At 74.4% G+C, this 56,163-nt stretch carries 54 protein-coding genes (2 of these 54 running past the window's edge); 19 read left to right on the forward strand and 35 right to left on the reverse strand.

The window, feature by feature from the left end; genetic code table 11:
* Both ABT026_RS07960 and ABT026_RS07965 read right to left on the reverse strand, forming a co-directional pair.
* Window positions 1–378: the 5' end (the start) of an MFS transporter gene (locus tag ABT026_RS07960; protein WP_351113234.1), read on the reverse strand. 882 nt of this gene lie to the left of the window's left edge; the window shows 378 of its 1,260 coding nt (coding positions 1–378); its start codon is at window positions 376–378; its stop codon lies off the left edge, out of view.
* A gap of 315 nt (window positions 379–693) precedes the next feature.
* Complete coding sequence (locus ABT026_RS07965; RefSeq protein ID WP_351113235.1) at window positions 694–1,923, reverse strand: right-handed parallel beta-helix repeat-containing protein; 1,230 nt, start codon at window positions 1,921–1,923, stop codon at window positions 694–696.
* 268 nt (window positions 1,924–2,191) lie between these two features.
* Here ABT026_RS07965 and ABT026_RS07970 point away from each other — a divergent pair, with 268 nt between their 5' ends.
* Window positions 2,192–2,938 (forward strand): AfsR/SARP family transcriptional regulator, encoded by a 747-nt coding sequence (locus ABT026_RS07970; protein ID WP_351113236.1) that lies wholly within the window; start codon window positions 2,192–2,194, stop codon window positions 2,936–2,938.
* On the opposite strand, the gene ABT026_RS07975 is transcribed toward ABT026_RS07970, so the two are convergent.
* The 11 genes from ABT026_RS07975 to gvpO form a co-directional block, all read right to left on the reverse strand.
* Entirely contained in the window at window positions 2,886–3,452 is a 567-nt protein-coding gene (locus ABT026_RS07975) for a peptidoglycan DD-metalloendopeptidase family protein (protein ID WP_351113237.1), read from the reverse strand. The genes ABT026_RS07970 and ABT026_RS07975 overlap by 53 nt on opposite strands.
* Window positions 3,453–3,569: 117 nt before the next feature.
* Window positions 3,570–3,857, reverse strand: a complete 288-nt coding sequence (locus ABT026_RS07980) for a gas vesicle protein K (protein ID WP_351113238.1) — start codon at window positions 3,855–3,857, stop codon at window positions 3,570–3,572.
* A gap of 7 nt (window positions 3,858–3,864) precedes the next feature.
* Window positions 3,865–4,116 (reverse strand): gas vesicle protein, encoded by a 252-nt coding sequence (locus ABT026_RS07985; RefSeq protein WP_502967920.1) that lies wholly within the window; start codon window positions 4,114–4,116, stop codon window positions 3,865–3,867.
* Window positions 4,113–4,943, reverse strand: a complete 831-nt coding sequence (locus ABT026_RS07990; protein ID WP_351113239.1) for a GvpL/GvpF family gas vesicle protein — start codon at window positions 4,941–4,943, stop codon at window positions 4,113–4,115. The genes ABT026_RS07985 and ABT026_RS07990 overlap by 4 nt, the downstream gene beginning before the upstream one ends.
* A complete protein-coding gene (gene gvpJ, locus ABT026_RS07995) occupies window positions 4,940–5,338 on the reverse strand; it encodes a gas vesicle protein GvpJ (RefSeq protein WP_351113338.1) in 399 nt (132 codons plus the stop codon). Before gvpJ (ABT026_RS07995) ends, ABT026_RS07990 begins: the two co-directional genes overlap by 4 nt.
* Before the next feature lie 5 nt (window positions 5,339–5,343).
* Window positions 5,344–6,489, reverse strand: coding sequence for an SRPBCC family protein (locus ABT026_RS08000; RefSeq protein ID WP_351113240.1), 1,146 nt, complete (start codon window positions 6,487–6,489; stop codon window positions 5,344–5,346).
* Window positions 6,490–6,494: 5 nt separating this feature from the next.
* Window positions 6,495–7,193, reverse strand: coding sequence for a hypothetical protein (locus ABT026_RS08005; RefSeq protein ID WP_351113241.1), 699 nt, complete (start codon window positions 7,191–7,193; stop codon window positions 6,495–6,497).
* Window positions 7,190–7,477 (reverse strand): gas vesicle protein GvpG, encoded by a 288-nt coding sequence (locus ABT026_RS08010; protein ID WP_351113242.1) that lies wholly within the window; start codon window positions 7,475–7,477, stop codon window positions 7,190–7,192. The genes ABT026_RS08005 and ABT026_RS08010 overlap by 4 nt, the downstream gene beginning before the upstream one ends.
* A gap of 4 nt (window positions 7,478–7,481) precedes the next feature.
* Window positions 7,482–8,336, reverse strand: a complete 855-nt coding sequence (locus ABT026_RS08015; protein ID WP_351113243.1) for a GvpL/GvpF family gas vesicle protein — start codon at window positions 8,334–8,336, stop codon at window positions 7,482–7,484.
* Between the two features lie 2 nt (window positions 8,337–8,338).
* Window positions 8,339–8,926, reverse strand: a complete 588-nt coding sequence (gvpJ, locus tag ABT026_RS08020) for a gas vesicle protein GvpJ (protein ID WP_351113244.1) — start codon at window positions 8,924–8,926, stop codon at window positions 8,339–8,341.
* Between the two features lie 30 nt (window positions 8,927–8,956).
* The gene (gene gvpO / locus ABT026_RS08025; RefSeq protein ID WP_351113245.1) at window positions 8,957–9,283 is read right to left on the reverse strand and encodes a gas vesicle protein GvpO; all 327 of its coding nucleotides are present in this window, start codon (window positions 9,281–9,283) and stop codon (window positions 8,957–8,959) included.
* Window positions 9,284–9,442: 159 nt separating this feature from the next.
* Between gvpO and ABT026_RS08030 the strand changes: the two genes are divergently transcribed.
* The 5 genes from ABT026_RS08030 to ABT026_RS08050 all read left to right on the forward strand — a co-directional run bounded on the left by ABT026_RS08030 (window position 9,443) and on the right by ABT026_RS08050 (window position 12,676).
* The gene (locus tag ABT026_RS08030; RefSeq protein WP_351113247.1) at window positions 9,443–10,012 is read left to right on the forward strand and encodes a DUF2243 domain-containing protein; all 570 of its coding nucleotides are present in this window, start codon (window positions 9,443–9,445) and stop codon (window positions 10,010–10,012) included.
* The gene (locus ABT026_RS08035; RefSeq protein WP_351113248.1) at window positions 10,012–10,887 is read left to right on the forward strand and encodes a cytochrome c oxidase assembly protein; all 876 of its coding nucleotides are present in this window, start codon (window positions 10,012–10,014) and stop codon (window positions 10,885–10,887) included. Before ABT026_RS08030 ends, ABT026_RS08035 begins: the two co-directional genes overlap by 1 nt.
* Window positions 10,888–10,976: 89 nt before the next feature.
* A complete protein-coding gene (locus ABT026_RS08040) occupies window positions 10,977–11,630 on the forward strand; it encodes a dienelactone hydrolase family protein (RefSeq protein WP_351113249.1) in 654 nt (217 codons plus the stop codon).
* Between the two features lie 54 nt (window positions 11,631–11,684).
* Window positions 11,685–12,347, forward strand: coding sequence for a phosphoribosyltransferase (locus tag ABT026_RS08045; RefSeq protein ID WP_351113250.1), 663 nt, complete (start codon window positions 11,685–11,687; stop codon window positions 12,345–12,347).
* Window positions 12,344–12,676 carry a DUF6343 family protein gene (locus ABT026_RS08050; RefSeq protein WP_351113251.1) on the forward strand — a complete coding sequence of 111 codons (333 nt, stop codon included), beginning with the start codon at window positions 12,344–12,346 and terminating at the stop codon, window positions 12,674–12,676. The genes ABT026_RS08045 and ABT026_RS08050 overlap by 4 nt, the downstream gene beginning before the upstream one ends.
* An 82-nt stretch (window positions 12,677–12,758) precedes the next feature.
* On the opposite strand, the gene ABT026_RS08055 is transcribed toward ABT026_RS08050, so the two are convergent.
* From ABT026_RS08055 to ABT026_RS08080, 6 genes are read right to left on the reverse strand one after another with little or no spacing between them, the layout of a single operon-like run.
* Window positions 12,759–14,381 (reverse strand): SpoIIE family protein phosphatase, encoded by a 1,623-nt coding sequence (locus ABT026_RS08055; RefSeq protein WP_351113339.1) that lies wholly within the window; start codon window positions 14,379–14,381, stop codon window positions 12,759–12,761.
* 38 nt (window positions 14,382–14,419) lie between these two features.
* Window positions 14,420–16,264, reverse strand: coding sequence for a hybrid sensor histidine kinase/response regulator (locus ABT026_RS08060; RefSeq protein ID WP_351113252.1), 1,845 nt, complete (start codon window positions 16,262–16,264; stop codon window positions 14,420–14,422).
* Window positions 16,261–17,502 carry an ATP-binding SpoIIE family protein phosphatase gene (locus tag ABT026_RS08065; protein WP_351113253.1) on the reverse strand — a complete coding sequence of 414 codons (1,242 nt, stop codon included), beginning with the start codon at window positions 17,500–17,502 and terminating at the stop codon, window positions 16,261–16,263. The genes ABT026_RS08060 and ABT026_RS08065 overlap by 4 nt, the downstream gene beginning before the upstream one ends.
* A complete protein-coding gene (locus tag ABT026_RS08070; RefSeq protein ID WP_351113254.1) occupies window positions 17,490–17,915 on the reverse strand; it encodes an anti-sigma regulatory factor in 426 nt (141 codons plus the stop codon). The genes ABT026_RS08065 and ABT026_RS08070 overlap by 13 nt, the downstream gene beginning before the upstream one ends.
* Entirely contained in the window at window positions 17,912–18,289 is a 378-nt protein-coding gene (locus ABT026_RS08075) for an STAS domain-containing protein (protein WP_108952171.1), read from the reverse strand. Before ABT026_RS08075 ends, ABT026_RS08070 begins: the two co-directional genes overlap by 4 nt.
* Entirely contained in the window at window positions 18,286–19,131 is an 846-nt protein-coding gene (locus ABT026_RS08080) for an STAS domain-containing protein (protein ID WP_351113255.1), read from the reverse strand. The genes ABT026_RS08075 and ABT026_RS08080 overlap by 4 nt, the downstream gene beginning before the upstream one ends.
* A gap of 818 nt (window positions 19,132–19,949) precedes the next feature.
* Here ABT026_RS08080 and ABT026_RS08085 point away from each other — a divergent pair.
* Together ABT026_RS08085 and ABT026_RS08090 are read left to right on the forward strand one after the other, a co-directional pair.
* Window positions 19,950–24,191 (forward strand): hybrid sensor histidine kinase/response regulator, encoded by a 4,242-nt coding sequence (locus ABT026_RS08085; RefSeq protein ID WP_502967923.1) that lies wholly within the window; start codon window positions 19,950–19,952, stop codon window positions 24,189–24,191.
* 194 nt (window positions 24,192–24,385) lie between these two features.
* Complete coding sequence (locus tag ABT026_RS08090) at window positions 24,386–26,785, forward strand: SpoIIE family protein phosphatase (RefSeq protein WP_351113340.1); 2,400 nt, start codon at window positions 24,386–24,388, stop codon at window positions 26,783–26,785.
* A 57-nt stretch (window positions 26,786–26,842) separates the two neighbouring features.
* Here ABT026_RS08090 and ABT026_RS08095 read toward each other — a convergent pair whose 3' ends face one another.
* A complete protein-coding gene (locus tag ABT026_RS08095) occupies window positions 26,843–27,499 on the reverse strand; it encodes a pentapeptide repeat-containing protein (RefSeq protein ID WP_351113257.1) in 657 nt (218 codons plus the stop codon).
* A gap of 349 nt (window positions 27,500–27,848) precedes the next feature.
* Between ABT026_RS08095 and ABT026_RS08100 the strand changes: the two genes are divergently transcribed.
* Window positions 27,849–28,007: a hypothetical protein gene (locus tag ABT026_RS08100; protein WP_351113258.1), complete on the forward strand. Its 159-nt coding sequence runs from the start codon at window positions 27,849–27,851 to the stop codon at window positions 28,005–28,007.
* A 57-nt stretch (window positions 28,008–28,064) separates the two neighbouring features.
* Here ABT026_RS08100 and ABT026_RS08105 read toward each other — a convergent pair whose 3' ends face one another.
* The 3 genes from ABT026_RS08105 to ABT026_RS08115 all read right to left on the reverse strand — a co-directional run bounded on the left by ABT026_RS08105 (window position 28,065) and on the right by ABT026_RS08115 (window position 32,240).
* Window positions 28,065–29,183 carry a cobalamin B12-binding domain-containing protein gene (locus ABT026_RS08105; RefSeq protein WP_351113259.1) on the reverse strand — a complete coding sequence of 373 codons (1,119 nt, stop codon included), beginning with the start codon at window positions 29,181–29,183 and terminating at the stop codon, window positions 28,065–28,067.
* Between the two features lie 16 nt (window positions 29,184–29,199).
* Complete coding sequence (locus ABT026_RS08110) at window positions 29,200–30,828, reverse strand: PP2C family protein-serine/threonine phosphatase (RefSeq protein ID WP_351113260.1); 1,629 nt, start codon at window positions 30,826–30,828, stop codon at window positions 29,200–29,202.
* Window positions 30,829–31,001: 173 nt separating this feature from the next.
* Window positions 31,002–32,240 (reverse strand): cytochrome P450, encoded by a 1,239-nt coding sequence (locus ABT026_RS08115; protein WP_351113261.1) that lies wholly within the window; start codon window positions 32,238–32,240, stop codon window positions 31,002–31,004.
* 190 nt (window positions 32,241–32,430) lie between these two features.
* Here ABT026_RS08115 and ABT026_RS08120 point away from each other — a divergent pair, with 190 nt between their 5' ends.
* Complete coding sequence (locus ABT026_RS08120; protein ID WP_351113262.1) at window positions 32,431–32,937, forward strand: DUF4383 domain-containing protein; 507 nt, start codon at window positions 32,431–32,433, stop codon at window positions 32,935–32,937.
* 185 nt (window positions 32,938–33,122) lie between these two features.
* Here the strand turns inward: ABT026_RS08120 and ABT026_RS08125 are convergent, their stop codons facing one another.
* Entirely contained in the window at window positions 33,123–34,646 is a 1,524-nt protein-coding gene (locus ABT026_RS08125) for a DEAD/DEAH box helicase (RefSeq protein ID WP_351113263.1), read from the reverse strand.
* Between the two features lie 299 nt (window positions 34,647–34,945).
* On the reverse strand, window positions 34,946–35,149 hold the full coding sequence (locus ABT026_RS08130) for a cold-shock protein (protein ID WP_108952184.1): 204 nt from the start codon (window positions 35,147–35,149) through the stop codon (window positions 34,946–34,948).
* 356 nt (window positions 35,150–35,505) lie between these two features.
* Between ABT026_RS08130 and ABT026_RS08135 the strand changes: the two genes are divergently transcribed.
* On the forward strand, window positions 35,506–36,150 hold the full coding sequence (locus ABT026_RS08135) for an ATP-binding cassette domain-containing protein (RefSeq protein ID WP_351113264.1): 645 nt from the start codon (window positions 35,506–35,508) through the stop codon (window positions 36,148–36,150).
* The gene (locus tag ABT026_RS08140) at window positions 36,147–37,793 is read left to right on the forward strand and encodes a hypothetical protein (protein ID WP_351113265.1); all 1,647 of its coding nucleotides are present in this window, start codon (window positions 36,147–36,149) and stop codon (window positions 37,791–37,793) included. The genes ABT026_RS08135 and ABT026_RS08140 overlap by 4 nt, the downstream gene beginning before the upstream one ends.
* A 90-nt stretch (window positions 37,794–37,883) precedes the next feature.
* On the opposite strand, the gene ABT026_RS08145 is transcribed toward ABT026_RS08140, so the two are convergent.
* The 6 genes from ABT026_RS08145 to ABT026_RS08170 all read right to left on the reverse strand — a co-directional run bounded on the left by ABT026_RS08145 (window position 37,884) and on the right by ABT026_RS08170 (window position 46,388).
* Entirely contained in the window at window positions 37,884–38,501 is a 618-nt protein-coding gene (locus ABT026_RS08145) for a helix-turn-helix domain-containing protein (protein ID WP_351113266.1), read from the reverse strand.
* A gap of 64 nt (window positions 38,502–38,565) precedes the next feature.
* Window positions 38,566–40,533 (reverse strand): ABC transporter ATP-binding protein, encoded by a 1,968-nt coding sequence (locus tag ABT026_RS08150; RefSeq protein WP_351113267.1) that lies wholly within the window; start codon window positions 40,531–40,533, stop codon window positions 38,566–38,568.
* Window positions 40,530–41,321 (reverse strand): ABC transporter permease, encoded by a 792-nt coding sequence (locus tag ABT026_RS08155; protein ID WP_351113268.1) that lies wholly within the window; start codon window positions 41,319–41,321, stop codon window positions 40,530–40,532. Before ABT026_RS08155 ends, ABT026_RS08150 begins: the two co-directional genes overlap by 4 nt.
* A 107-nt stretch (window positions 41,322–41,428) precedes the next feature.
* The gene (locus ABT026_RS08160) at window positions 41,429–42,403 is read right to left on the reverse strand and encodes an ABC transporter permease (protein ID WP_351113269.1); all 975 of its coding nucleotides are present in this window, start codon (window positions 42,401–42,403) and stop codon (window positions 41,429–41,431) included.
* Window positions 42,400–44,640 (reverse strand): S9 family peptidase, encoded by a 2,241-nt coding sequence (locus ABT026_RS08165; RefSeq protein ID WP_351113270.1) that lies wholly within the window; start codon window positions 44,638–44,640, stop codon window positions 42,400–42,402. The genes ABT026_RS08160 and ABT026_RS08165 overlap by 4 nt, the downstream gene beginning before the upstream one ends.
* Before the next feature lie 104 nt (window positions 44,641–44,744).
* Window positions 44,745–46,388 carry an ABC transporter substrate-binding protein gene (locus ABT026_RS08170; protein WP_351113271.1) on the reverse strand — a complete coding sequence of 548 codons (1,644 nt, stop codon included), beginning with the start codon at window positions 46,386–46,388 and terminating at the stop codon, window positions 44,745–44,747.
* A 327-nt stretch (window positions 46,389–46,715) separates the two neighbouring features.
* On the opposite strand from ABT026_RS08170, the gene ABT026_RS08175 reads away from it, so the two are divergent.
* Window positions 46,716–47,519, forward strand: coding sequence for a peptidoglycan DD-metalloendopeptidase family protein (locus tag ABT026_RS08175; RefSeq protein ID WP_351113272.1), 804 nt, complete (start codon window positions 46,716–46,718; stop codon window positions 47,517–47,519).
* A gap of 190 nt (window positions 47,520–47,709) precedes the next feature.
* Window positions 47,710–48,084 (forward strand): DUF2255 family protein, encoded by a 375-nt coding sequence (locus ABT026_RS08180; RefSeq protein ID WP_108952188.1) that lies wholly within the window; start codon window positions 47,710–47,712, stop codon window positions 48,082–48,084.
* A gap of 40 nt (window positions 48,085–48,124) precedes the next feature.
* Here the strand turns inward: ABT026_RS08180 and ABT026_RS08185 are convergent, their stop codons facing one another.
* A complete protein-coding gene (locus ABT026_RS08185; RefSeq protein ID WP_351113273.1) occupies window positions 48,125–48,952 on the reverse strand; it encodes an SDR family oxidoreductase in 828 nt (275 codons plus the stop codon).
* A gap of 99 nt (window positions 48,953–49,051) precedes the next feature.
* On the opposite strand from ABT026_RS08185, the gene ABT026_RS08190 reads away from it, so the two are divergent.
* The 5 genes from ABT026_RS08190 to ABT026_RS08210 all read left to right on the forward strand — a co-directional run bounded on the left by ABT026_RS08190 (window position 49,052) and on the right by ABT026_RS08210 (window position 53,385).
* The gene (locus ABT026_RS08190) at window positions 49,052–49,708 is read left to right on the forward strand and encodes a glyoxalase (RefSeq protein WP_351113274.1); all 657 of its coding nucleotides are present in this window, start codon (window positions 49,052–49,054) and stop codon (window positions 49,706–49,708) included.
* Between the two features lie 150 nt (window positions 49,709–49,858).
* Complete coding sequence (locus ABT026_RS08195) at window positions 49,859–51,811, forward strand: APC family permease (RefSeq protein WP_351113275.1); 1,953 nt, start codon at window positions 49,859–49,861, stop codon at window positions 51,809–51,811.
* Between the two features lie 58 nt (window positions 51,812–51,869).
* On the forward strand, window positions 51,870–52,049 hold the full coding sequence (locus tag ABT026_RS08200; protein ID WP_351113341.1) for a helix-turn-helix transcriptional regulator: 180 nt from the start codon (window positions 51,870–51,872) through the stop codon (window positions 52,047–52,049).
* Window positions 52,049–52,576: a hypothetical protein gene (locus ABT026_RS08205; RefSeq protein ID WP_351113276.1), complete on the forward strand. Its 528-nt coding sequence runs from the start codon at window positions 52,049–52,051 to the stop codon at window positions 52,574–52,576. The genes ABT026_RS08200 and ABT026_RS08205 overlap by 1 nt, the downstream gene beginning before the upstream one ends.
* A gap of 182 nt (window positions 52,577–52,758) precedes the next feature.
* Window positions 52,759–53,385: a LysE family transporter gene (locus tag ABT026_RS08210; RefSeq protein ID WP_351113278.1), complete on the forward strand. Its 627-nt coding sequence runs from the start codon at window positions 52,759–52,761 to the stop codon at window positions 53,383–53,385.
* A 124-nt stretch (window positions 53,386–53,509) separates the two neighbouring features.
* Here the strand turns inward: ABT026_RS08210 and ABT026_RS08215 are convergent, their stop codons facing one another.
* From ABT026_RS08215 to ABT026_RS08225, 3 genes are all read right to left on the reverse strand, one after another.
* Complete coding sequence (locus ABT026_RS08215; RefSeq protein WP_351113279.1) at window positions 53,510–53,896, reverse strand: VOC family protein; 387 nt, start codon at window positions 53,894–53,896, stop codon at window positions 53,510–53,512.
* Between the two features lie 135 nt (window positions 53,897–54,031).
* Complete coding sequence (locus ABT026_RS08220; protein WP_351113280.1) at window positions 54,032–55,618, reverse strand: alkaline phosphatase D family protein; 1,587 nt, start codon at window positions 55,616–55,618, stop codon at window positions 54,032–54,034.
* A 217-nt stretch (window positions 55,619–55,835) separates the two neighbouring features.
* Window positions 55,836–56,163: the 3' portion of a TetR/AcrR family transcriptional regulator gene (locus ABT026_RS08225; protein WP_351113281.1), read on the reverse strand. It continues 302 nt past the right edge of the window; the window shows 328 of its 630 coding nt (coding positions 303–630); the start codon falls outside the window, past its right edge; it ends in the stop codon at window positions 55,836–55,838.

The following is a 56,163-nucleotide window of genomic DNA, read 5'->3' on the forward strand; positions in this document are numbered from 1 at the left end:
CGGCGGGGCGCAGGCCCCCGCGGACAGGGTGAGGGCGAGCAGGGCCCACTGCGGGGCCCCCGGCCGCCAGGCCGTCAGACTCAGGCACCCCAGCAGGGCGGAGTACACGGCGGCCATGGGCAGCAGGACGCGCCGCCGGCCGAACCGGTCGACCAGACCGGCGCGCACCGGCGCGAGGAACACGGTGGCCAGACCGAACAGGGCGATCGCGGTGCCGGCCCAGGCGTAGGAGCCGGCGGCCCGGGTGAGCGTGACCATCAGGGCCACGAAGAGGACGCCGTAGGAGAACCGCCCCACCAGGGCGGCGGCGAAGACCCGCGCCATGTGAGGTTCGCGCAGGACGGAGACGTAGGACGGGCGGGAAACGGACGCAGACATGAAGAAGCCCCTCGTGCGGTGACGGATGACGCCCGCGGGATCGAGGCGGGCGGACGCGCGAAAGGCCGGGACCACGAGGTGGCCCGGCCGCTCGAAGGGCGTCTACGCACGGGGGAGGGACATGGCGCTCACGCTAACAGGCGCCGCACGGGGTGCGCCGCCGTATGGGGGCGAGGAGTCGACGACGCAGCGGGCGAGCCGCGTCGCCTTCATGGCGCGCGGTCCGCCCGCGTCGGCCTCGTCGGCACGGGGGACCGGTTCCTCGATGCTCCGCACCGCGCGGATACCGGCCCCCGGGGAACGGTCCCGTCCCGGTCAGCAGACCGACTGGCTGCTGTTGACCAGCGTGTTGTTGCGGAAGGTCGTGTTCGTCCCGCAAGGGCTCTCGCGGATCGCCGAGTTGGTGACGGTGAGGTTCTGGATCCAGATGTCGGAGTTGTTCGGGAACTCCGTGCGCGCGGCGAGGCGGATCTCGCCGCCGCCGCTGACCGTGCCGCTCTGCGCGGCGAGGGTCACGTTGTAACAGTTCTCGATCAGCACCGCGTTGTTGCCCGTGTCGGAGATGGTCACCCGGTCGATGACCGCGCCGCCGCTCTCCGAGACGCAGAACACGCCGCGTCCGCCGCCGCGGGCGACCACCTCGCCCACCCGGATGTTGGTGGGGTACGAACTGCCCACCCGGCCGTTGCGGTTGGCCATCCGGAAGGCCGCGTACCCGGTGCCGGTCCCCGCGTTCTCCGCGTCCACCTTGGTCACCGTGGCGTTGATCGTCTGGTTGAGCAGCAGGCCCGACTCGCCGACGTTGCGCGCGGTGACGGTGCCGACGGTCAGGCCGTCCACGCCGTAGGTCTCCACGGCGTGGCTGGAGGCGCCCGAGACGTACACGTTGTCGATGCGGACGTTGCGGGTCCACTGGCTGGTGTCGCCCCGGTTGTCGATGCGCACGCCCAGGCCGGAGGAGAGCCGCATGTCGATCTGGCCGAGCACCACGTTCTGCACGTTGCGCAGGAAGATGCCGTAGAGCGGGGTCCCGGTGACGTTGAGGTGCTGGACCTCCACGTCCCGGGTGCCGCGCGAGTACACCGGCGCCTGGTCGCCCGAGCCGCTGCCGGTGACGTTGATGGTGCCGCAGACGTCCAGGGCGGTGTAACTGGGCAGCGAGATGCGCGAGCCCGCCGACATGGAGCCCGAACCGCGGACCACCACCCGCTCCTTGTACGTCCGGCCCGCGGTCAGGCTGCCCACCGCCGCCTGCACCGCGGAGCGCAGGTCGGAGCCGGTGTAGACCGTCGTGGAGCCGCGCCGCGCCGTCCAGGTGGAGCCGCTGAGCACGGCCTCGGCCTGGTACGCGCCGTCCCCGCAGGCCGCTGCCGCCGAGACCGCCGCGGTGAGCTCGGCGGGAGTCCCCTCCTCGGGCGAGGCCAGCGCGGCCGCGGTGGTGGTGAGGGCCAGCGCGGCGGCGGCGAGGGCGCCCACGCGCCGGCGCTCGGGGCCGTGTCTGCCCAGCAGCGCGGCGAATAAGGGGAGTTCTGATCGGCGTCCCATGAGGCGAGTCTCCGCTCGGGTCGTCGAACCGGCACGGGGGGAACCGGTTCGTTCACTTGTGGGGATCGTGAGTCTGCTGACGGCACCGGCACACCGTCAATGGGCTCTTGAGCCAGGCCGCCCTGTGCGGACGCGACACGTCCTGTTCCGTTCGCGCCCGCGTCGTTACGCTGCCCCGGTCACGGATGAGCCGGGGGCGGGGCATGGGGGCGAAGTGATGAGGGAGCCGACGTTCGGCATATTGGGCCCGTTGCAGATCAGAGGCCCGATGACACGCGGATTCGTCCCGCTCGGCGGGCCCAAGCCGCGGGCGGTGCTGGCCACGCTCCTGCTGCGGCCCGGGGAGTTCGTCTCGCTGGACACTTTGACCGAAGTCCTGTGGCCCTCCCGGCCGCCCCGGTCGGCCGTCGCCAACCTTCGCACCTATATACGCGCGTTGCGCGCGGCGCTGGCCACGGCCGGTGTGGACCACGGAGGGCTGCGCACCCGCCACGGCGGCTACGTCCTGGAGGTTCCCGCCCTCGAGCACGACCTGCTGCTCTTCGAACGCCGTCTCCACCGGGCGCGCACCGCCCGGGACGTGGGCCGGCACGCCGCCGCCCTGCGCGGCTACGAGTCGGCGCTGGGGCTGTGGCGCGGCGATGTGCTGCAGGACCTGCCGGGCAGCGTGCTGTGGGACCCGGTGCTGACCCGACTGGGCCAGCTGCGGGCCGTCGCCCTCGACGAGTGCCTGCGCCAGCGGTTGTGCGTCGGGGACCTGGGCACGCTCGTCGCCGAGCTGCGCGCCCGGATCGCCGCCGACCCGCTGCGGGAGGACCTGTGGCAGCTGCTGGTGCGCGCCCTGGACGGCGCCGGCCGGACCGCGGAGGCGGGCGCCGCCTACGCCGAGGCCCGGCGGCTGCTCGCCGCCGAGCTCGGCGTGGTGCCCGGGGCCGCCCTCCGGGCGGCGGGGGAGGCCCTGTTCAGCAGCCGTTCGTGCTGGTCTGGTAGCGCACCAGGTAGTCGCTCCAGGTGACGCCCTGGACGACGGCGACGACCACCGACCCGTCGTGGATCTGCTCGTAGTGCGGGTGCGGGGAGAGGGAGTACAGCGCCGAGGTGGCCCCGACCGTGCCGATCCGCTGCCCCCGGGTCACCGTGTCGCCGACCTGCACGTCGCGGCTCTGCAGGTGCGCGTAGCGGGTCCGCCAGCCGTCGCCGTGACCGATCACCACCGTGTTGCCGTAGCCGGTGTCGGTGGCGTAGTACGACGAGAGGACGGTCCCGCCCGCGCTGGCCAGGACCCGGCGGCCCAGATCGTCGGGGTTGCCCGCGGCGTCGTAGTGGTTCCAGTCGATGGAGTGGGACGGGCTGTGGCCGTCCCAGTTGCTGCCGCGCCAGCTCTGGTCGCAGACGAACGGCATACGGAACGCCGGCCGGCCGGCGTCCGCCGCCGCGGAAGCCGGGGCGGCCTGGAGCAGCGCGGTGAGCATCGTCAGCCCCGCCAGTGCCGCCGGCACGGAGCGCGCGGTGAGTCTTCGTCCCGCCATGGATCCTCCCAAGTCGTGGGGGTGATCCGGCGATTGAAGGGGGCGCGCATACAAAGGGCATACAAGAGACCGCCCGGGCGGTCGGAGCGCGGCCGGGGCGAGGTCAGAGCAGGGAGGTCAGAGCAGGGAGCCCAGCGGTCCCAGGTCGAGGTTGAGGTCGTCGCGGCTGAGGCCGTGCTGGGCGCAGAGGTCGTCCATGCGCTGCTCCAGCAGCATCAGGGCGGTGCCCAGGCGGTCCTCCTGCTCGGGCGTGAGGGTGCCCTCCTCGAAGCGGCGGATCGCCTGCTTCTCCATGAGCTGCCGCAGCAGTTCGACGACGGTGAGGACGAGTTCGGCCAGGCCGTCGGCGACCCGCTCGGGGTCGAGGTCGAGGGTGCCGTCGCGGGGGAGGGGAGCGGGGTTCACGGGAGCCTCACAGGGGACCGCTGTCGGCCCAGGGGGAGGGGACCCGGGCGGAGACGGACGAGAGCAGGGCGCGCAGGGACAGCCGCACCAGCGGGACGTCGGCGATGGCGATGACCAGGTCGCCGCTGATCACCACGCCGGTGGCGAGCACCCGGTCCAGGAGGTCGACCAGGGGCAGGCCGATCGGCGCGTAGGGCTCGTCCCCGTCCCAGGGGACGGTGGGCGGGAGACCGTCCTCCCGCGCGTCGGGAAGGATCACGGTGCTCCCGCCCCCGCCGTGGCGGCCGGCTGTTCCATGCGGGCGAACGAGTAGGGGACCCACGGCCCCGACCAGCTGATGTCCACCTCGCGCAGCCGCTCGTCGGCGCGCAGCCGCTCCAGCGCGGCGGTGAACTCCCCGCGCCGGGCGTCGTCGACCAGGTAGGCCGCGTTGAGCAGCTGCGGGGCCTTGACGCCGGTCAGCTGCTCGCTCTGCGGGCGGTGGGAGGCCGCGTCCACGGCGTACGCCCGCAGCGCCCGGTCGACGGTCAGGGCGACCGCCCGGGCCGTCTCGTGCCGGTCCCGCCGCACGCGCTGGCGGGCGCTCGCCCGGCTGAGGTAGCTCCGGCCGCCCCCCGCACCCCCGGCGGACGGCTCGGGGGAGCCGGGGGCGGGGGCGGTCGTCTCCCGGGCCGAGGCGTGCACCTTGACCGCCCACTCGGTGCGGCCGGACAGCCGCGCGAAGAGTGCCAGGACCGACTCCTGACGGGAGGCCACCGCCGTCACCGCGTTGCCGTCGCTCAGGTAGACCGTGGCCAGCGGCAGCGGCACGACCGGCCCGTAGGGCGCGGCCGCCGCGACCCCGCGGTGGTGGGCGAGGGCGCACCGCTCCAGCTCCTCCGGTCGCTCGAGCCGCTCGCTCAGCGCCTGCTCCCGGAAGTCGCGGGCGGGCACGTCCTGCACCACGAGGACCACCTCCCCCGCCTCCAGGGTGCGCAGCGGGCCGCCCCCGGGGTGCCCGGGGACGGTGGAGAGCGCCTCCCCGGGCGGGCGGGAGGCACACAGGGCGAACAGGTACGTGACGGTGCCGGTGTCGCTGCTGCTCATCGGGTGGGCGTCTCCGGTTGCATGTGCGTGTGCGAGGGCGTGTGCGTGGGTGTGCCGGTGTCGCGTGCGGGCTCGCCGTCGAGGCGGCGTTCCAGGGCCGCCAGGCGTTCGCGCAGCGTCTCGTTCTCCTCGGCGAGGGCGTCGCGGGCGGCCCGCGAGGACATCGCGGGGTCGGTCTCCCACCAGTCGATGCCCGCGCGCTTCGCCGTGTCGACGGAGGCGATGAACAGCCGCAGACGGATCGTCAGGAGCTCGATGTCCAGCAGGTCGATCTTGATGTCGCCCGCGATGACGACGCCCTTGTCGAGGATGCGCTCCAGCAGGTCGGCGAGGGTGCTGTTGTTGGGTCCCGGGAGGTAGACCGTCGCGTCCGCGGGATCGACCCAGTCGGTCACCTCCGTCACGACGCTCCCTGCTTGCTGCGGCCACGGCCACGGCGCCGCCGGGGCGGTTCCTCCTCCTCCGGTTCGGGCTCCTCGTCGTCGGTGTCGTCCTCGTCCTCGTACGCGGCCTCTTCGCCCTCGTCGGCGTCCTCGTCGTCGAGGTCCTCCTCGTCCGCGTACTCGTCGTCGTCCTCCGCGTCCTCGTCCTCGTCCGGCTCCTCGGCCTCGTCGCCGTAGGGCTCGTCGTCGAGCGAGTCGTCCGCCTCGTCCTCGCGGCCCTCCTCCTCCTCGCGGGCGTTCTCCTCGTCCTCCATCGCCTCCTCGTGGCTGCGGACCACCTCGCCCTCGCGGATCTCGCCGCGCCAGCCCTCCAGCTCCTCGTCGCCGTGGAGGGTGACGTGGCGGGCGAAGTGCTTGAGGTCCAGGCGCAGCCGGCGGCCCTGGGCGCGCCACAGGTTGCCGGTCTTCTCGAAGAAGCCCGCCGGGAAGTACTCCACCACCAGCACGATGCGGGTCAGGCGCGGGGCGAGTTCGTGGAAGGTGACCGCGCCGCGGGTGGAGCCCTTGGCGCCCTCGGAGGACCACACGATCCGGTCGTCCGGGATCTGCTCCTGGACGGTGGCCTTCCAGCTGCGGCTGGAGGGACCGACCTTCAGGTTCCAGTCGGAGGTGATCTCGTCCTTCTGGCTCACCCCACGGACGCCCTTGGTGAAGCCGCTGAACTCCTCGAACTGCGTCCACTGGTCGTAGGCCGTGCGCAGCGGGACGGCCACGTCGAGGATCTCGACGATGTTGGTGGACTTGCCGCCGCCCCCGCCGCCCTTGCCTCCGCCGCCCCCGCCCCCGCCGCCCGTCAGCTTGTCCTTGACGTTGTCCTTCATGCCCTTGACCTTCTCGGAGAGCATGACCTTCGCCGGGTTCTCCCCCTTGACCATCCGTCCGGCGATGCGGCCCAGGCCGCCGGCCTTCTCGGCCTTGTCGCCCAGACCGAGACCGTCCGCCGAGTCGAGGAGCCGCTCGGTCACCCCGCTGAGCCGGTCGCCCGCCTTCGACACCAGGCTGCTGCCCAGCGCTCCGAGCAACTCGCCGAAGGCATCCTTCAGTTCGTCGATCGGCAGCCCTTCGTCCCGGCCGCCGCCGCGTTCCTGTCGTCCGTTCGCCATGCCGTTCACTTCCCTCGCCGAGAGCCGGAGCCGGAGCGGGACGCCGAGCCGGATCCGGCCGCCGTCTTCTTCTTCACCGCCGCGTTCGCCACCGCCGGGCCGGTCGAGGCCGCGCGGCGCACCGTCGCCCTGCGCGCACTGCCGCGACTGGCCGCGGAGTTGCGCAGGCCCGCCGAGCCGGCGGAGGTCCGCCGGGGCCTGCTCCGGCCGGCGGCGGGCGCGTCGTCCTCCTCGCCGTCCTCCTCCTCGTCGTCCTCGTCCACGTCCTCGTCACGGTCCTCGCCGGACGGCCCCTCGTCGTACGCGTCGTCCTCGTCGTAGGCGTCGTCCGCGTCGTGGCGGTCGTCGGCGTCGTCGTCCTCGCGGTCGTCGTCCTCGCGGTCGTCGGCCGTCCCGGAGAGGCGTTCGCCGCGGTCACGCAGCGAGTCGCTGAGGTCGAGGAGCTTGCGGCGGGCGGCCGCGGTGACCGCGGCGCGGCCGGCGTTCAGCACCTCGTGACGCATCTGGTCGGTGAGGTCCTGGAACTGCGGGGTCTCCCGCAGCTTGGTCAGGCCCTGGGTGGCGAGCTGGGTGGGCGACAGGCTGAAGCGCCGCCCCGCCAGGTAGGTGCCGACGGCCAGGGCCAGCTTGGCCTTCTTCGTCCGGCCGAGGAGGTATCCACCGGCGACGGCCGCGGCCATCGCCGCCTTGCAGTTCTGGTTCATCGAAGTCCCTCGGGAGTACGGGTGCGGGCGCCGGTGGCGGGCCGGCCGCCCACGCGGCGGACAGGGTTCTCCAGCAGCCTCAGAAGGCGGTCCTCCTCCTTCTCGAAAGCCGCCTCGTCGATCTCGCCCTCGTCCAGGGCGCGGTGCAGTGCCGCCAGCCGCGCCTGCACCAGACGCGGGTCGCGGGCCTGGCGCTCGGCCTCGCGGGCCAGTTGGTCGGCGATCCAGACGGTTCCGCGGACCGGGGCGAAGGGCAGCAGCAGGATCTCGGTGAACAGCCCCACGCCCCTACCTCCTGGTCCCGGTACCGGCGGCGGCGGGCCTGGCGGGCCCGGCCCCGGCGGGGCGCGCGCCGCCCGCCGCCGGTCCCGCCGTGGTCGGGGCGTCGACGAAGCTGTAGCAGGGCAGCGGCCCCGTCAGGCTGAGCGCGAGCCGCGTGCCCTGACGGCGGGCCTGCTCCTCGACGGCCTTCCGGAAACGCTGCTCGGCCTCGGCCGGCACCAGGAACGAGGCGCTCAGCACGACCGTGTCGTCCACCTCGCCCCGCGCCGTGCGGCGGGCCAACGGGGTCAGCCGGTCCAGCACCTCGCGGGCGGCGTGCCGTGCCTCCCGGGTGACCGCGCGGGCCAGCGCCTCGCCCAGGCGGACGTTGGCGTCGTAGTCGGGGCGGCGGCGGGTGCGCCGGGCCAGCTCGCGCAGCTTCTCGTCCCGGCGGACCAGGTCCTCGAAGCAGCCGGGCACCGTGTGCCCCTTCACGTTCATCTCGACGCAGCCCCGGATCCGCTCCAGCTGCGTCTCGAACTGCGGCCGCTGCTCGCGGAGATAGGACCCCAGCGTGTCCTCGTCCTGGGCGAGGACGGCGAACCGCATGGGCAGGACGGGGCCCTGCCCGGACAGCTCGTCGAGCACCGCCTGGTGCGCCGCGAGGTGGCGGCGGCGGGCCCGGATCTCGGCCGGGGCCGAGGACACCGCCGCGCACAGGGGGCCGGAGGTCAGCAGCCGGACGGCCGCGCCGTCCACGCCCGCGGCGCGGGGCGCCCGGACCCCGGCCGGCGCGATCCCGTAGACGTACAGGGAGCCGGTGGTGACCGGCGCCGCCGAGGGGGCGCCGCCGGACAGGACGGCGGAAGGAGCGGTGGCCACGGTCAGTCCTCCGAACGGCGGCGCGCGCGGGGCCGGTCGCGGTCCCGGTCGCGGTCGCGGTCGCGCCCACGGTCCCGGGCGGCCCCGGCCGGTCGGCGGCGGTCGTCGTCGGTGCGGCGGCGGCGCTGCGGCCGGGGCCTCTCCTCGTACTCCTCCTCGCCGAGGTCCTCGTCCGTGGCGCCCTCGGCGTGGTCCGCGTACTCGGCGTCCTCGTCGTCCCGGGTGTCCGTGCCGAGCACGCCGCGCACCTTGTCGCCCAGGGAGCGGCCCGCCTTGCGGGCGCCCGCCCTGACGACCGTCTTGCCCATCGCCCCGCCGCCGCCGAAGAGCTCCGGCACGGTCTTGCTGCGGGAGGTCCGCTCCAGGTCGAGGCGGTTGCAGGCCTCGGCGAACCGCAGATAGGTGTCGACGCTCGCCACGACGATGCGGGCGTCGATCTTTATGATCTCGATGCCGACCAGGGACACCCGGACGAACACGTCGATGACCATGCCGCGGTCGAGGATCAGGTCGAGGACGTCGTACAGAGTGCCCGCGCGCGGCACGCAGGCCAGTTCGTCGGCGTACGGGGACGGAGTCACGACGGTCATGGGTGTTCCTTCCGGGAGGGATGCGGCCGCCTACTGGTCGGCGCCCCCGCGCCGGTAGCGAGCGGTGCGGCAGTACTGGACCATCCGGCCGTCGGCGTCCAGTTCCACCTCGTAGGTCGCGAGCAGGCTGGTGGTGTCGGGGATACGGGCCAGTTCCAGGACGTCGAGGACGACGCTCCAGCCGCCCTCCTCGCTCCTGCGGACCGCCGACACGCCCTCCTGCGGATGGTGGACGAGTGCCGCGAGTTCGTCGGCGGCGCACCGCGCCGCGTCCGCCGCGGTGCGGACCTTGCGCTCCCGGGGAGCGCGCCTGGTGGCCGTGGCCGAGGCGCGTCGCCGCTCACCGTTGTCTGCCATGGGACAACTCTTGCCGCACGACGCGCTCCGGCGCGTGCGCAGTTGGTCCGACCGGGTGCGCACCCCCACCGGGCGGTTCGGAAGAGGACCGCAGGGAAACCGTGCCCGGAACACCGGAACACCGCGTGAGGGCCGCGCGACGGGTACGGAGGGACAGGCATGACGAGAGAGGACGGCGCGCGGGCGCTCACGGCGACGCCCAGCAGTCTCCGGCTTCCCGGCATCCTGCTGGGGGCGGGACTCGGAGGGTTCGTGGACGGCATCCTCCTCCACCAGATCCTGCGCTGGCACCACCTGCTCAGCAGCACCGACCAGGACCGTGTCGGCATCAGGTACTACGACCCGAGGACCGTTCCCGGACTGGAGATGAACACCGTCTGGGACGGCGTCTTCCACGCGCTCTGCTGGCTCCTGGTCCTGGCGGGCCTCGCCGTCCTGTACGGCAGGGTGACGCACGACCGGCGGGCCGTGTGGACCTCGCCGGTGCTCTGGGGATGGGTGCTGTTCGGCTGGGGCGTGTTCAACATCGTCGAGGGCCTGCTGAACCACCAGATCCTCGGCGTGCACCACGTCCGGGCCGGTGAGCACCAGGCGTGGTGGGACGCGGGCTTCCTGGTCCTCGGCGTCCTGCTCCTGGCGGTCGGTCACCTCGTGCGGCGTCGCGGCCGGGCGGTCGACCCCTCCGCCCCGCGGGAGGCCGGACGGACGGCCCAGGGCCACGACGTCTGATGGAGCACGGACCCCACCAGCACCACGACGGCGGCGCCGGTCCCGGGTTCCCGGAGCTCCTCGGCCAGGCTCCGGTCCTGCTGCTCCTGACCGCCCTGGCGTGCGGCTACCTCCTCGGCGCGCGGCAGGCCCGGCGCCGCAACCCGGGGCGGGGCTGGAGCACCCGCCGCTCGGCGTCCTTCCTGGCCGGTCTCGGCCTGCTCGCCCTGGCGCTGCTGCCTCCGCTGGGACCGGCGGCCCACTCCGACTTCCGCGCGCACATGGCCCAGCACCTGCTGATCGGGATGTACGCGCCGCTCGCCCTGGTGCTGGCCGCGCCGGTCACCCTGCTGCTGCGGGTGCTGCCCGCCGCGTCCGCCCGCCGGGTGACCACCGTGCTGCACAGCGCGCCCGCCCGCCTCCTCGCGCACCCGGCGGTGGCGCTGCTGCTGAGCACCGGCTCACTGGTGCCGCTGTACTTCACCCCCCTGTACGGCACCCTGACGGCGCACCCGGCCGGTCACTGGCTGCTGCACCTGCACCTGCTCGCCTCCGGCTGCCTCTTCGCCCACGCCGTCGCCGGACCGGACCCGGCGCCCGCCCGCCCCGGGGTGCCGGCCCGGCTGGTGTACCTCGCAGCCGCGATCGCCGCGCACGCGCTGGTCTCGCAGGCCCTGTACGGCGGCTTCCACGTGTACGTCGACGCCCCGGTCGCCCAGCTCCGGCAGGGCGCGGAGCTCATGTACTGGGGCGGCGACCTCGCCGAGCTCCTGCTGGCCGGGGCGCTGGTGGCGACCTGGCGGCCGGTGCGCCGCGGTGGCGCCGGCCCGGTACGCGCGGCCTCGGGCGGGGTACCCGGGCCGGGACGCCGGACCGCGGCGCGCCCGCCGGCCTGAGCGGGACGCGCGGCTCCGGCGGGCCGCGCCCCACGCGTGTGCGCGGCCCGGGACAGGACGAGGCCGGCAGCACAGGGAGATGAGCAGCCATGACGTCCCACAGCACCGAGCTCCCTTCGCAGGGGGTGACCCTGGACGGCGACCTCGCCGTGCCACCGGGGGCGCGCGGCGTGGTGCTGTTCGCGCACGGCAGCGGCAGCTCACGCCTCAGCCCCCGCAACCGCGCGGTCGCCGAAGGACTGCGCCGGGCGGGGTTCGCCACCTTGCTGATGGATCTGCTGACGCGCGCCGAGGAACACGAGGACACCGCCACGGCGGCGCTCCGCTTCGACATCGCGCTGCTGGCCGGACGGCTCGCCGACGCCGTGGACTGGCTGGCCCGCCACCCGGACACCTCCGGTCTGCCGGTCGGCCTGTTCGGCGCCAGCACCGGGGCGGCCGCCGCCCTCACCGCGGCAGCCGAACGGCCGGACAGCGTCCGCGCGGTCGTCTCCCGGGGCGGCCGCCCCGACCTGGCGGGCGACGCGCTGCGGCGGGTCGGCGTGCCGGTGCTGCTGATCGTCGGCGGGACGGACGAGACCGTCCTCGACCTCAACCGGCAGGCCGCGATGCACCTCCCCGGGACCCACCGCGTCCACGTCGTGGGCGGTGCGACCCATCTCTTCCCGGAACCCGGCGCGCTCGAGGAGGTCACCCGCGCCGCCGCCGACTGGTTCCAGGAACACCTGGCGGTGCGCGGCTGACACGCGCCGCGAGCGGCATCACGTGACCGGGGGGAGCGAGGAGAGAAGAGATCCATGCGATTCCACGACCGCCGGGAAGCCGGCCAGGAACTCGGATTCCGGCTCATGCAGTGGGCCTCCGACGGCGAACTCTTCGAGCCCGTCGTCCTCGCGCTGCCGCGCGGCGGCGTACCGGTGGCCGCCGAGGTCACCCGGGCCCTCGGGGCGCCGCTGGACGTGCTGGTGGTGCGCAAGATCGGCGTGCCCGGCCGCCCCGAGCTGGGCGTCGGCGCGGTCGTCGGCGACGACCCGCCCCTGTTCGACCGGACGTCACTGGACATGCTGGGCCTGAGCGAGGAACGCCTCGCGCCCGACGTGGCCCGGGAGCGGGAGGAGGTGCGGCGGCGCTCCCTGCGCTACCGGGGCGAGCGGCCCCTGCCGGACGTCCTGCGCCGGGCGGTGATCCTCGTCGACGACGGCCTGGCGACCGGTGTCACCGCCCGCGCCGCGCTGCGTCACCTGCGCCGCCAGGACCCCTCCCGGCTGATCCTCGCCGTCCCCGTCGGCGCGCCGCAGGCGGCCTCCGCGCTGCGGGCGGAGGCCGACGACGTGATCTGTCTGCGGCAGCCGCGGGACTTCCAGGCGGTCGGCCTCTGGTACGAGGACTTCGAGCAGGTGGACGACGACGAGGTGGTCCGCATCCTCGAGGCGTCGAGGCAACGGGAGGCCACCCTGTGAGCGCCGGCGACCCCGGAGGCCGGCGCCCCGGGCCCCAGGACCCCCGACGACCGGCCGGCAGGCGCCGCCGCCGCAGCGGAACGGAACCGGTCACCGCGCGCAGCGCGCTGGGACTGCGTCTGCTGCTGTCGGCCGTCTTCCTGCCGGTCTTCGTCGCGCTGACCGTCTTCTTCGCCCTGTGGGCCGCCGACGCCGGACCGGGGGAGAACCCCGACCGCGGCACGCTGGTCGCCTTCACCGCGGTGTGCGCGCTGGTCGCCCTGCTGGCCGCGGCCGACCTGCTGGTCGTCCTGCGCAGGCGCCGGGGTGCCCGCGGCGGCGGCTCCTGAGACCGGCCGGCCGGAGGCCGCCGGGGCCGGGGGCAGCGACCGGGGAGGTCAGCGGCCGGGAAGGCCGGTGCAGCCGGTGAGGTCAGCGCAGCCGGGCCGCGAGGAGGGCGATGTCGTCCGTCTTGCCCTTGCCGAACCGGTCCAGGAGCACGTCGCACAGCTCCTCGATCTCGCGGGGCGCCTCGGCGAGGGTCGCCCCCAGTTCGTCGAGGCTCTCGGTGAGGTCCACGCCCGGCACCTCGACCAGGCCGTCGGTGAGCAGCAGCAGCGTCGAACCCTCCGGCACGTCGTGGCTCACGCCCGGCGGGTGCCGCAGGTTGAGGCCCAGCAGCGGGCCGTGCTCGGTGAGGTAGCGCGTGGAGCCGTCCGGCTGCCGCAGCAGCGGAGGGATGTGGCCCGCGTTCGCGACGTGGACCCGCCGGGCGCCCGGCTCCACCAGCACCAGGCAGACGGTGACGGTGATCGACGGACGCAGCCGGGTCAGCAGGGCGTCCAGCCGGTCCAGCAGGGTGCGCGGGTCGTGGCCCTCGATGGCGTAGGCGCGCAGCGCGTGCCGCACCTCACCCATGATCATCGCCGCTTGCAGGGAGTGCCCGGCCACGTCGCCGATGGCCAGCAGCAGACCGGCCGGCGTCTCGATGACCTCGTAGAAGTCGCCGCCGATCTCCGAATCGTCGGCCGCCGGCTCGTAGCGCACCGCCAGATCGACGCCCGGCACCTCGGGGAGCCGGTCCGGGAGGAAGGTGCGCTGGAGGGTGAGCACCAGCGCGTGCTCCTCGCTGCGCGAGCGCAGCGCCTCCAGCGCCAGCGCGCACGCCTGGGCCAGCTGCGACAGCAGCTCCCGGTCGTCGACCCCGGCGAGCGCCCCGGCGTCCACGGCGAGCGCGAGGGGAGGCCGCCCCTTCTTGGTGCGGGCCAGGATCAGGGCGACGTCACCGGTGAAGACGTCCGCCCCGGCGCCGTCCTCCCGGCACACCAGGGCGCGCCACTCGGCGGCCGGCAGCATCGCCGTCGCGGTGCCGGTGCCGTCCCCCAGCATCCGGCCGGCCAGCAGGTCCAGCAGGCGCGGCTCCGGCGTCGACAGCTCCACCGGCGCGGCGTCGCCGGACGCGGCGGGCCCGTGCCCCGGCGTGCGGCGGCCCGCGGAGGCCAGGTGCAGCACGCGGTTGTCCGGGCTCAGCGCCACGGCCACCGCGGGCGACTGCATCAGCGTGGCCGCGCCCGCCGCGGCCGCCTCGGTGAAGGCGCGCCCGTCCCGGGCCGCGTACACCGCCAGGGTGCTGCTGTTGAGGGCCGCCACCCGGGCCGCCAGCCGCTCGGCGCGGCGGCGGGCCCGGGCGTAGCGCAGCGCGGCGGTGACCGTGGCCAGCAGCTCGTCCGGGGCGATCGGCTCGGTGAGGTAGGCGTCGGCGCCCCGGTGCAGGCCCTGGGCGCGGTCGCTCACCTCGATGGCGGTCGCCGAGATGTGGATGACCGGCAGCGAGGCGGTCCGCGGGTCCGCCTTGATCTGCTCGCAGACCTCGAAGCCGCTCATGTCGGGCAGCCGCACGTCCACCACGGCCAGCTCCGGCAGTTCCCCGTCCGCCGCCGAGGCCAGCAGGGCCAGGCCCTCCGTGCCGTCCGCGGCCTCCACCACCGTGTGGCCCGCCCGGCGCAGCCAGCTGCTGATGATGTACCGCTTGGTGTCGTTGTCGTCGAGCACCATCACCTTGGCGACGGCGCTGTCGTTCTGAAGCCAGGGGCTCACGACCGTGGGTCCTTCCTGATCGCCCCCTGTGCCGTGCTCGCCCCCTGTGCCGCGCTCGTCCCCCGCTCCGCCCGGTCCCGGCGCGGGACGTGCTCGGCGAAGGCCGCCGTGAGCTGTGTCAGTGTCAGCGACGACTTGTCCAGCACCGTCCGGGCGTGCCGGAGCCGCTCGTGGTCCAGGCTCTCACGCCGCGCCGAGGTGACCACGACGACCGGGATGCCGTGCAGCTCCGGGTCGGCGGCGAGTTCGGCCAGCACCGTGTAGCCGTCCATGTCCGGCATGTGCAGGTCCAGCAGGACGGCGTCCGGCCGCTCCTCGCGCACCACCGCACCGGCCCGGCCGCCCCGGTCCACCTCCACGACCCGCTCCGCCAGCTGCTCCAGGAGCGGCCGGACGGCGGCGCGGAAGACGTCGTCGTCGTCCGCCGTCACCAGGACGGTCAGCAGCGGACCACCCTCGGCCCCGCCGCCCGCCCCGGAGGGGGACGGCCGCACGGGCAGCCGCACGGTGACCTGGGTGCCCTGCCCCGGGGCGCTGGTCAGGGCGAGAGTGCCGCCCAGCAGCTCGGCCAGCCGGCGCGCGTACGGCAGGCCCAGACCGGTGCCGGAACGGCCCCGCTGGTGCGGCCCGCGCACCTGGTAGAACTCCTCGAAGATCTGCTGCTGCTCCGCCTCGGGGATGCCCACCCCGGTGTCGGTGACGGTGAACACCACGAAGCCGTCCTGCTCGCCGTCCCCCTCCCCGGCCTCGACGGCGACGTCGAGACGCACCGTGCCGGACTCGGTGAACTTCAGCGCGTTGGAGAGCAGGTTGCGCAGGATACGGGTGAGCATCACCTCGTCGCTGACCACGGTCAGCTCCGGCTCGGCGACGACCAGCTCGGCGTCGCCGTGCCGCTCGTAGCCGCGCAGCACGCCCCGCAGCTGGCCGAGCAGCGCCCGCAGGTCGACCGGCCCCCAGTTCGGCTCCAGCCGGCCCGACTCCGCCTTGGCCACGTCCAGCAGCTCGTCGACGAGCGCCAGCAGCGTGGCGCCCGAGGCGGCGATCAGGGAGACCTGCCGGTGCTGCTCCTCGTCGAGGCGCTCCGCGTCGAACTCCAGCAGCATCCGCGCCAGACCCACCACGGCGTTGACCGGGGTGCGCAGCTCATGGCTGACGTTGGCCCAGAACCGGGTCTTCGCCTCGCTGGCCTCCCGCAGCTGGCGCGACTTCTCCTCCAGCTCGGCGTAGAGCGCGACGACGCCCCGGTTGGTCTCCTCCAGCTCCTCGGAGAGCTCCGAGTACAGAGCCATCACCCCGCGGTTGGTCTCCTCCAGCTCGGCGTTGAGCCGGCGCAGCTCCTCGCGCTGGGCCCGCGACTCCTCCAGCGCCGCTATCAGGTCCACGGTCTGCGCCCGCGCGTCCTCCACGGCGGTCGCCCCCTTGTGGGCCTGAAGGGCCGCGCGGGTGCGCGCGACCAGGTCGGGCGACGGCGTGTCCCCGCTCAGCGGCTGCTCGATCACCAGACTCCGATCCACGGAGGTGTGCTCCAGCGTCACCAGCCGGGAGGCCGCCCGCAGCGCCTCCCGGCCGGGGCCGGGGCCGTCCTTCCACAGCAGCGTGCACCGCAGACGGGGGCGGGCCCGGTCGACCAGGTCGAAGGAGACCGTCAGGTCGCAGGACCCGATCAGGTCACGGCCCAGCTCGCTCAGCGCGGTCGCCAGCCGGATCTGGTCCTGGGGCTCCACGCCGAGCGACTCGGCCGCGGTCTTGCCGCTGCGGCGCAGCACGAACACGTCCTGCTCGGTGGTGAGGGACAGCGAGACCAGCGGCGTGGCCCCGCTGGACGCGTCCGTGCTCACCACGGCCCCTTGGCCACCACGACACCGGCGTCGTCGCGCCGTACGCCCGCCTCGCGCAGCAGCTGGGCGGCCGCCACCAGCGGCGTGTGGTCGAGGAAGCCGGGCATGTCCGAGGCCTGCCAGCGCTCGGTGAGGCCGTCGGAGTGCATCACCACGGCGCCCTCGGGCGGCAGGTCCAGCCGGACGGTGCGCAGGGTCGGCATCTGGTGGCCCACGATGCCGGGCGCGGACAGCAGGGAACGCCGCGTCTCGGTCGCCGGGTCGACGACGAAGGTGCTGATGTTGCCCACACCGCAGAAGAACACGCTGCGGGTCGCGGGCTCGATCCGCACCACGGCGATCGCCCCGCCGCGGCTGCCCCGCAGCGCTTTGTGGACGTCGTTGAGCACGCCGTCGGGCTGCTCCGAGGGGGAGTCGCGGAACGCGGTGACCGCGGCCTGTGCGGCCCGCTTGGCGAGCGGCCCGTGGCCCAGGCCGTCGCAGCACATGACCAGGACCGCCCGCTCGCCGTCCCCGCCGGCGGCGCGCGCCGCGCGCGGGGCCCGCGTCGGGGTGACGTCCACGGGCGGGGGCCGCAGACCGGTGAGCTCGGCCCAGCCGAGCTGCCGGGGCGCGGGCTCCGCGTCCCGGCCGGTCGCCGCCGCGGGGGTCGTCCCGGAGGAGGCCGGCAGCGACGCCGCCGCGCGGCTCTCGTCCCGCGCGCCGACCAGGCGCGCGGCCCAGGCGTCGCCGCACACGTCCTCGCCGTTGATGGCGCGGGTCAGGCCCTCGACCAGCGGACCGTCGGACTCCACCGTGCGGCGGTCCGTGCTCTTCGGCCAGAACCGTGCCGTCAACACCGTCCCGCGCCCCGGCAGCGAGTGCAGCCGGAAGGTGTCCGCGAGGCGCGATATCGCGCCCAGACCGATGCCGAGGGTGCCCGCGGTGGAGGTGCCGTCGGTGAGGGACTTGGCGACGTCGGCCATGCCCGGACCGGCGTCGGTGGTGACGAACTCCACACCTGCCTCGTGCGGGGTGCGCACGACGCGCAGCAGGAGCGCGCCGTCGACGGCGTGCCGACGCAGGTTGGTCGCGGCCTCGCTCACCGCGAGGGCGACCTCGGCGCACCGCTGTTCGTCGAAGCCCATACGCCGGGCCAGCGTCACGGCGGCGATCCTGGCCGCGGCCGGGAAGGACTCCTGGTCCCGGAGCCAGGTGATGTCCTCCGCGTCCAGGATCTCCCAGCTCAGCGGGCCCATTTGGTCACCGCGACCCGGGTGCCGCCGCCGACCTCGGTGTCCAGGGTGAACTCGTCGACCAGACGGCGTGCCCCGCTGAGACCGAGACCCAGACCTCCGCCGGAGGTCCAGCCGTCGGTCAGCGCCTGGTCTATGTCGGGGATGCCCGGACCGTTGTCGTCGAAGATCGCGCTGACGCCGGTCCGGCCGTTACGCCGGACCAGCCCGATGCGCAGGACCCCGCCGCCGCCGTAGACGAGCGTGTTGCGCGCCAGCTCGCTCGCCGCGGTGACCAGCTTGGTCTGGTCGACCAGCGACAGCTTGCAGCGCTGGGCGAGGGTACGCACCAGCTGGCGGGCCCGCACGACGTCGTCGTTCGAGTCGATCGGCAAGGTCTCCTCGTCGGCGTCGAGCTCGGGCAGAGGGGCCTTCATCGTTGTGCCGGACGGTGGTCGCCCGGCCGGGCCAGCATCGCCAGGCCCTTCTCCAGCGAGAGAGCGGTCCGCACGCCGCCGAGCGACAGGCCCAGCTCGACCAGGGTGATCGCGACGGCGGGTCTCATCCCGACGACGACGGTCTCCGCGTCGAGCATGCGGGAGATCGCGGCGGTGGTGGCGAGCATGCGGCCGACGAACGAGTCGACGATCTCGACCGCCGTGATGTCGATCACCACACCACGAGCGCCGGATTCCACGATCCGGCCGGCGAGGTCCTCCTGGAGGTCCAGGACGATCTGGTCCTCCAGGTCGACCTGGATGGACACCAGGAGGACGTCGCCGATCTTCAGTACGGGTACGCGCTCGGTCACGCCTGGCCGCCGGTGCTGGTCAGGTCGCCGCCGCGGCGGGCGAGCGCGTGGCTGAGCGCACCGGCCAGCGAGGCCTTGGTGACGATGTCGCCGAACTGGATGCCCAGCGCCACGATGGTCTGCGCGATCTGCGGGCGGATGCCCGAGATGATGCACTCGGCGCCCATCAGGCGGGCCGCCACCACGGTCTTCAGCAGGTGCTGGGCGACCTCGGTGTCCACCGCGGGCACACCGGTGATGTCGATGATCGCCTGGTCCGCGTCGGCGTCGACCAGGGCCTGGAGCAGCTTCTCCATGACCACCTGGGTGCGGGCCGAGTCGAGGGTGCCGACCAGCGGAACCGCGACCACGCCCTCCCACAGCTTCACCACCGGGGTGGAGAGCTCCATCAGCTGCTCGGACTGCGCGCTGATGATCTCCTCGCGGGTCTTGGCGTAGACCTCCAGAGTGAAGAGCGCGAGCGCGTCCGCCAGCTTCGCGAGCTGCAGGTACGCGTGGATGTCCTCGGCCGAGGTGTCGACCGTCGGGGCCAGCACGTCCTTGAGCGCGAGCACGCTGGTCGCCGTCTCGGTGGGGGTGAACCCCTGCCGGGCGCGGCTGCGCGACAGCTCGGTGAGCAGCGCCCGCACCTCCGCGTACGCGTCGCCCTGCCAGTCGAAGGCGCCGTGGCGCAGACCGGCCACCAGCGCCGTGTACAGCTCGTTGAGCTCACGCTCGAGTTCCGCGAGCGAGATCCGGCCGCGCAGCGTGCGCGAGACGGCCTCCACCCATGCCGAGGCGAGCTGGTCGTCCTTCGCCGTCAGCAGTTCGACCAGTCTGTTCGACTCTTCTTGCCCTGCCACCGCTGTGCTCCTTCGATACGTGCCCTGATGACCAGCGGGTTCACGAGCCCACCGGCCGTCGTCCGCCCGGGCGGACAGCGTGGCCGATGGGCCGCGCGGGGCGCGCGGGGACTAGGACGACGGAAATCATCTGGCTTCCGATACCCCAGCTTGCCTGACGCACACCTGCGAAGTTCTCGCGAGGGTTCGGTGATCCCGCACACGCCCGCACGCACCCGGGCCGGTCGGGGCCAGGTGGAACCGGGCGCGGCCGGGACGTACCGTGGACCAGGCGAAAAACCGCGGGACGGCCGGAAATCGAGCCCGGCCGTGCCGAGGACGGCGGAGGCGTTTTCACTTCCTTCACAAGGTGAAGTAGCCTCCGGACTCGTCGTCCGACGGGGGCGGAATCCCGCGAGCATGAAGCGGAGAACTCCGGGTATACGTGGAGTTCGCCGTGCGGCCCTCCGTCATGGCATCAACACGGAAAGAGGTCGGGCGTGGCTGAGGCGGCGGCGGTCGAAGGTACGCGTGGCGCACCGCGGTCGCGGTCCCCCCGCGGGGGCGGCAAGATCGGCGAGGCGGAACTCCGGCAGCTGCTGGCCGGTCTCACGGCGGTACGCGACGGGGACTTCGGCACACGGCTCTCCGACGAGGAGGACGGCCTTCTCGGCGAGATCGCCACCGTCTTCAACGGCATGGTCGACCAGCTCTCCCTGTTCACCTCCGAGGTGACCCGCGTCGCCCGCGAGGTCGGCACCGAGGGCACCCTGGGCGGTCAGGCCGAGGTCCCCGGCGTCTCCGGCACCTGGGCGGACCTCACCGACTCGGTGAACGCCATGGCCGGCAACCTCACCACCCAGGTCCGCGACATCGCCCAGGTGGCGACCGCGGTGGCCAAGGGCGACCTGTCGCAGAAGGTCGACGTCGACGCCCGGGGCGAGATCCTGGAGCTGAAGAACACCGTCAACACGATGGTCGACCAGCTCTCCTCCTTCGCCGACGAGGTCACCCGCGTCGCCCGCGAGGTCGGCAGCGAGGGCCGCCTGGGCGGCCAGGCCGAGGTGCCCGGCGTCGGCGGCGTGTGGCGCGACCTGACCGACTCCGTGAACTTCATGGCCGGCAACCTGACCGACCAGGTCCGCAACATCGCCCAGGTGACCACCGCGGTCGCCAAGGGCGACCTGTCGCAGAAGATCACCGTCGACGCCCGGGGCGAGATCCTCGAGCTGAAGAACACCATCAACACGATGGTCGACCAGCTCTCCTCCTTCGCCGACGAGGTCACGCGTATGGCGCGTGAGGTGGGCACCGAGGGCATCCTCGGCGGCCAGGCGGACGTCAAGGGCGTCTCCGGCACCTGGCGCGACCTGACCGACTCCGTGAACTTCATGGCCGGCAACCTGACGGCCCAGGTGCGCTCCATCGCCCAGGTCGCCACCGCGGTCGCCAAGGGCGACCTGTCGCAGAAGATCACCGTCACCGCGCGCGGCGAGATCCTGGAGCTGAAGAACACCATCAACACGATGGTCGACCAGCTCTCCGCGTTCTCCTACGAGGTGACCCGCGTCGCCCGCGAGGTGGGCACCGAGGGCCGGCTGGGAGGCCAGGCGGACGTCAAGGGCGTCTCCGGCACCTGGAAGGACCTCACCGAGTCGGTCAACGTCATGGCCGACAACCTCACCGCGCAGGTGCGGTCCATCGCCGAGGTCACCACCGCGGTCGCCCAGGGCGACCTGACGCAGAAGATCCGGGTGGACGCCCGGGGCGAGATCCTCGAGCTGAAGGAGACCATCAACACGATGGTCGACCAGCTCTCCGGCTTCGCCGACGAGGTCACCCGTGTGGCCCGTGAGGTGGGCACCGAGGGCAACCTGGGCGGCCAGGCCACCGTGCGCGGCGTCTCCGGAACCTGGAAGGACCTCACCGACAACGTCAACGTGATGGCCTCCAACCTGACCGGTCAGGTGCGCTCCATCGCGCAGGTCGCCACCGCGGTCGCCAAGGGCGACCTCTCGCAGAAGATCACCGTCGAGGCCAAGGGCGAGGTCGCCGCACTGGCCGGCGTCATCAACACCATGGTCGACACCCTCTCCGCCTTCGCCGACGAGGTCACCCGTGTGGCCCGCGAGGTGGGCACCGAGGGACAGCTCGGCGGCCAGGCCCGGGTGCCCAACGTGGCGGGCACCTGGAAGGACCTGACCGACAACGTCAACTCCATGGCGAACAACCTGACCAACCAGGTGCGCAACATCGCCCTGGTCACCACCGCCGTGGCCAAGGGCGACCTGTCCAAGAAGATCGACGTCGACGCCCGCGGCGAGATCCTCGAGCTCAAGACCACCATCAACACGATGGTCGACCAGCTCTCCTCCTTCGCCGCCGAGGTCACCCGCGTCGCCCGCGAGGTCGGCAGCGAGGGCCGCCTGGGCGGCCAGGCCGAGGTCGAGGGCGTCTCCGGCACCTGGAAGCGCCTCACCGAGAACGTGAACGAACTGGCCGGGAACCTCACCCGCCAGGTGCGCGCCATCGCCGAGGTCGCCAGCGCCGTGGCCGAGGGCGACCTGACCCGCTCCATCACGGTCGACGCCTCCGGAGAGGTCGCCGAGCTCAAGGACAACATCAACTCCATGGTGGAGTCCCTGCGCGAGACGACCCGCGCCAACCAGGAACAGGACTGGCTGAAGTCCAACCTGGCCAAGTTCTCCTCCCTGATGCAGGGCCACCGCGACCTCGCCGTCGTCGCCGAACTCGTCATGGACGAGCTCACCCCGCTGGTCTCCGCCCAGTACGGCGCCTTCTACCTCGCCGAGGAGAACGAGGGCAACACCGAGCTGAGCCTGGTCGGCTCCTACGGCCGGCCCACCGAGTTCGAGGGCCACGGCCGCTTCCGGCTCGGCGAGTCGCTGGTCGGCCAGGCGGCCCGCAGCCGCCGCACCATCGTCGTCGAGCAGGTCCCCGGCGACTACGTCAGCATCTCCTCCGGCCTCGGCGAGGCCACCCCGGGCAGCCTGGTGGTGCTCCCGATCGTGGTGGAGGACCAGGTGCTCGGCGTCATAGAGCTGGCCTCTTTCACCTCGTTCACGATCGTCCACCAGAACTTCCTGGAACAGCTGATGGAGACGCTCGGCGTCAACGTCAACACCATCGTCGCCAACGCCCGCACCGACGAACTGCTCGACGAGTCGCAGCGGCTCACCGGCGAACTCCAGGCCCGCTCCGCGGAGCTCCAGGTCCAGCAGGACGAACTGCAGCGCTCCAACGCCGAGCTGGAGGAGAAGGCCGCGCTGCTGGCCGCGCAGAACCGGGACATCGAGACCAAGAACCTGGAGATCGAGCAGGCCCGCCAAGAGCTCGAGGCCCGCGCCCAGCAGCTGGCCCTGGCGTCGAAGTACAAGTCGGAGTTCCTGGCCAACATGAGCCACGAGCTGCGCACCCCGCTCAACAGCCTGCTGATCCTGGCCCAGTTGCTCGCGCAGAACCCGACGCGCAACCTGACGCCCAAGCAGGTCGAGTACGCGGGCATCATCCACTCGGCCGGCTCCGACCTGCTCCAGCTGATCAACGACATCCTCGACCTGTCCAAGGTCGAGGCGGGCAAGATGGACATCAACCCCGAGCAGGTGCCGCTGCGCCAGCTGGTCGAGTACGTCGAGGCCACCTTCCGGCCGATGACGACCCAGAAGAACCTCGACTTCACCGTCTCCACCGCGCCCGGCATCCCCGAGCACCTGCTCACCGACGACTCCCGCCTGCGGCAGGTGCTGCGCAACCTGCTCTCCAACGCGGTGAAGTTCACCGAGCACGGCAGCGTCGAACTGCGCATCGAGACGGCCGAGACCGAGGACGTGCCGCCGTTCGTGCACCGCGGCGGACCGGTGATCGCCTTCCAGGTGAAGGACACCGGCATCGGCATCGCGGAGCAGCACCTCGAGGCGATCTTCGGGGCGTTCCAGCAGGCCGACGGCACCACCAGCCGCAAGTACGGCGGCACCGGCCTGGGCCTGTCCATCAGCCGGGAGATCGCCCATCTGCTGGGCGGCGCCGTCACCGCCCGCTCCTCGGTCGGAAAGGGCAGCACCTTCACGCTGTACCTCCCGGTCTCCCGGGGGGACTGGGAGAACGCCCTCGGCGCCTCGCCCACGCCGGCCGCGGTCACCGCTGCCGACGACCACGCGAACGTGATCACCCAGGACGCCCGTCCGGTGTCCGACGCCCGGCCCCGCCGACGCCTGCTGGTCGTCGAGGAGCGCAGCCGCGGGCTGCTCTCCCTGGTCGCCGAGAGCGCCGTCAGCGACCTCGCGGGCAACTCCGGCCTCGGCAAGCCGGCCGGCGACATAGAGGTGATCACCGCGGTGGGCGCCCAGGAGGCCGCCGAGAGCCTGGCCGCCGGCCCGTTCCACTGCGTCGTGCTCGAGATCGACATGCCGCAGGACGAGGCCATCCGCTTCCTCCAGGCGATGGACGGCGACACCGCGCTCTCCACGGTGCCGGTGCTCGCCCACAACAGCCGCCGTCTGGACGTCGCCCAGGAGCAGCAGCTGCAGTTCCTCGCCCGGATGCGTCCGCTGGAGCTCATCTCCAGCCTGGACGAGCTGCGCGAGCGGATCACCCTGCACCTGTCGGCCGAGGAGCCCGGCGACGTGCTGCCCCTGGTGCGCCAGGAGGAGAACCGGCGGCCCGCCGAGCGGACCGTGGCCGGGAGCCTGGCCGGGCGGACCGTGCTGGTCGTGGACGACGACGCCCGCAACCTGTACGCGCTCAGCGGCATCCTGGAGCTCCAGGGCATCGAGGTGCTGCACGCGGAGAACGGCCGCAAGGGCATCGAGTCGCTGCACACCCACCCGGAGATCGATCTCATCCTGATGGATGTGATGATGCCGGAGATGGACGGGTACACGGCCACCAGCGCGATCCGCCAGGATCCGCGCTACACGGACCTGCCGATCATCGCCGTGACCGCCAAGGCCATGCCCGGTGACCGGGAGAAGTCCCTGGCCTCCGGGGCCAGCGACTACGTCACCAAGCCCGTGGACGCCAACGACCTGATCGCCTGCATCGAGCGCTGGCTGTCCGACTGACAGGGATGCGGGGCGCCGCGCGCCCCGCACCGTCCGCCCACGACCAGGAGACCCGCACCCGCCCGCCGTCCACCGCCGACCGAGGAGTCAGCACTACCGTGAGCACTCCCGAGAACCCCGCGCACCCCGCGCGGGCGGACGAACTCGTCGCCGGGGAGGGATCGCGCGTACCCGCTGCCAGGACGGGACACGACATGGAGCACACCGCCGGTCCGGACGCCGAGGGCGCGGGGATGGGCCGCCTCGCCGCCACGGTGGCGCGGCTGCGGGACGAGATCCGCGCCGCGCAGGCCGCGGCCGACGGCCGGGCGCTGATCGAGCTCGCCAAGGGCGTGCTGATCGAGCGGCTCGGCTGCGGGCCGACCGCTGCGGGCCGCCAGCTGGCGGCCCTGGCCGAGGAGTCGGGCCTCACCCAGCTGGAACTGGCGGCGGACATCGTCAACCAGGCGGCCCGCGACCACGTCACCGAGGTGGCCGCCGACTTCGTCCGCCGCGCCACCGGCCAGGAGGGCGAGGACGCCGAGGACGACACCGACGTCCCGGAGATCGAGGACGCCGCCGCGGTCGCGGTCCGGCTGCGCACCGCGGAGAGCGGAGCCGCGGCCGCCGGGGACACCCAGGCCGTCGCCGAGTCGCTGCTGGAACACGCGCTGACCCCGCTGGGCGCCACCGCGGTGGCCGTCTGGGCGGCCGGCGCCGACGCCTCGCTCTCCCTGGTCGGCCACGCCGGCTTCCCCGCGGACGAGGCCGGCCGGTGGCGCTACGTCCCGCCGGGCGTGTGCACGCTGGCCCGGCAGGCGCTGACCGACCGGGGCACCGTGTGCGCCGAGAAGCAGCCCTCCTCCGCCCTGCCGTCCATCGGCTGGTCCCACAACCCGCGCGGCGGGCGGATCGCCGTCCCCGCCGGCACCGGCGGCCGGGTCCACGGCATCCTGGAGATCTGCTGGCCCGAGCCGCTCGAGCCGCAGCCCCCGCAGATCATGCGGCAGGTCGAGGCGCTCGCCGAGCTGTGCGCCCACACCCTGGAGGGCGGCCCGGGCGCCGTGGCCACCCCGACGCCCGACACCTGGCAGCTGCCGCAGGACCTCACCGAGCTGGTCGACCTCGCCGAGGGCCTCTACGACCCGGCGCTGGTCCTCACCCCGCACCTGTGGCCGGACGGACGGCTCGCCGACTTCCGCATCCACCACGTCAACAGCCGGTTCACCGACCCGGCGGGCCGGCCGCGCAACGCGGTCGGCGGCACCCTGCTGCTCGAGTCGTACCCCCTCGCCATGGGGGAGAGCGGCATGTTCGAGAAGATCGAGCGGGTCTACGCGACCGGCGAGGCGTTCCGCTCGCAGCGGATGACCCTGACCACCCTGGTCGACCAGGTGCCGCTCGACACCACCGTCGACGTCAGCGTCAGCCGGCACGGCAACAGCGTGCTGCTGATCTGGCGGATCGAGGACGACACCGCGCGGCTGGCCAACCTGCTGCAGCACGCCCAGCGGCTGGGCCGGATCGGCGGCTTCGAGGAGAACGTCCTCAGCGGCGAGATCGTCTGGAACGACCAGCTCTTCGACCTCTACGGCCTGCCGCAGACCCACCGCCCGGTGCCGCTGGAGGAGATGGCGGCGCACGCGCACCCCGACGACGCCGTCTCCATCGGCCGCTTCGTGCGCGCCGTGCTGCACCACCGCAGGCCCGCCTCGGCGGCCTTCCGCCTTCAGCGGCCGGACGGCATCACCCGGCACATCCGGGTGGTCGCCGAGCCCGTCCTCGACGAGGACAACCGGCTGCGCTCGGTGCGCGGCGCCTACCAGGACATCTCGGCGCAGCACTGGACCGAGGTCGCGCTGGCCGCCACCCGCGACCAGCTCGCCCACACCGAGCAGCAGGCCGCCGAACGCAACCGGCTCACCCTGCAGCTCCAGCACGCGATCATGCCGCCCAGCCACTCCGGCATGGACAGCCCCGGCCTGCAGGTCGCGGTCCGCTACCGGCCGGCCGAGTCGGAGTCGATGGTCGGCGGCGACTGGTACGACGTGGTGGTGCTGCCCTCCAAGCAGGTCATGCTGTGCGTCGGCGACGTCGCCGGACACGGCATCGAGGCCGCCACCAGCATGGTCGTGCTGCGCAACGCGATGCGCGGCCTCGCGGTCACCGGCGCCGGACCGGGGCAGCTGCTGGCCTGGCTGAACATCGTCGCGCACTACCTCACCGAGCACGTCACGGCGACCGCCGTCTGCGGCCTCTACGACCCGGAGACCCACACGCTGCGCTGGGCCCGCGCCGGCCACCTGCCGCCGGTGCTGATCCGCGGCGAGCATGCCGCCCCGCTGCAGCCGGCCGGCGGCATCCTCCTGGGCGCCCTCTCCGAGGCCACCTACGAGGAGGCGGAGATGCAGCTCGACGTCGGCGACACGCTGCTGATGTACACCGACGGTCTGGTCGAGCGGCGCGACGAGTCGGTGCACGAGTCCCTGACCCGGCTGCTGTCCAACGTCCGCAAGCCCAACCTCACCCTGGAACAGCGGCTGGACGGACTGCTCACCCACAGCAAGTCCGACACCGACGACGACACCTGCATCATCGGCATCCGCGTCGTCTGACCGCCCCGGGCAGCCCCGGCCTGTCCGCCCGCCCCGGCCCTTCCGTGCGGGGGCGGGTCAGCGGGCGGCGACCGTGACGCCCAGGGCCTGGGCGAAGGCCGGGGCGAGGTCGAGGAGTTGGCCCTGGTCGATGGTCGCGCCGCGCAGCGCCTCCACCCCGTCGGCGATGCCCAGCGACGCCGCGCCCCGCAGGTCCACCCCGCTCAGCCGGGCCCCGCGCAGCCGGACGCCGTCGAGCACGGTGCCCGGGAAGGACACGTCCTTCAGCGTCGCCTCGCCGAAGTCCACGTCGCGCAGCAGACAGTCCTCGAAGCGGACCTCGCGCAGCGCCGCGGAACGCCAGTTGACCGAGTCGAGCTTGCAGTGCGAGAACGTCACCCGGCGCAGCGTCGCGCCGAACACCTGCACCCCGGCCAGCATCCCGGAGAGCACCGTGGCGTCCATCCACGAGGACTCGGCCAGGTCGGTGCCCACCCAGCGCACGGTGTGGCACCACACGTCGTTGAACCTCGCCCGCCGCATCCGCCCGCCCTCGAACGCCACCGACGTGAAGGCGCACTCGACGAACCGCGCGCCGCCCGCCCGGGGCTCCTGGAACTCCCGGTCGTCGGCGTGCACGGTGTCGTAGGTCCCCTCCGTCTCCAGCTCCCCGCGCAACGGCTCCAGATGGCGCGCGTAGGGCAGATCGGCGAGCTCACGGGGGACGGCAGGCACGGGGCACCTCGCGGGGTTCGGGGGAGGGAGCCGACTCTACCGCCGGCGGGATCGGCGGGCGCGTTCCCGGTCACTCGCAGGGCACGACCACCCGTCCCCCTTCCCAGGGGAGGCGCCCCCACGACCGAGCGGTCCGCCCGGACCTCCGCGCCGTACTCCGTCGCGGACCTCGACCCCGCCGAACTCGGCGGCGGGAGCAGCATCCTGGGGCGCCAGCGGCGCGACCACGACGAACTCGAGCGGATGATGAGCTCCTACGAGGCGGCGGACCCCGAGGGACCGGGAGCGGCCGGAACTCCGGAGGGACATCGTCCAGCTGGTCTTCAGCCACGCCTTCGCCGAGGAGACCGTGCTGTGGCCGCTGCTGCGGCGGGTGTCCGAGGACGGCGAGGCGCTGACCGCGGTGGTCGAGGAGGAGCACCAGGCCGTCAACGAGCTGGTCGCCCGGGTCGAGAGGGCGGATGCGGCCGATTCCCGCCGCGAGGAATGGATCGCCGAGGGACGCTGACCCGGCGGTCGGCCGGGCGGTGCGGCGCGGTGCGGCCGCCGAGGCCGAGGGCGGCGGTCAGGTGGTGGTGGGGTGGGGCCAGGGACCGGCGGTGAGTTCGGTGCGGCCGGCGGTGAGGATGCGGTGGGCGCGGGGGGTGGCGTCGGGCAGGCCCGCGGCGAGGAGGTCCAGGGTGGGGTCCAGACTCAGCGCCGGGACGCCGCGCGCGGTCAGGACGTCCGCCGTCCAGGTGACGAACCCGGAGAACAGCACGTCGTCGTTGACGTACACCGCCGCCGCGAGGTGGTCGACGACGTGCGCCACGTCCTCCGCCGTCCGGTCCCGCTGCACCTCGCTGTACGCCCGCATGGGCGGGAACCGGTCCTCCAGCGCGGCCAGGGTCTCCTTCACCAGCCGCTGCTTCGCCCGGGTCACCGTCGTGTACTCCTGGTCCGCCAGGTGCGGCAGGTCGTCGACCGGCCGGTGCGCCGGCCGCGGCAGGCTCCCCGCCAGCCCCGACTCCAGCACCTCCGCGGCGCCCTGCGCGTTGGGCGCCCACCCGTCGGCGCCCAGCGTCCGCGCGTGCCGTCCGTCCGGCCCGAAGGCCCGACCGCCCGCGAGCACGGGGAACCCGGCGGCCTGACAGGCCGCCACCACCCGGTGCGCGGTGGGCAGGTGACGCGGCATCGAGCAGGACAGCGCCACCGCCCTCGGCGCCGAGGCGTGCAGGTCGGCGACCAGATGAGGCGTGGGCACGTGCGCCCCGAGGAAGCCGACGTCCCAGCCGCGCCGCCGCAGCACCTCCGCGACCAGCCGGGCCGGCAGGGAGTGCCACTCGCCGTCCACGCAGGCCACCGTGATCCGCCCGCGGTGCGGGGGCGGCGGCCGGTACGCCGGGTGATGGGCGAGGGCCGCCATCACCCGCTCGTTGACGGCGGTGGCGGTGTGCTCCTGCGCCACGGTGATCCGGTTGGCGGCCCACTCCGCGCCGATCCGCTCCTGGACCGGCGCTATCAGCCCCAGCAGCACGTCCTCCACGCTCACGCCCGCGTCGACGGCGTCCAGCACCACACCGGACGCCGTGTACTCGTCGCCCTGGCGCAGGGCCTCCCACAGGTCCTCGTGGACCTTCGCCGGGACCCTCTCCCAGGGGCTGCCGCCGCCCGTGCCGCCGTTCGCACCGTGCTGTGTCGTCATGCCGTCGGGCCTTCCCTCAGAGGGCTGCGCGGTGCGGGGCCCCGACGGCCACCACCGCGATGTCGTCGTGATCACCGCCGCCGAGCCAGTCGGCGGCCAGCATGTGTACATGATCCACCAGGGCGTCGACCGGCATGCCGGCGCACCGCCGGAGCGCGGCCAGCAGCCGTTCCTGCCCGAACATGTCGTCGCCCAGCGGCCCGCCGCGTGCCTCCGTTATCCCGTCGGTGAACATCACGCACGTCTCGCCGGGCCGCAGCACGACCTCGGCGGTGGTGGAGCTGATGCTGTGGAACGCGCCGACCAGGGTGCCCCGGGTGGGGACCTCCTCCACCTCGCCGGAGCGGCGGACCACCACCGGCGGCATGTGTCCCGCGCTGGTGACCCGCAGCCGCACCAGTGGGCCGTCCCGCACCACCGAGGCGAGCGCCAGGGTGGCGAAGCGCGGGTTGGCCGGCGCCAGCAGCGCGTCGTTGAGCAGCCCCAGCAGCCGCTGGTGGTCGCCGGAGAGCGGCAGCAGCGCCTGCAGGGTGTTGCGTATCTTGCCGGTCAGCACGGCGGCCTCCAGGCCCTTGCCGCACACGTCGCCCAGCACCACCAGCGTCTCGTCCAGCGGCCCGGGGCCGGGATGCACGTCGTAGAAGTCGCCGCCCACCCGTTCGCTGGCCCGGGAGGGCTGGTAGATGCCCGCGTACTCCACGCCGTGCACGGTGGACAGGTCGGGCGGCAGGAGGTTGCGCATCAGGGTGGCGGTGATCGCCGCCTGCTCCGCGTGCAGCCGGGCCGCGGACAGCGCGGCGCCGGCCCGGGTGGCGAAGAGCCGCGCGAAGTCGGGCCCCGGGCGGGCGTCGTCCGCGCCGTCGGAGGCCCCCGTGTCGAGCAGCAGCAGGGCCCCCGCGGGCACGCCCTGCCCGGGCAGCGGCGTCAGCGAGGCGCGGGTCACCGGCCCGGCCAGCGCCTCGGGCACCGCCCAGTCCGGCAGCCCCGACGGGTCCAGCGCGATCGTGGCGGGGGAGGGCAGACGGCCCCGCAGCGCCTCGTCCAGGTCCGGCACCGCCTCGGGGTCCGCGCGCAGCACCTCGTGCGTGGTGACGCCGTCCGGACCGCAGGTGGCGACGGGCAGCCCGCGACCCAGCAGGGGGGAGACCACCACCGCCGCGTCGGCCAGGTGCTCGGCCGCCAGCCGCGCCGTCAGCTCCATGCAGCGCTCGGGGTTCAGCGTGGCGAGCAGCGCGCCGGAGACCTCGTTCAGCACGTTGCCGACGCGGCGTTCCTCCGCCAGCCGGCGCTCGGCACGGTGGCGGGCGGTCTCGTCGGTCAGCCACCAGGCGACCCCGCCGTCGTCGGCGTGGACCGCCAGGGCCCGGAACCAGCGGTCGTCGACCGGGCCGCAGGCGGCCGCGTCGTCCGACGCGGCCGTGGTCCGGCAGGCGCGCTCGTGCGCCTTGACCAGCCAGGAGGGGGCCGCGTCACGCATCGGCACGCCCGCCGCCGCCCGGGGGAAGAGTTCCATCGCGGCCGCGTTGAGCGTGGTGAGCACCCCCACCGGGTCCCCGGTCAGGACGGGGAAGGGGACGGTGCGGGAAGTGCCCCGGTCGAACGCGGCGGCCGAGGGGTTGTCGTGGAGCGAATGCGAAGAGTCCACGGATCACGGGCGCCACAGATGGTGCTGCGCGCCGACCGCCCTTCTGAACGACATTGGTCCTCCCACCATCCCCCGGGGCGGCGGATCGGGGCAAGTGTGGGCGGAGATGTGTGCGTTGTCACGGCCATGACCTGGTGCGCCGCCGCCGGGGACGTGCGCCGCGACCGCGGGCGTCACTTCCCCGTCACGGTGATCCGCAGGCCGCTGCGCGGCCGGGCGGGCACCCGGTGCAGGGAGATCCGCATGTCCTGCTCGGGCACCTCGTGGTCCAGCCGGGCCAGCCGCAGCGCCAGCGCCTCCAGCAGCGCGATGGTGACCGCCTCGCCGGGACACCGGTGCCCGGTCGCCGGGTCGCCGCCGCCCTGCGGGACCAGCTCGTCGCGCTCCACCGGCCGCTCCAGGAAGCGCTCCGGCCGGAAGACGAACGGGTCGCCCCACAGCTTCTCGTCGTGGTTCTGGCCGAACAGGTCGATGAGCACCATGGCGCCCTCGGGGATCGGCTCGCCCTGGAAGGAGACGTCGGCCGGGGCGCGCCCGCCGACGAACGGGGCGAACGGGTAGAAGCGCCGCAGCTCGTGGACGAAGGCGGCCAGGTAGGCGGCGTCGTCCGCCCACAGCCGGTCCCGCACGTCCGGCCGGTGGTGCAGCAGGTGGCCGGCGAAGGACAGGAACCAGGTCACCGCGACCGTCGGGCGCAGGACGTTCAGCAGCTCGACCCCGGCGACCCGCGGCTCCAGCAGCAGGCCGTCGGCGTCGCGGTGGCGGGCGATCACGTCGAGCGCGGAGCCCTCCGGCGGGGCCAGCGCGTCGTCGCGGACCTCCTCGACGACCCCCGAGGCCCAGAACTCGCGCCGGGCGCGGGCCCGCCGGGCCCGCCAGTGCCGGGGACCCGCGGTGGCGAAGCCGTCCACCATGGCCACCAGGTCCCGGGCGAGCGGACGGGCGTCCGCCTCGTCCAGCGGCACCCCCGCCCAGCGGCACACGCCGCGGGTGAGCACCACGGCCGCCTCGTCGAACAGTACGACCTCCTCGCGGCCCGCCCAGTCGGGCACCGCCTCCTCCCAGGCGTCGGCGACCCGCTCGGTGAGGTCGGCCACCTGCGCCGGGTCGGCCAGCAGGGACAGGAACATCGCCTTGCGGACCCGGTGGGCCTCGCCGTCCAGGGTGTGCACGGCGCCCTTGCCGAAGAGCGTGCTCAGCACCGGCTCCGGCATCGCGGGGCCACGTACCACGTGGCGCTCGTCGTAGACGAACCGGACGGCCTCCGGGCCGCGCAGCGCGACGGCGGTCCGGCCGGCCAGCCGGGTGCGCAGCGGGGCGCCGTGCCGGCGGACCAGGCCGGGCAGCCAGTCGTACCCCTTGAGCAGCAGTGCGGCGGTGCGGTCGGCGAGGGGGGACGTATCGCGGGACATGGCGGGCGAGTGCCCTCCCGACCGGCCGGAAAACTCCTGGTCCCCCCGATGGTCCGCCCGACGGGGTGCCCCGTGACGTGGGTGTTCGGCCGTGCGGGTGAGAGTCGGCCTACCCCGGTCCGGTCTGGGCACCGGCCGTGCACAAGGCGGTGGCCGAAGGCCGGCGCCGCCGTCAGGAGGTGGCACGACGATGACCACGAACGAAGCGCGCCCGGCCGGAGCCCGCGCACCGGTGCAGCGGGCCGCCCAGGCGGTGGGCCTGGTCTTCGTGCTGGTGGGCCTCCTCGGGTTCATCCCCGGGATCACCACCCACTACGGCGACATGGAGTTCGCCTCGCACGAGTCGGGGGCCAAGCTGCTGGGCGTCTTCCAGGTCTCCATCCTTCACAACCTGCTCCACCTGCTCCTCGGCATCCTCGGCCTGGCCCTGGCCAGGACCGCGTCGGCGGCGCGCGCCTACCTGATCGGCGGCGGTCTGGTCTACCTGGCGCTGTGGATCTACGGCCTCGTGATCGACCGGCACAGCGACGCCAACTTCGTGCCGCTGAACACCGCGGACAACTGGCTCCACCTGATCCTCGGCCTCGGCATGATCGCGCTCGCCCTGGCCCTCACCCGCGGCCGAGGCACCGGGCCGACGGGGACGCACCGGGCGGGCGGCGCCGGCGGCGACGGCGGGGCGCGACCGGCGGCGTGAGGCAGCCGTCGCCCGCCCGGTGACGTTCGCCGCGCTGCGCACAGGGCCGCGACGGCGCCCTCCGGCTCCGCGCCGGCGACACCTGGCTCCGGGCCGAGGGCCGAGCCGCCGGGCCCGACGGGGCGCGGAACGAAGCCGCCCGCCGGCGCACGAGGGCGCGGGCGGGCGGCGTGGAGCAGGGCGGGTCAGCGGGTGGTGCTGCCGCCGGTGGTGCGACGACGCGCCTGCGAGGGGCGGCTGCGACGGCCGCGACGGGAGGCCGCGGACCGCGAGGCCGGGGCCGCGGCGGCCGGCGCCTGGATGACGACCGGGACGCCGGACGGCGCCTGGGCGCCGGTGATCCGGGTCAGCTCCGCCTCGCCCGAGCGGACCTTGGCGATCCGCGGGGTGATCCCGGCGTCCGCCATCAGCCGGTCCATCTCACGGCGCTGGTTCGGCAGCACCAGCGTCACGACCGTGCCGGACTCGCCCGCGCGGGCCGTGCGGCCACCGCGGTGCAGGTAGTCCTTGTGGTCCGCCGGCGGGTCCACGTTCACGACCAGGTCCAGGTTGTCGACGTGGATGCCGCGCGCCGCCACGTTCGTGGCGACCAGCACGTTCACCAGGCCGTCCTTGAACTGGGCCAGCGTCCGCGTCCGCTGCGGCTGCGACTTGCCGCCGTGCAGCGCCGAGGCCCGCACGCCCACCGACAGCAGGTGCTTGGTGAGCCGGTCCACCGCGTGCTTGGTGTCCAGGAACATGATCACGCGACCGTCGCGGGCGGCGATCTCCGTGGTCGTGGCGTGCTTGTCCGCGTCGAAGACGTGCAGCACGTGGTGCTCCATCGTGGTGACCGCGCCCGCCGACGGGTCCACCGAGTGGACCACCGGGTCGTGCAGGTAGCGGCGCACCAGCAGGTCCACGTTGCGGTCCAGGGTGGCGGAGAACAGCATCCGCTGTCCGTCCGGGCGCACCTGGTCCAGCAGCGCGGTGACCTGCGGCATGAAGCCCATGTCGGTCATCTGGTCGGCCTCGTCGAGGACCGTGATGGACACCCGGTCCAGCCGGACGTCGCCGCGGTCGATGAGGTCCTTCAGACGGCCCGGGGTGGCCACCACGACCTCCGCGCCGCCGCGCAGCGCGCTCGCCTGGCGGCCGATCGACATGCCGCCGACCACCGTGGTGAGGCGCATCCGCAGGGCGTGGGCGTACGGGGTGAGCGCGTCGGTGACCTGCTGGGCCAGCTCGCGGGTGGGCACCAGGACCAGGCCCAGCGGCTGCTTGGACTCGGCGCGCTGTCCCGCGAGGCGGGCCAGCAGGGCCAGGCCGAAGGCCAGCGTCTTGCCGGAGCCGGTGCGGCCACGGCCCAGGACGTCACGCCCGGCCAGCGAGTTCGGCAGCGTGGCCGCCTGGATCGGGAACGGGGCGGTGACGCCCTGCGCGGTCAGCGCGGACAGCAGCGCCGCCGGCAGGTCCAGCTCGGCGAACGCCTCCACGGCCGGCAGCGCCGGCGTGATCGTGGCGGGCGGCGCGAACTCGGCGGAGCGGGCCGGCGAGGAGGGGCGACGGGCGCCGCCCTTGCGGGACGGGGCGCCCTGACGGCTGCCGCCGGAGCCGGAGCCCTGCGAACGGAAACGGCCGGCACCGCGGGCGGAGCCGCCGGAGCCGCCGAAACCGGCCGCGGTGCGGCGGTCGGGACGCGAGCCGTTGGTACGTGTGGTGCGGTTCATGCGGAACCTTCCTCGATGCGGCACACGTATCGAGGAATTCCCCCGGGCGGATGAACGCCATGCGGGTATTCGCAATACTGAGCCGGTGAACGGGCGCACAGGGGGCCGGCCGGAAAAAGGGCGGGCGACTGCGCCGGAAGAATGAGCCGGACGTGGACGGGAGGTGAATCTCCGTCGCAGAGGCGTCCGTGCGGGGTGGGCGGCGGCGTGACGCCTGGCCGCCCGGTGGTGCCAAAAAGCACGGGACTGGGGCCCGCACCCCAAAGCGTGCGGGCCCCAGTCCGTCGTACGTGTCGGCGTCAGGCAGGAACGATGTTCTCGGCCTGCGGGCCCTTCTGGCCCTGCGTGACGTCGAAGTTCACCTTCTGGCCCTCCTGAAGCTCACGGAAGCCGGAGGTGGCGATGTTCGAGTAGTGGGCGAAGACGTCGGGGCCGCCGCCGTCCTGCTCGATGAAGCCAAAACCCTTTTCCGAGTTGAACCACTTCACGGTGCCAGATGCCATATTGAATCTCCTTCTGGGGCAGTGCCCGGATCCACACCGTGTGGAACCGGAGTCGCTGCGATGATTTCCCGTCCGGAGATGTCCGGCAAGCGGTGAGACTGCCGAAAACAAAAAGAGTGCTCGTCGACGAAAGGGTCGGGAGAGCACTCGAAGCCTCTGGGAACCAAAACTGCAACTTCTGCGACCGTAGCACAGGTGGAGGGGCGATGGGCGAACGGCGGGCCCCGGAGTGATCCGTGTCTCCTGTCCGCGCCGCCTCCGCGGGGTGTCATGATCGTCGTGCGTCGCCGGTGGGGGCACCCGGCGGGGGAGGAGTGACAGGGGTGGGAGCGGTGGTGTTGCTGAGGACCACAGGAGTGAGCCGCCGCTACGGCGAACGGGTCGCGCTGCGCGCCGTCGGGCTGGAGGTCGCCCGCGGGGAACGCGTCGCGCTGATGGGACCGAACGGGTCCGGCAAGTCGACGCTGCTGCGGATCGCCGCCGGACGGGAGCGCCCCGACGCCGGAAAGGTCGCCTTCGACGGGGCGCCGATGACCGAGGACGACCCGCGAATACGGGCCCGGGTGGCCGTCGTCGCCGACACCCCGAGCTGGTACCCCGACCTCACCGTGCGCCAGCACCTGGAGCTGGTCGCCGTCGCCCACGCGGTCGCGCCGGAGGAGATCGACGCCGTCCTGCGCGACCTCCGGCTCCACGGGCACGGCGACTCGGTCCCGGCGGCCCTGTCCTCCGGACAGCTCCAGTCCCTCCTGCTGGCCGCCGCGCTGCTGCGCCCGCGCGACCTGCTGGTGCTCGACGAACCCGAACAGCGGCTCGACCCCGGCGCCCGAAGCCGCCTGGCCGGCATCGTGCGCGCCCAGGGCGAACACGGCACGGCCGTCCTCTACGCCACCCATCACCTCGAGCTCGCCCGGGCCGCGCACCGGGTCGTGCTGCTGGAGGACGGAGAGGTGGTCGCGGACGGGCCCGCGGACGAGGTGCTCGCCGGGGCGCGGCGGTGACCGGCCCGGCCCCGGTCATGCCGTGGGGCGGGAGCCCGGAGTGGGCGGGGGCGCCCCACGAGGACCGGACGGCCGAGGTGCGGGCCTGGCTCAGGGCGCGGCGCGGGGCGGAGGGCGCGCGGCGGTTCGTCTCCCGCGCCTACACGGCACTGGTGCTGCTCGCCGGGTGGTACGGCCTCTTCGTGGCGGGGCTGCTCGCCGAGGTGCGACGGCGGCCGTTCGCCGCGCACGCCGCCGTGGTCGAGGCGGTGCTGCCCGCGGGGCTCGCGACGGCGGCCGCCTGGGCCCTGTGGGCGGCGCTGCGCGACGCGCTGTGGCGGGGCCCGGTCACGCCGCCGGGGCCGGACGTCGACTGGCTGCTGGTCCTGCCGGTGCGCCGGCGGACGGTGCTGCTGCCGTGGTTCGCGCTGTCGGCCGCTCTCTGGACGGCCGCCGGGCTGCTGTCGGCACTCGCCGGGGCCGCCGCGCTCGCGGCGACCGGTCTCGGCGCGCTGGGGCCGCTGACGGCGGCGTGCGCGGGCGCCGCCGTCTGCACGGCCCTGCTCGCCGTCGCCGCGGCGGCGACGGTCCAGCGCTCACGCCGGGCGGCCCGTGCCGTCCACCGGCTCACCCCGTGGGCGGTGACGGCGCTGCTGGGGGTGGCCGTGCAGACGGTGGCCGCCGCCCGGGGGAGCAGGGTGCGGTGGCTGGAGACGGCCGAACTGTGGTCAGGCCCCTGGGGCTGGGCGGCGCAGCCGGTCCTGGCGGCGGTGGGAGGGACGGCCCCGCTCTGGCCGGTGGCGGTGTTCCTCCTGGTGTCGGCCACCGCCGTGGCGCTGTGGCTCGCCGTGCGGTGCCTGGGCGGGATCCCCGCCGGGTCGCTGCGGGCCAGGGCCGGTGCCACGGGCGGGGTGCTGGCCGGCGTCCTCGCCGCGGACCCGCGTGTGGTGCGCCTGGCCACGGCCCGCTCACGGGAGGCGAGGGCCCGGGGGAGGACCGCCCGGTGGGCCGGCCGGCTCCACGCCCCGCGGTTCCCGCGGCTGCTGGTGGTCTGGCGGGACGCGGTGGCCCTGGCGGCCGTGCCGCGGCGGACCGCCTCGGCGGTGGCCCTGCTGCTGGTCGCCGCGGCCGGTGCGGCCGCCGCCGGGGCCGGCGCCGGGACGCTGACGGCGGCGGCCGCGGGCGCGGCGGCCTACGGCGCGTGCGCCCGGCTCCTGGAACCGGCCCGGCTGGACGGCGACGACCCCCGCCGGGCCGCCTGGTCGCCCCGGCCGTTCGAGCGGACGGTGGCGGCGCACGCGGTGGTGCCGACGGCCGTGCTGACGGTCGCGGGCGCGGTCCTCGCGCTGGTGACGGGCGGACCCGGCGCGCTGCCGGTCGTCGCCGGAGCCGTGCCGGTGCTCGTCGCCGCCGGGCTGGTGAGCGCCTACCGGCCGCCCACCCGCACCGCGCTGCTGTACGGGTCGGCCGCGCTGGCCGGAACCGGTCCGGGGCTGGCCCTGCTGTGGCACGCGGTGGGCCCTCTGGTGGGCGTCACCACGGTGACCGTGCTCCTCGGCGGCCCCGGTGCTGTCGGCGTCGGCAGGACGACGGCCTGCTGGGCGGTCGCGGCGGTGCTGCTGCTGTGGGCCCGGCGCCGGGCCGCCGCGCTGGTCCGGCCCTGAGGGTGCGAGGGCGGGCGCCGGGCTGTCCCCGGGTGCGCGAAGGCGGGACCGCCCGGCCCGGTGGGACCGGTGGGGCTCACCGCGGGTGGGTCAGTGGCGCGGGTGGCCGACCATGGTGAGAGTGACCGCGGGAGCCGCGTCGGTGCTGTAGAAGTGGCTGCTCAGGCCGGAGAAGCGGGCGCTGTCGCCGGTGGCGAGGCGGTAGGGCCGTCCGTCCACGGTCAGGGTGACCTCGCCGGAGAGAACCACCACGTACTCCACCGACCCCGCCCCGTGCGAGCTCAACTGGCTCTGCGCGTGCGGGTGCAGGCTGGTGCGGTACAGCTCCACGCGGCCCGGTTCGTGACCGGCGAAGAGCAGGTTCACGGAGGTCTCGCCGGGCGGCTCGGGCAGATCGGCGGCGCGCACGATCTCCGGGTGCAGCAGCGGGCGGCGCAGCAGCTCGTCGCAGGTGGTCTCCAGCGCCTCGGCGATCCGGACCAGCACGTCGACGGTGGGGTTGGCCTCGGCGCGCTCGATCTGCGACAGCAGCGCCTTGCTGACCCCGGTCGCCGCCGACAGCTCCCGCAAACTCAACCCCCGTGCCAGACGGCGCCGGTTGACGTTCCCCGCGAGCGAGGCGCGGGTGCCGGACGCGGCCGGCGCACCGGAGGCGGTCCGGGCCTCGGCCTGGTGCGGGACCGCGGCCGGGGTGGTCGTGCCGGTCACCGTCGGCCTCCTCGGTCGTCGCAGGTCAGGGGGTGGAGCAGGGTGTCGCGCCGGGTGCCGAACTCTACCGTGGGGCGGGGACGGCGGCGAGCAGCCGACGGGTCTCGGGATGCTCGGGTGCGTCCAACACCCGTGCGGCGGGCCCGGTTTCGACGAGACGGCCGTCGTGCAGCACCGCGACGTGGTCGGCGATCTGCCGCACCACGGCGAGGTCGTGGGTGATGAACAGCACCGCGAAACCCTGGTCGCGGCGCAACTCGTCGAGCAGGTTGAGCAGTTGCGCCTGCACCGAGACGTCGAGCGCGGCGACGGACTCGTCGCAGATCAGCAGCCGGGGCCGGGCGGCCAGCGCCCTCGCCACCGCCACCCGCTGACGCTCGCCGCCGGAGAGGGCCGCGGGGCGCCGGTCGGCGTACCGCTCGGGCAGGCCGACCCTGGCCAGCAGCGACCCGACGGTGTCCGTGCCGCCGCGGCCGCCGCGCCGGGCGGCGTCCAGGGCCTCGCGGAGGGTGGCGCCGACGGTGCGCAGCGGGCTCAGCGAGGCGTAGGGGTCCTGGAAGACGATTTGCGCGTGCGCGGCGATCCGGCGGCGGTCCGCGGTGGAGGGCCGCCGCCCGCGGGGGAGGTCGACCGGGCCGGTGCGGACGGCGCCGTCGTCGAAGGACTCCAGGCCGATGACGATCCGCGCGAGGGTGGTCTTGCCGGAGCCGGAGCGCCCCACCAGGGCGGTCACCTCGCCGGCGGGCACGGTCAGCGACACGTCCGCGAGGGCGTGCCGCCCGCCGTCACCGGCCGCGGACCCGAACCGGCGTCCCACCTCCCGCACGACCAGGGCGGCGTCGGGGTCGGGTGCGGCGGCGTGGGGCGCGGGATCCTCCCCGTCGGGTCCCGCGCCGTTCGCCGCCTCGCCGTTCGCCGCAGTGCCGTTCGTTGTCGCGCCGTTCGCCGGTGTGGCGTTCGCCGCTGTGCCGGCCGCCGCGCCGTCCGCCGTCGTGGTCGGCCCGAGCGGCCCCAGCTCGTCGGCGCGCAGGCACGCGGTCGCGCCGAGGGCGGCCGGGCCCGGAGGGACGGGGGTGAGGGACACCGGCGTGGTGCGGCAGACGTCCACGGCGAAGGCGCAGCGGTCGGCGAACGGGCAGCCGGGGCCGCGTTCGCCGGGCGCGGGGACGGAACCGGGGAGGGTGGCGAGGCGGGGTCGCCGCTCGTGGGCGGAGGGCTCGGAGGCCAGCAGGGCCGCCGTGTACGGGTGCCGGGGGGCGCCGCCCAGCCGGTGCGAGGGGCCGTGCTCGACGACCTTCCCGGCGTACAGCACGTGCACCCGGTCGCAGGCGGAGAACGCGACCCGCAGGTCGTGCGTGATCAGGATCAGGCCCATGTCCCGGTCCCGCCGCAGCCCGCCCAGCAGGTCCAGGACGGCGGCCTGGGTGGCGGTGTCCAGCGCCGTGGTCGGCTCGTCGGCGATCAGCAGCTCCGGATCGCCGGCCAGCGCCGCCGCCGTGGCCACCCGCTGGAGCATGCCGCCGGAGAGCTCGTGCGGGAAGCGGTCGGCGACCGACGGGTCCAGCCCCACCTCGACCAGGCGCCGCTCCACCTCGGCCCGCCGCGCCGCACGCACGGCACGGCTCCGGCCGTCGAGGCCGCGCAGCCCGTCGGCGATCTGCCGGCCGCAGGTGAGCTGCGGGTGCAGCATCGCGAACGGGTCCTGCAGCAGCAGCGCGATCCGCCGCCCGCGCAGCGCGGCACGGGCCCTGGGCGCCAGGCCCAGGACCTCCTCGCCGCCCAGCCGGACCGCCCCGGAGGTGACCTCGAGGCCCGGCGGCAGCAACCCGGCTACCGCCCGGACGGTGAGGGACTTCCCGCTGCCGGACTCACCGACGATGCCCACGCATTCGCCGGGCGCCACGGTCAGCGACACCCCGTCGACGACGACGGCTCCGCCGCCGGAGCCCGCCGTCACGGACAGGCCGTCGACCTCGAGGAGCGGCGCGGACACCGCGTCACGGGTGGCGTGGGGGGCGTGGGTGGTCGTCACGATCTGCCTCGCTCGGAGAAGGCCTCCAGGACGCGGTCGCCGAGCAGGTTGAGCACGACGGCCGACAGCACGATGAGGGCGGCGGGCGCGAGCGCCGCGCTCGGGTTGGTCCACAGCAGGTTCCGGTTCTCGGAGAGCATCCGCCCCCAGTCCGGTGCGCCGGGCGGCACGCCCAGGCCCAGGAAGGAGAGCGAGCTCAGCGCGACCACGGCCCCCGCGAAGTTGAGCAGCGTGTTGGCGACGACCACCGGCAGGGTGTTGGGCCAGATGTGCCGCAGCATCACGGTGCGCCGCGGCAGCCCCAGCGTCTCGGCGGCCTCCACGTACGGCAGGTGCCGCTGCTCCAGCACGGCGGTACGCACCAGGCGGATGTCGGAGGGCGAGGTCAGCACCACCAGCGCGCACACGGCCAGGGTCCAGCCCCCGCCGCCGATGCCCGCCACCACCAGGGTGACCAGGAGGGCGGGAACGGCCAGCAGCAGGTCGGCCCAGCGGCGCACCAGCACGTCCGTCCACCCGCCGAGGTAGCCGGCGAGGAGCCCCAGCACGTTGCCGATCAGCATCGAGCCCAGCGCGACCAGCGCGGCGCCGGTCAGGGTGGAGCGCGCCCCGGCGATCACCATGCTCGCGATGTCGCGGCCCAGGTCGTCGGTGCCGAGCAGGTGGCCGTCGCCGGGCATCCGGGCGCCGGCGGTGATGTCCTGGGCGTCCCAGTGGGGCAGCAGCGCCTGGCCGAACGCGGCGGCCGCCAGGAACAGCACGGCCAGCACGAGGCTCAGGGCGGTCATCGGCCGGACGAGGCGGGTGCGCCGCGGGCCACCTGTGCCGGGCCCGGCCGTACCGCGCGCTCGCGGTCGGGCTCCCGCCCGGGCTCGGGCCCGGGCTCGCAGCGAGGTCATCGGCGTTCCTTCGTCGGGCGCGACGGCGCGGCGGGGGCGGGGCGCAGCCGGGGGTCGACCAGCGGCTGGGCGAGCTCGGTGAGCAGCCCCGCCAGGCAGACCAGCACGGCGATCAGCAGAGCCTCCGCCTGCACCAGCGGCACGTCGCGGTACGTCACCGAGTCGACCAGCAGGGAGCCGAGTCCCGGCAGCGCGAAGACCTGCTCCACCATCACCGTCCCGGCCAGCAGGTAGGCGACGACCAGCCCGACGCCGGTGAGCACCGGCACCAGCGCGCCGCGCAGCACGTAGTGGACGAGGATCCGCCGCTCGGCGACCCCGCGGGCCCGCGCGAACGCCACGTGCTCCTTGTCGAGTTCGCGGATCACCGCGGCCCGGGTCAGCTTGAGCAGCACCGCCGTCACACTGAGCGCCAGGGCCACCGCCGGCAGCACCAGGTGGGACAGACGGTCGCCGCCCTCTCCGGGGCCGTAGGCGGGGAACCAGCCGAGCATGAGCGAGAAGACGTAGATGAGGACCAGGCCGCCGGCGAAGGCCGGGGTGGACAGCGCGACCAGCGAGGTCGTCTGCACGACGCGGTCCGTCGTCCGGTACCGGCGCAGCGCGGCGAGGACGCCGCCGGGGACGCCGAGCAGCAGCGAGATCGCCAGGCCGAGCCCCACCAGCTGTCCGGTGAGTGCGAGCCGTCCCCCGATGGTGGCGGCCACCGACGCGCCCGTGCGGATCGAGGTGCCGAGGTCCAGGCGGAGCGCGTCGCCCGCCCAGCGCAGGTACTGGACGACGAACGGCTGGTCGAGGTGGTGCCGGGCGCGGACCGCGGCGAGCGCGTCGGGGGTGGCGTTGCGGGGGCCGAGCAGGGTGCGCGCCGGGTCGCCCGGGGCGGCCTGGAGGAGCGCGAACACCGCGACGGACAGCACGAACAGCAGCGCGAGCGTGCCGCCGAGCCGGCGCAGGACGTACCGGGCGGTCATCGGTGGCCCCCCTCGGAACCGGCGTGGCCACCGGAGGCGGCGTCGGCGGCGTCGGTGCCGCTGTCGCCGCCGGCGCGGTGGCCCGGGCCGCCCAGGTGCTGCGCCAGCCACGCCTCGGCGCGGGCGACTGCGTCCAGCACCCGTGCCGGGTCGGTGAACTCGTGGCCCTCGTCCGGGTACACGTACAGCTCCACGGGCGCCCGTCCGGCGCGGCGCAGCGAGCGGTAGAGCTGGTGCGCCTGGCCCACGGGGGTGACCCGGTCCTCGGCGCCGTGCACGATCAGCGTGGGGGTGCCGGACCCTCCCGTGGCGGTGACCGCGGAGCGCTCCCGGGCCTCGGGGCGGATGCGGTAGGCGTCGTCGTAGCCGCCGCCGATGTTGCTGGTGTCGCGGAAACTCACCCAGTCGGACGGCGCGGACACCACCACGGCGGCGCGGAACAGGTCGGTGCGGGCGGCGGCCAGCGCGGCGAGGTGCCCGCCGTAGCTGTGGCCGAGCACCGCGACGCGGTCCGGGTCGGCCTGGCCCGTGGCGGTCAGGTGACGGACGCCGGACAGCACGTCCTGGAGGTCGCCGCCTCCGACGTCGCCGACCACGGCACGGGCGTGGTCGAGGCCACGCCCGCTGCTGCCGCGCGGGTTGGGCAGCAGCACCAGGTACCCGGCGGCGGCGAGCGCCGGGGCCAGACCCAGCACGTCGGCGGGGGCGTGGGAGGTGGTCCACAGCCAGGACGGTCCGCCGTGCAGCAGTACCGCGAGCGGGCGCGGGCCGGCGGGGGAGGACGGCGGGTCGCTCTCCAGCAGCAGGCCGTCCACCCGGGTGCCGTCCGCGGAGGTCCAGCCGGTGGCGGTGGTGCGGAAGCCGTCGACGCGCAGCCCGGCGTTCAGCGAGGTCACGGGACGCCAGCTCCAGGCGCCCGGGCCGCCGGTGGCGGCGACGACGGCCTCGGCGGGGCGGCCGGGCGCGTCCAGCACGGTGGCCGCGGTGCGGCCGTCGGCGCTGAGCGAGAGGGCAGGGGTGAAGCCGGGGCCGGTGAGGGTGACCGGGCCGCCCCAGCCCGGGGCGCCGGGCGTGGTGCGCCCGACGCGGGAGCCGGAGCCCTCCCAGCCGGCGTGCCACAGGTCCGCGGCGGCGACGCCCGCCGGGTCCGGAGCGGTGTTCCCCGGGGCAGGGGCGGCTCCTGCCGGGGCCGGGACCGCGCCCCGGTGACGCGGAGCGGCGAATTCCAGCCAGGTGACGTCCTCCAGCGCGGCCGGGCGCTTGACGTCGCCCGTCGCCAGGTCGACGACCAGGGGGCGGCCGGCCACGATCGAGATGCCCTCCACGACCGCGGCGCGCCGCCCGTCGGCGTCGAGCGCGGGGGCGGTGAGCTGCCCCTCGGGCTCGTACAGGGTGCGCGCGGTGCGGGCGGTCAGGTCCAGGGCGGCGAAACGGGCCTCGTAGTAGCCGGAGGGCAGCGTGTCCTCGGAGACGGTGGCCACCGCCAGGTCGCCGCCGCGCCAGGCCACGTTCCAGACCGTCAGCCCCACGGGCCCCACCTCGTGGAGCGTGCCGGTGGCCAGCTCCACCAGGTGCAGGCGGCGCATGCCCAGACCGGGGGCGAACCGCTCGGGGTCGGGCCGCGGGCCCAGCCGCACCGGCAGCCCCAGGCTCATGCCGTCGCGCTCCGCGCCGTCGTCCGCGGTGAGCAGCAGCGCCCGCGTCCCGTCGTCGGAGAGCAGCAGGTCCTCCACCTCACCGGGGGCGCGCAGCAGGGTGCGCGTCTCTCCGGTGACGATGTCGAGCAGGGCCAGGTACGGGTGGCGGGAGGCGTCCGCGGAGTCGTCGGCGGCCGAGGGGTCCGCAGGGTCGGCGGCGTCCGCGGAGTCGTCGGCGTCCGTGGCGTCCGCGGCGTCCGCGGGGTGCGCCACGTGCAGCAGGGTGCGGGAGTCGGGCAGCCAGCGGGGGGTGTGGCGCCAGACCATGTGGCCGGCCTCCGTGTCCCCCACCACCGTGTGGGCGGCCGCCGTGTGGTGTGCCTCCGTGTGGCCGTCGCCCGCCGCGGAGCCGTCGGCCACCGGTGCGAGCACCAGGGAGGTGTGGTCGGGCCCCATGGCGGTGACCGCCACCGTGGTCCCGTCGGGACTGAGACGGGCCTCGGCCGGGTGGACCAGCCGCAGCATGGCCTCCCGCACCCGCCGCACGACACGTGCCGTGGGGCGGTCGGAGGGCGGGGGAGGGGCGGCGGGGCGAGGCATGAGGGGTCCGTGTTCGGTGCGGGAGCGAGCAGGTGGGCGGGGACGGCGCGGGGGCCGTCGTCCCCGCCCACCGGTCAGGAGGGAGCCGCCGGGGGCCGGCGGTTTCAGGCGGCCCTGCGGATCCGGGTCGCCCAGGGGCCGACGAAGGCGAACGGGCCGGGCTGCTCCAGGACGATGTCCCGGGAGAGCGCGGTCGCGGTCTGCGCCCACCACAGCGGCAGGTAGGGCAGGTCCGCGGCGGCCGTGGTGACCGCGGTCAGCAGCTTCTCGCCGCGGCCGGCCGGGTCGGTGTCGGTCTTCGCCCCGTCGAGGGCCTTGTTGATGGCCGGCTCGTCGTAGTGGGCGATGTTGGTCGCCGTGGCGGCGGCGTTCAGATAGGCGTCGGCCAGCTCCGCCGGGTCGCCGGTGACCGGGAAGTACCAGAGGAACTGCAGCGGCTGCTTGCCGGAGCCGAGCTCGTTCACCCAGGCCTCGAGGGTGATCTCCTTGACCTTCAGGGTGATGCCGAGCTTCTTGAGCGAGTCGGCCAGTGCCAGCGCGGCCTTGCCGACCTGGGGGCCGCTCGCCGGGTAGTGCAGCTCGGCGGCGAAGCCGTCGGCGTGCGCGGACTTCGCCAGCTCCGCACGGGCCCGGTCCAGGTCGAAGGAGTACTCCGGGATCTGCGCGTAGGCGGCGCGCACCTTCTTCTCGGGCAGCAGGTCGCCCCACATGGCCGGCGAGACCAGCGCGTTCGCGATCTCCGCCTTGCCCTGCAGGATGCCCTCGACCATGCCCTCGCGGTCCGCGGCGTGGGCGACGGCGCGGCGCACGTGTGGGTCGTCCCAGGGGGCCTTGGAGGTGTCGAAGGCCAGCGAGACCACGGAACGGTCGGCGGTGTAGGCCACCTCGGCGGCCGACGCCCAGCCCTTGGTCTCGTCGGAGGCCAGCGCGAGCGCGCCGTCCACCTCGCCGGACTTCATGGCCACCAGGCGGGTGCCGGCGTCCGGCACGAAGGAGAGCTTCAGCTTCGAGACGGCGGGCTTCTCGCCCCACCAGCGCGGGTTGCTCTCCAGCAGCACGTGGCTGTCGGCGGCGAACTCGGTGATCCGGTAGGCGCCGGTGCCCAGCAGCAGGGTCTTCTCGGTCCCGATCTTCCCGCGGTGGGCGCGCAGGAACTTCTCGCTGCCGACCGGCAGGCAGCCGGGGGCGACGCTCCACAGGAAGGCGCCGTCGGCGGCCTTCAGGCGGACGGTGACCTCGTGCGGGCCGGTGGCCTCGACCGACTTCACCCCGGCGAAGGCGTAGGCGAGCACGGAGGCGTTCTCCGGGTCGCGGATCTCCTCGATGGAGGCGACCACGTCGGCGGCGGTGAAGGGCGTGCCGTCGCTGAAGACGACGCCCCGGCGCAGCGTGAACACGTAGGTCCTGGCGTCCGGCTGCTTCCAGGAGGTGGCCAGGCCGGGCCCGAGGTCGCCGGCCGGGGTCACCGACAGCAGGGACTCCTGGACGAGGGTGGCCACCAGGTAGTTCAGCACGCCGGACTCGCGGCCGACGTCCAGCGAGGAGATGGAGGAGGGCAGCGCGAAGGTCAGCTCGCCGACCGGCCCGTCCGTGCCCCCGGCCCCGCCCTTGCCGGAACCGCCCTGGTCGGCGGCCTGCGGCGCGCACGCCCCGAGCAGCCCCGACGCGGCGAGCACACCGGCGCCGGCCGCGGAAAGGCTGAGCAGTCTGCGGCGGCTCAGGGCGCCGCCGGTCTCCGAGGCCGACATCGGGCCACCGTCCTCACTCTGTACTTCCGGCTGTACGTCGGTACGTCGGTACGTCGGTACGTCTGTGCGCCGTACTGTTCCGGCGATCCGTCCACCAGAACTGTCCACTTGGGCGGTGACAGTAACCGAAGGAATTTGACGGCGTCAAAGCGCGCCTTATGGGTGGACCGGGACAGGGATGGCTGATGATCGGTCAGTCATATAACAGCAAGGAGCGCGGCACGGGCGGAGAAGGCCTGTACCAGCCTTGCCGGGGGCGGCACGGCGGCCCTAGGTTCCGGGCGTCGTGCGTCGCGTTCCGCGGCGTCCCCCCATCCGAGGAGCAACGTGTCCCTGCTCAGACGCCTCCCCGCACTGATCGCCGTCGTGCTGCTCTCCCTCACCGGCTTCTCCGCCTCCCCGGCCCAGGCCGCCGCGGACGCGGTCGCCGCCGCCCCCAACTTCAAGGCGCCGTACCCCTGCGGGCAGCGCTGGACGTACAGCCACCACTCCGCCGAGGTCCGCCGCGCCCTGGACTTCGTCCGCGCCGACGGCGGCGCCACCGCCGGCACCCCGGTCCTGGCCTCCGCCGCGGGCACGGCCACCCGCTACTACCAGGCGAGCGGCGCCGGCAACTACATCGTCATCGACCACGGCGGCGGCTGGCGCACCTACTACTTCCACCTCGCGGCGTACTCCGTGCCGAGCGGCGCCTACGTGAGCCAGGGTCAGCAGATCGGCACCACCGGCTCGACCGGGAACTCCTCCGGGGCGCACATCCACTACGAGCAGCTGTACAACGGCACCGGGCAGAACATCGTCATCAACGGCGCCGGGCTGTCCTACCCGGGCTCCTACAACCAGGCCTACCTGACCAGCGACAACGGCTGCGGCGGGAGCGGCGGAGCCGCGTTCAACACCTGGGGGAGCGGGGTCAACGTCCGCTCCGACGCGCGGCTGAGCGCGCCGGTGGTCGCCACGCTGAGCGGGCCGACCTCGGTGTGGGTGGTCTGCCAGAAGCAGGGCGACACGGTCAACGCGGAGGGCTACACCAACAACTGGTGGAGCAAGCTGCGCGACCAGAACGGCTTCGTCTCCAACATCTACATCGACCACCCCTCGGCCCAGCTGCCGGGCGTCCCGCTCTGCTGACCGCGCGATGAGCCGCTGATGAGCGGCTGATGAGCCGGCGGTGAGCCGTGCCGAGCCGGTGGTGGTGAGCCGGCGGTGTCCGGACGGACCGGGTGTTGGTCCGTCCGGACGCCCACCGGTGGCGTGCGCCGCGGTGAGCCGTTCCGCTGGGATCAGGCGCGACCGAACCCCAGCGAGGAGCCGAGACGTGATGACCACCTGGACCCGCACCGAACTCGCGGGCATCGGCGAAGCGGAAGAACTCGAGATCGCCTCCGTCGGCGAGGACGGCGCGCTGAGCGACTGGCGCACCATCTGGGTGGTCCGCGACGGCGACGACGTCTACGTCCGGTCGGTCTACGGGCCGGGCTCGCGCTGGTACCGGGGCACCCGGGCCCGCCACCAGGGCCGCATCCGGGCGGGCGGCGTGGAGAAGGACGTGACGGTCGTCGACGCCGACCCCCGGCTCAACGACCGCGTGGACGCCGCCTACTACGCCAAGTACGAGGCGTACCCGGCCTCGCTGGAGACCATCCTCACCGAGCCGGCCCGCTCCACCACCATGCGCCTCGACCCCCGCGAGTGACGGCGGGCTACGGGGTCCGGGCTCCTGGCTCTGCCATGGCTCAGGCGCCCGGGGCCAGGAACTCGGTGGCGCCGCGCACCCGGGTGCGCAGCAGGCGCCGGGTGGCCCCGCCGTCCAGGCGGACGTCCGCCGGGCCCGCGCCGTCGACGTCCGCGCGCCGGCCGGCCGGCACCGCCGCCGGGTCCAGGCCGTCGCGCCGGGCGATCAGGAGACCGAGTTCGTGACGGCTCACCGCGTCCGGCCCCGCGACGTGGAAGGTCCCCGAGTGCGCCCGCTCCGTCAGCTCAAGGAGCGCCGCGGCGAGGTCGGCGACGTGGACCGGACAGCGCACCTGGTCGGTGAAGAGCACGCCGTCACGGCGTCCGGCGGCCAGGTCGTGGACCAGCCGCTCGTGCCCGGAGTCGCCGTCGCCGAGGATCAGCGAGGTGCGGACCACGGCCGCGGTGGGCGTGAGCAGACGGACGGCGGTCTCGGCGGCGGCCTTCGCCGCCCCGTACGGGGTGGTCGGGTCCGGGGCGGCGCCCTCGTCGTAGTGGACCCGGGCGCCGGAGAAGACCGCGTCGCTGGACACGTGCACCAACCGCAGGCCCCGCTCCGCCGCGGCCATGGCGACCCGGACGGCGCCCTCCGCGGTGACGCCCCAGTCCGCCTGCCGGTACGCCGCGTTGACCACGGTGTCCGGGCGCACCTCGTCGAGCACCCGGTCGAGTGCGGACCGCTCGCGCAGGTCCAGCGGCAGCCAGGCGACGCCGGGCAGGGAGCCGGGGCGGGTGGCGAAGGTCCCGGCGACCGGCCGTCCGGAGGCGGTCGCCTGCCGCGCCAGCTCGGAGCCGAGGTATCCGCCGGCGCCGACGATCAGCAACGTCATGGGGCGACACCCTAGGCCAGGAGGGAACGGCTCCGGCGGTCGAGGACCGGTCAGGATTCGAGAAGCCCCGGCGGGGGTCGCGCCCCTAGCGTGGAGCACATGACAACCACCGCGTCCCCCACGTCCCTGTCCCTCGCCTCCGTCACCCTCGAGGTGGACGACGTCGCGTCCGCCCGCCGCTTCTACGACGCCTTCGGCGTGGCGCGGTACATCCGCCTGCGAGCCTGCGACGCCCCCTCCACCGGCTTCCGCGGCTTCACCCTGGCGCTCACCGTCTCCCGCCCCGCCACCGTGGACGGCTTCCTCGACGCCGCCGTCGAGGCGGGCGCCACGGTGCTGAAGCCGGCCGCGAAGTCCTTGTGGGGCTACGGCGGCGTCGTCCAGGCGCCGGACGGCACGGTCTGGAAGGTCGCCACCTCCGAGAAGAAGGACACCGGCCCGGCCACCCGGGAGATCGACGACGTGGTCCTGCTCCTCGGGGTGGAGGACGTGAAGGCGACCAAGCGGTTCTACGCCGAGCGGGGCCTGACCGTCGCCCGCAGCTTCGGCGGCAAGTACGCCGAGTTCGCCGCCGGGGACGCCTTCCCCGTCAAGCTCGCCCTGTACAAGCGCCCCGGGCTCGCCAAGGACCTCGGCCTCCCGGCCGACGGCGGCGGCTCGCACCGCCTCGCCCTCGGCGCCACGGGCACCCCGTTCACCGACCCGGACGGCTTCACCTGGGAGACCGCGGAGGTCCCCGCGACCACGCCGGCCTGACGCGCCGCCCTCCGGACCCGGTCCCAGGCCACCGGACGTCGACACCCGGGGCGGGGCGGGGCGGGGCGGGCCGGCGCTGGCGCGGGTCGTGTGCGGAGATCGCTGTGGTGCCTCCACGGCCGCGTCACCGCCTGCCGCTTGGATGGAGGCATGACCCTCGATCAGGTGGTGTACCGCGTCAAGCGTGGCCTGCTCGGCAGACCGCTGACGGCGGAGAGGATCGGCGAGGAGAAGCTGAGCAACCGCACGGCTCTCGGCGTGCTCGCCTCCGACTGCATCAGTTCGTCGGCCTACGGCACCGAGCAGATGCTGCGCGTCCTGGCGCCGGTGGTGGGGACGGCCGCCTTCACGGTGGTCATGCCGGTGACCGGGGCGATTCTCCTGGTCCTGCTGCTTCTGACGCTCTGCTACAGCGACGTCCTCACCATCTACACGCGGGCAGGCGGCTCCTACGTGGTGGCCCGGGAGAACTTCGGGCCGAACGTGGCGCAGGTCGCCGCGGTGGCGCTGCTCGTCGACTACGTCGTCACCGTCGCCGTCCAGGTGTCGGCCGGAACCAACGCGCTGATCTCGCTGGCCCATCTGGTGGGCGGCGGATGGAGCGGCCTGGACCACCTGCAACAGCCCGTGTCCGTGGCGGTCGTCCTGCTGCTCGCCTACGGCAACCTGCGGGGAATCCGCGAAGCGGGGCGGGCGTTCGCGCTGCCGGCCTACCTCTTCATGGGCGCCATGGGACTCGTCTTCGTGGTGGCCGCGGTGCGCGGCCTCACCGGCACCCTGCCGCACGCAGACCTGACGGCCGACGGCGTCGTGCCGCTGGGCACGCCCGGCGACGGCTGGCTCCAGGGCGCCTCGCTCTTCATCGTGCTGCGTTCCTTCGCCAACGGCGGCTCCTCCCTCACGGGGCTCGAGGCGATCTCCAACGGCGTCTCCGTCTTCCGGCAACCGCAGGGCCGCAACGCCCGCCGCACCCTGGTCGCCATGAGCTGTGTGCTCGCGGTCCTGGTGCTCGGCGTCTCCGTGCTGGCCTACTTCACCCACGCGGTCCCCTACACCGACGGCACCCCGACGGTCATCGCCCAGGAGGCCCACCTCGCCTTCGGTGACGGGCCCTGGGGGACGGTGGGACTGGTCCTCGTGCAACTGGCGACCGCCCTGATCCTCTACACCGGGGCCAACACGCCCTTCACCGGCTTCCCGTTCCTGGCGAACTTCGTCGCGCAGGACCGGTTCCTGCCCCGGGTGCTGACCAGGCGTGGGCACCGGCTGGCGTTCTCCAACGGCATCTTCGTGCTCACCGTGCTCTCCCTGGCACTGCTGCTGGTCACCGGCGCGAGCGTCGAGAAGCTGGTGGCCCTGTACGCGATCGGGGTGTTCACCGCCTTCACCATGGCCGGGGCGGGCCTGGCCACCCACCATCTTCGCCGTCGTGAACCGCTGCGCCGGGTCAAGATCGCGATCAACGTGCTGGCGGCGGTCGCCTCGGCCGGCGTGGTGGTGATCTTCGCGGTCACGAAGTTCACCGAGGGCGCGTGGCTCGTCGTGGTCGTCTTCCCGGTCGGGGTGTGGGGGCTGGTGCGGATCAACCGCGAGTACCGGCGTGAGGCCGCCGCACTGGAGCGGCTGCCCGAGGGCGCGGACCGGCCCAGGGCGCGTGACCATCACGTCCTCGTCCTGGTCGAGGCGCTCGACCTGGCGACGCTGAAGGCCCTGCGGTACGCCCACGAGCTGCGGCCCCACACGATCAGGGCGGTGCACTTCGCGATCGACGAGACGCGCGCGCGACGGCTGTCCGCCCTCTGGGAATCGACGTCGGCGACCTCGGTGGACCTGGAACTGGTCGCCTGCCCGGACCGCCGGCTGCGCCACGCGATGCGGGAACTGGCCGTCAGGACGACGCGGGAGGGCGACATCTCGCTGACCGTCCTGGTGCCGCGACGCATGTACAGCGGCGCGCTCGGCAAGCTGCTCCACCGGGGGACCGGTGAGTCGATGGCGCGCAGCCTGACGCACCTGCCGCACATCGCGGTGACCATCCTGCCATTCGACGTGTCCCTCGCCCTGCGCACCCTGGAGGCGCACGGCATGCCCTCGCCGGACTGACACCGCGCCCTCCCTTGCCACCCCTGCCCGGACGCGACGGCCGGAGTCACGGCAGGGGCTGGCCGAGGCCGTGGGCGCGCACCACCAGACCATCGGCTACATCGAGCGGGGGCAGTACAACCCGAGCCTCGACCTGGCGTTGCGGGTCGCGAAGTACTTCGCGTTGCCGGTGGAGGCGCTGTTCTCCCTGGAGCCGTTCCAGCCGCTCACCGAAGAGGTCTACGGAGGGAAGCAGTGATGACGACCGGCCGGCTCACGCGCTACGACCGGGCCATGGTGCGCCTGATGAACCGGGGCGAGGGGCGGGCCCTGTACGCGTCGGCCCGTCGCCGCAAGGGAGTGGTCGCCGCCCACGTGGCGCTCACCGCGGCACTCGGCGGGCTCATGTCGTACCTGTACCTGGCACAGCGGGAGCAGTACTGGCTCGTCGCGCCGATGGCCGCGCTCGTGCTCCCGTGGATGTTCTGCACCGGGGTGATCAACAGCGCCACCCGCGGCCTGCTCGAACTGCGCGACCGGGCCCTGGACGAGCGTCAGCCGGCCGACAGGGCGCGGATCCAGGCGCTGGCCCACCGGGCGATGACGGTGGTGCTGCCGGCGGCCGTGGCCGCCCTGCTCGGCACGGGCGCCGTTCTCGGCTCCGCCCCCACGGCCTACGCCGCACCCGTGCTGATCGCCGTGCTGGTCACGCACCTGCTGATGCCGCTGTGGGTCGCCGGAGCGACGGCCAGGGACGAGGTGGAGGACGACTTCCCGCCGGCCTGAGCGGGCGGCGTGCCGCGTGGGCGGCGGGGCGCGGAAATGTGGTTGCGCGGCCCGGTGTCCGCGGCCGACCATCTGCGCATGAACGCGACCACCGCCCGCCCCCTGCCGCACTCCGACGCCCGACCGGCGCGGGGCCGACAGCAGCGGACCGCCGGCCTGCCGGGAGCGACCCGCCCACGCGGGTGAACGGGGCCCTGGTCGCCGGGCTGCTCGCGGGGTACGGCATCGCCGTGCCGGTGGGGGCGGTCGGCGCGTACCTGGTGACACTGAGCGCGCGGACCACGCCGCGCACCGGCGCCTGCGCGGCGCTCGGAGTGGCCACGGCGGACGGGCTGTACGCGCTGCTCGCCGTCCTCGGCGGCACCGCGCTCGCCGAGCTCGTGCGGCCCTTCGCCGACCCGCTCCGGTGGGCCTCCGCGCTGGTGCTGCTGGCCCTCGCGGCGCTGGGAGCCGTCGGCGCCGTGCGCGCCTACCGCGCGCGGCGGGCCGCGACCCGGGCAGGCGGGAGTCCGGCCGGTCCGGTCCGGGCCTACCTGACGCTGCTGGGGATCACGCTGCTCAACCCCATGACGGTGGTGTACTTCGCGGCCCTGGTGCTCGGCGGCGACGCCACCGGCGATCCCGCGCCGGTGGAGCGGGCCGTCTTCGTGCTGGCGGCGTTCGCGGCCTCCGCGAGCTGGCAGCTGCTGCTGGCCGGGGGCGGCGCGCTGCTGGGGCGGGTCCTCACCGGCGACCGCGGCCGTCTGGCGACCGCCCTGGCCTCCAGCACCCTGATCGCCGTCCTGGGCGTCCGCATGGTGACCGGCTGAGCCGCCGCGCGGAGACGGACCCTGCGGGCCGGGCCGCCGGTCACGCCCGTCGGGTGACGGGTGATCGAGGCGGCCCGGCGCGCGGGCCCCGTGTCCTACCGCGTGGTCCACCGGGAGGCGGACGTCACTTCCAGCCGCCGTACGGCACCGTGATCAGTTCCATGGCGTGGCCGGCCGGGTCGAGGAAGTAGACGCCGCGGCCGCCGTCGTTGCGGTTGATCTCCCCCGGCAGGCTCTGCCGCGGGTCGGCCCAGTGCTCGATGCCCCGGGCCGTGATCCGTGCGTACGCGGCGTCGAACTCCTCCTCGGAGACGAGGAAGGCGTAGTGCTGGGTGGCGAGGTGGTCCTCGGGGACGGTGGCGAAGTCGAGGGTGACGCCGTTGTCGAGCTCGACGGCCACGAACGGGCCCCACTCGGCGGTGATCTCGAGGTCCAGCAGCTCCGCGAAGAAGCGGGCCGATTCCCGGTTGTCCCGGGCGTGGACGATGGTGTGGTTCAACTGAACGGACAAGGTATGCCTCCAACGGGCATATCCCGGCACCTCCATGCTCCACCCGGACGGTGGCCGGCACGCGATGCGACCACCGACCCTAGTGCGCGGCGGGTGCCCCGGGAAGTGCTTTTCGCAGGGCCGGGCCCGCAGCGGTCAGACCTGCACCCCCGGCACCCGGTCCTCGACGACCACGCTCGCGCGGGTGGTGACCGGGGCGCCCGGCTGCTGCACGTAGGGCACGACGCGGAAGTCCGTGGTCCAGCGGCGCCGGTCGACGTGGACGCGGGCGTAGCCGCGCTGGGAGTTGAAGAACTTCATGTGCGGGTTGGCGGCGAGGAACGTCTCGCCGTCCGGGCCGACGTCCACGCCGTCGCCGCCGCTGGTGATCGACGTGCCGACGAACTCCGCGCCCACGGTCGGGGATTCGGGGTCCTGGTAGTCGCGCTTGAGGTCCCAGGCGTAGTTCTGGTGGCGGTCGCCGGTGATGACGACCAGATTGCGCACGCCGCGCCGGTCGGCCTCGGCGAGCAGGCGGTTGCGGTCGGCGACGTAGCCGTCCCAGGGGTCGAGCCAGACCAGTTCGGCGGGGCCGGGGTCCTTGTCGGTCTGGCCCATGGGGGCCTGGTTGCCGAGGATCTGCCACTGGGCGGGCGAGCGCGAGAAGTTGCCCAGCACCCAGTCGCGCTGCCGGGCGCCGAGGATGGTGCGGTCGGGGTCGAAGCGGGCGGTGCTGGTGGCGGACTCGCCGTCGCCGTCGGGCTGGTCGTCGCGGTACTGGCGGGTGTCCAGCATGGTGAGGTCGGCGAGGCGGCCGTAATTGAGCCGGCGGTAGGCCCGCAGGTCGGGGCCGTGCGGCATCTGGGTGTGGCGCAGCGGCTGGTGCTCGTACAGGGCCTGGAAGGCGGCGGCGCGGCGCTGCCGGAAGACGGCGGGGTCCTGGTCGGGTTCGGTGTCGGCCTGGGAGAGGTCGCCGGCCCAGTTGTTCTCCACCTCGTGGTCGTCGAAGGTGACGATCCACGGAAAGCGGGCGTGGGCCTTCCGCAGGGGCTCCTCCGCCTTGTAGAGGGCGTACTGGAGGCGGTAGCGGGCCAGGTCGAAGGTCTCGGTGTGGAACTTCGGGTCGGTGGTGACGCCGCGCCGGTTGCTGCGCACGCCCGACTCGTACAGGTAGTCGCCGAGGTGCACGACGAAGTCGAGGTCCTCCTCGGCCATGTGGTCGTAGGCCGTGTAGTACCCGTCCTGCCAGGCCTGGCAGGACGCGAAGGCGAACCGCAGCTCGGCGGGCCTGCTGTGGGCGGGCGGGGTGGTGCGGGTGCGGCCCACGGGGGAGAGGTGCCCGGCGGCGCGGAAGCGGTAGTAGTACACGCGGTCGGGGAGGAGACCCGCGACCTCCGGGTGGACGGAGTGGCCGAGCTCGGGGGTGGCGACCACGCTGCCGCGGCGCACCACCTTGCGGAAACGGGGATCGGCGGCGACCTCGTACTCCACGCGCACCGGCGCGGGCGGCATGCCGCCCAGCCCGTCGGCGGCGAACGGGTCGGGCGCCAGGCGGGTCCACAGCACGACGCCGTCCGGCTGCGGGTCGCCGGAGGCGACGCCGAGGGTGAACGGGTCGTCGATCGCGGCGGGGGCGGACCAGGCGGGGCCGGCGCTCCACAGGCCGGTGCCGAGCATCAGGACGGCGGCCCCGGCGGTGCCGTGGCCCAGGACGGTTCTGCGGGACGGGTGCAGGTCGGCCATGGTGCCTCCTCGGAGGTCGGGCTGGGACATCCGGAAGGCTGCTCCCCGGCGATGACGCAACGAGGGTGCCCGAGTGGCCGATACATGAATTCGCGTGACGCGGCGCGCCAGGGTGGTTCACACGTACGACGGTTGACGACCCGTCCGATCGGACGCCCACCGACCGGACGGCCACCGATCGGACGCCCACCGACCGGACGCCGCCGTCAGGCGCGGCTCACGCCCGCCCGGCGTCGGGGCCGTCGAACGGCTGGCCCATGAGGTGCAGGACGTCGTCGGCGAGGTCGAGCAGCTCGACGGGGTGCTCCGACTCGAACCAGGTGCGCATGGTGGTCCGCATGGCGGCCAGGAAGCCGGCGGCCAGGACGCGGGAGCGGAGCGGCTCGGCGCCCCGCTCGGCCAGGACGTGGGCCAGGTCCTGCTCCAGGCCGGCGTGGGTGGCGAGCTGCCGGCCGAGCAGGGAGGGGTGGCGCAGGGCGAGCCGGGTGCGGGTGATCGTCTCCCGGTCGGGCGAGAAGGGGCCGGGCTCGAAGGAGTGCAGGGCG

The organism is Streptomyces sp. NPDC002734 (assembly GCF_040295685.1).
Lineage (GTDB): Bacteria > Actinomycetota > Actinomycetes > Streptomycetales > Streptomycetaceae > Streptomyces.

Coding starts and splice junctions, on each gene's coding strand:
- ABT026_RS07965 (WP_351113235.1), bottom strand. CDS start 1,923: ATGGGACGCCGATCAGAACTCCCCTTATTCGCCGCGCTGCTGGGCAGA.
- ABT026_RS07970 (WP_351113236.1), top strand. CDS start 2,192: ATGACACGCGGATTCGTCCCGCTCGGCGGGCCCAAGCCGCGGGCGGTG.
- ABT026_RS07975 (WP_351113237.1), bottom strand. CDS start 3,452: ATGGCGGGACGAAGACTCACCGCGCGCTCCGTGCCGGCGGCACTGGCG.
- ABT026_RS07990 (WP_351113239.1), bottom strand. CDS start 4,943: ATGAGCAGCAGCGACACCGGCACCGTCACGTACCTGTTCGCCCTGTGT.
- ABT026_RS08000 (WP_351113240.1), bottom strand. CDS start 6,489: ATGGCGAACGGACGACAGGAACGCGGCGGCGGCCGGGACGAAGGGCTG.
- ABT026_RS08005 (WP_351113241.1), bottom strand. CDS start 7,193: ATGAACCAGAACTGCAAGGCGGCGATGGCCGCGGCCGTCGCCGGTGGA.
- gvpJ (WP_351113244.1), bottom strand. CDS start 8,926: ATGACCGTCGTGACTCCGTCCCCGTACGCCGACGAACTGGCCTGCGTG.
- gvpO (WP_351113245.1), bottom strand. CDS start 9,283: ATGGCAGACAACGGTGAGCGGCGACGCGCCTCGGCCACGGCCACCAGG.
- ABT026_RS08030 (WP_351113247.1), top strand. CDS start 9,443: ATGACGAGAGAGGACGGCGCGCGGGCGCTCACGGCGACGCCCAGCAGT.
- ABT026_RS08035 (WP_351113248.1), top strand. CDS start 10,012: ATGGAGCACGGACCCCACCAGCACCACGACGGCGGCGCCGGTCCCGGG.
- ABT026_RS08040 (WP_351113249.1), top strand. CDS start 10,977: ATGACGTCCCACAGCACCGAGCTCCCTTCGCAGGGGGTGACCCTGGAC.
- ABT026_RS08045 (WP_351113250.1), top strand. CDS start 11,685: ATGCGATTCCACGACCGCCGGGAAGCCGGCCAGGAACTCGGATTCCGG.
- ABT026_RS08055 (WP_351113339.1), bottom strand. CDS start 14,381: ATGGTGCTCGACGACAACGACACCAAGCGGTACATCATCAGCAGCTGG.
- ABT026_RS08065 (WP_351113253.1), bottom strand. CDS start 17,502: ATGGGCCCGCTGAGCTGGGAGATCCTGGACGCGGAGGACATCACCTGG.
- ABT026_RS08070 (WP_351113254.1), bottom strand. CDS start 17,915: ATGAAGGCCCCTCTGCCCGAGCTCGACGCCGACGAGGAGACCTTGCCG.
- ABT026_RS08085 (WP_502967923.1), top strand. CDS start 19,950: ATGGCCGGCAACCTCACCACCCAGGTCCGCGACATCGCCCAGGTGGCG.
- ABT026_RS08090 (WP_351113340.1), top strand. CDS start 24,386: ATGGAGCACACCGCCGGTCCGGACGCCGAGGGCGCGGGGATGGGCCGC.
- ABT026_RS08105 (WP_351113259.1), bottom strand. CDS start 29,183: ATGACGACACAGCACGGTGCGAACGGCGGCACGGGCGGCGGCAGCCCC.
- ABT026_RS08115 (WP_351113261.1), bottom strand. CDS start 32,240: ATGTCCCGCGATACGTCCCCCCTCGCCGACCGCACCGCCGCACTGCTG.
- ABT026_RS08120 (WP_351113262.1), top strand. CDS start 32,431: ATGACCACGAACGAAGCGCGCCCGGCCGGAGCCCGCGCACCGGTGCAG.
- ABT026_RS08125 (WP_351113263.1), bottom strand. CDS start 34,646: ATGAACCGCACCACACGTACCAACGGCTCGCGTCCCGACCGCCGCACC.
- ABT026_RS08130 (WP_108952184.1), bottom strand. CDS start 35,149: ATGGCATCTGGCACCGTGAAGTGGTTCAACTCGGAAAAGGGTTTTGGC.
- ABT026_RS08155 (WP_351113268.1), bottom strand. CDS start 41,321: ATGACCGCCCTGAGCCTCGTGCTGGCCGTGCTGTTCCTGGCGGCCGCC.
- ABT026_RS08160 (WP_351113269.1), bottom strand. CDS start 42,403: ATGACCGCCCGGTACGTCCTGCGCCGGCTCGGCGGCACGCTCGCGCTG.
- ABT026_RS08165 (WP_351113270.1), bottom strand. CDS start 44,640: ATGCCTCGCCCCGCCGCCCCTCCCCCGCCCTCCGACCGCCCCACGGCA.
- ABT026_RS08170 (WP_351113271.1), bottom strand. CDS start 46,388: ATGTCGGCCTCGGAGACCGGCGGCGCCCTGAGCCGCCGCAGACTGCTC.
- ABT026_RS08180 (WP_108952188.1), top strand. CDS start 47,710: ATGACCACCTGGACCCGCACCGAACTCGCGGGCATCGGCGAAGCGGAA.
- ABT026_RS08185 (WP_351113273.1), bottom strand. CDS start 48,952: ATGACGTTGCTGATCGTCGGCGCCGGCGGATACCTCGGCTCCGAGCTG.
- ABT026_RS08190 (WP_351113274.1), top strand. CDS start 49,052: ATGACAACCACCGCGTCCCCCACGTCCCTGTCCCTCGCCTCCGTCACC.
- ABT026_RS08195 (WP_351113275.1), top strand. CDS start 49,859: ATGACCCTCGATCAGGTGGTGTACCGCGTCAAGCGTGGCCTGCTCGGC.
- ABT026_RS08205 (WP_351113276.1), top strand. CDS start 52,049: ATGACGACCGGCCGGCTCACGCGCTACGACCGGGCCATGGTGCGCCTG.
- ABT026_RS08220 (WP_351113280.1), bottom strand. CDS start 55,618: ATGGCCGACCTGCACCCGTCCCGCAGAACCGTCCTGGGCCACGGCACC.